The 52841-nt window shown below is 40.0% G+C and carries 32 protein-coding genes; 11 read left to right on the plus strand and 21 right to left on the minus strand.

What is annotated here, in order from left to right:
- The 9 genes from QZ738_RS05185 to QZ738_RS05225 all read right to left on the minus strand — a co-directional run.
- On the minus strand, window positions 1-8272 hold an 8272-nt coding region (locus tag QZ738_RS05185; RefSeq protein ID WP_293785334.1), incomplete at its 3' end, for a DUF6443 domain-containing protein.
- A 149-nt stretch (window positions 8273-8421) separates the two neighbouring features.
- Entirely contained in the window at window positions 8422-9213 is a 792-nt protein-coding gene (locus QZ738_RS05190) for a hypothetical protein (RefSeq protein ID WP_293785336.1), read from the minus strand.
- Window positions 9213-15809: a hypothetical protein gene (locus QZ738_RS05195; protein WP_293785338.1), complete on the minus strand. Its 6597-nt coding sequence runs from the start codon at window positions 15807-15809 to the stop codon at window positions 9213-9215. The genes QZ738_RS05190 and QZ738_RS05195 overlap by 1 nt, the downstream gene beginning before the upstream one ends.
- Window position 15810: 1 nt before the next feature.
- Entirely contained in the window at window positions 15811-16224 is a 414-nt protein-coding gene (locus QZ738_RS05200; protein ID WP_293785340.1) for a hypothetical protein, read from the minus strand.
- Entirely contained in the window at window positions 16221-17321 is a 1101-nt protein-coding gene (locus tag QZ738_RS05205) for a DUF928 domain-containing protein (RefSeq protein WP_293785342.1), read from the minus strand. Before QZ738_RS05205 ends, QZ738_RS05200 begins: the two co-directional genes overlap by 4 nt.
- Entirely contained in the window at window positions 17318-19879 is a 2562-nt protein-coding gene (locus tag QZ738_RS05210; RefSeq protein ID WP_293785344.1) for a hypothetical protein, read from the minus strand. Before QZ738_RS05210 ends, QZ738_RS05205 begins: the two co-directional genes overlap by 4 nt.
- A 360-nt stretch (window positions 19880-20239) precedes the next feature.
- A complete protein-coding gene (locus QZ738_RS05215; RefSeq protein ID WP_293785346.1) occupies window positions 20240-21637 on the minus strand; it encodes a hypothetical protein in 1398 nt (465 codons plus the stop codon).
- Window positions 21637-23238: a hypothetical protein gene (locus QZ738_RS05220; protein ID WP_293785377.1), complete on the minus strand. Its 1602-nt coding sequence runs from the start codon at window positions 23236-23238 to the stop codon at window positions 21637-21639. Before QZ738_RS05220 ends, QZ738_RS05215 begins: the two co-directional genes overlap by 1 nt.
- A 371-nt stretch (window positions 23239-23609) precedes the next feature.
- Window positions 23610-25178: a tail fiber protein gene (locus QZ738_RS05225; RefSeq protein WP_293785378.1), complete on the minus strand. Its 1569-nt coding sequence runs from the start codon at window positions 25176-25178 to the stop codon at window positions 23610-23612.
- A 307-nt stretch (window positions 25179-25485) separates the two neighbouring features.
- Between QZ738_RS05225 and QZ738_RS05230 the strand changes: the two genes are divergently transcribed.
- From QZ738_RS05230 to QZ738_RS05240, 3 genes are all read left to right on the plus strand, one after another.
- A complete protein-coding gene (locus QZ738_RS05230; protein WP_293785379.1) occupies window positions 25486-26223 on the plus strand; it encodes a LytTR family DNA-binding domain-containing protein in 738 nt (245 codons plus the stop codon).
- 218 nt (window positions 26224-26441) lie between these two features.
- Window positions 26442-26825 (plus strand): DUF202 domain-containing protein, encoded by a 384-nt coding sequence (locus QZ738_RS05235; RefSeq protein WP_293785380.1) that lies wholly within the window; start codon window positions 26442-26444, stop codon window positions 26823-26825.
- A 214-nt stretch (window positions 26826-27039) separates the two neighbouring features.
- Window positions 27040-28587, plus strand: a complete 1548-nt coding sequence (locus QZ738_RS05240) for a cryptochrome/photolyase family protein (RefSeq protein WP_293785381.1) — start codon at window positions 27040-27042, stop codon at window positions 28585-28587.
- 91 nt (window positions 28588-28678) lie between these two features.
- Here QZ738_RS05240 and QZ738_RS05245 read toward each other — a convergent pair whose 3' ends face one another.
- Window positions 28679-29578, minus strand: coding sequence for a LysR family transcriptional regulator (locus QZ738_RS05245; protein ID WP_293785382.1), 900 nt, complete (start codon window positions 29576-29578; stop codon window positions 28679-28681).
- Between the two features lie 90 nt (window positions 29579-29668).
- Between QZ738_RS05245 and QZ738_RS05250 the strand changes: the two genes are divergently transcribed.
- Both QZ738_RS05250 and QZ738_RS05255 read left to right on the plus strand, forming a co-directional pair.
- Entirely contained in the window at window positions 29669-30391 is a 723-nt protein-coding gene (locus tag QZ738_RS05250; RefSeq protein WP_293785383.1) for a class I SAM-dependent methyltransferase, read from the plus strand.
- A gap of 106 nt (window positions 30392-30497) precedes the next feature.
- Complete coding sequence (locus QZ738_RS05255) at window positions 30498-30755, plus strand: hypothetical protein (RefSeq protein ID WP_293785384.1); 258 nt, start codon at window positions 30498-30500, stop codon at window positions 30753-30755.
- Here QZ738_RS05255 and QZ738_RS05260 read toward each other — a convergent pair.
- The gene (locus QZ738_RS05260) at window positions 30727-31350 is read right to left on the minus strand and encodes a TetR family transcriptional regulator (protein ID WP_293785386.1); all 624 of its coding nucleotides are present in this window, start codon (window positions 31348-31350) and stop codon (window positions 30727-30729) included. The two genes, QZ738_RS05255 and QZ738_RS05260, sit on opposite strands and share 29 nt — an antisense overlap.
- 192 nt (window positions 31351-31542) lie before the next feature.
- On the opposite strand from QZ738_RS05260, the gene QZ738_RS05265 reads away from it, so the two are divergent.
- The 5 genes from QZ738_RS05265 to QZ738_RS05285 all read left to right on the plus strand — a co-directional run bounded on the left by QZ738_RS05265 (window position 31543) and on the right by QZ738_RS05285 (window position 39732).
- Complete coding sequence (locus tag QZ738_RS05265) at window positions 31543-34770, plus strand: TonB-dependent receptor (RefSeq protein ID WP_293785388.1); 3228 nt, start codon at window positions 31543-31545, stop codon at window positions 34768-34770.
- A 33-nt stretch (window positions 34771-34803) separates the two neighbouring features.
- Window positions 34804-36594: a RagB/SusD family nutrient uptake outer membrane protein gene (locus tag QZ738_RS05270; RefSeq protein ID WP_293785390.1), complete on the plus strand. Its 1791-nt coding sequence runs from the start codon at window positions 34804-34806 to the stop codon at window positions 36592-36594.
- Complete coding sequence (locus tag QZ738_RS05275; RefSeq protein WP_293785392.1) at window positions 36594-37520, plus strand: metallophosphoesterase; 927 nt, start codon at window positions 36594-36596, stop codon at window positions 37518-37520. The genes QZ738_RS05270 and QZ738_RS05275 overlap by 1 nt, the downstream gene beginning before the upstream one ends.
- A 10-nt stretch (window positions 37521-37530) precedes the next feature.
- Complete coding sequence (locus QZ738_RS05280; RefSeq protein WP_293785394.1) at window positions 37531-38766, plus strand: alkaline phosphatase family protein; 1236 nt, start codon at window positions 37531-37533, stop codon at window positions 38764-38766.
- A gap of 222 nt (window positions 38767-38988) precedes the next feature.
- The gene (locus QZ738_RS05285) at window positions 38989-39732 is read left to right on the plus strand and encodes a hypothetical protein (RefSeq protein ID WP_293785396.1); all 744 of its coding nucleotides are present in this window, start codon (window positions 38989-38991) and stop codon (window positions 39730-39732) included.
- 30 nt (window positions 39733-39762) lie between these two features.
- Here the strand turns inward: QZ738_RS05285 and QZ738_RS05290 are convergent, their stop codons facing one another.
- From QZ738_RS05290 to QZ738_RS05335, 10 genes are all read right to left on the minus strand, one after another.
- Window positions 39763-40704: a phosphatase PAP2 family protein gene (locus QZ738_RS05290; RefSeq protein WP_293785398.1), complete on the minus strand. Its 942-nt coding sequence runs from the start codon at window positions 40702-40704 to the stop codon at window positions 39763-39765.
- 1 nt (window position 40705) lies between these two features.
- The gene (locus tag QZ738_RS05295) at window positions 40706-41326 is read right to left on the minus strand and encodes a sterol desaturase family protein (protein WP_293785400.1); all 621 of its coding nucleotides are present in this window, start codon (window positions 41324-41326) and stop codon (window positions 40706-40708) included.
- 398 nt (window positions 41327-41724) lie between these two features.
- Window positions 41725-43014, minus strand: a complete 1290-nt coding sequence (locus QZ738_RS05300) for a DUF4833 domain-containing protein (protein ID WP_293785402.1) — start codon at window positions 43012-43014, stop codon at window positions 41725-41727.
- Between the two features lie 9 nt (window positions 43015-43023).
- Window positions 43024-45567, minus strand: a complete 2544-nt coding sequence (locus tag QZ738_RS05305; protein WP_293785404.1) for a DUF5686 and carboxypeptidase-like regulatory domain-containing protein — start codon at window positions 45565-45567, stop codon at window positions 43024-43026.
- The gene (locus QZ738_RS05310; RefSeq protein WP_293785406.1) at window positions 45568-45945 is read right to left on the minus strand and encodes a GtrA family protein; all 378 of its coding nucleotides are present in this window, start codon (window positions 45943-45945) and stop codon (window positions 45568-45570) included.
- A 2-nt stretch (window positions 45946-45947) separates the two neighbouring features.
- On the minus strand, window positions 45948-46403 hold the full coding sequence (locus tag QZ738_RS05315) for a phosphatidylglycerophosphatase A (protein ID WP_293785408.1): 456 nt from the start codon (window positions 46401-46403) through the stop codon (window positions 45948-45950).
- Window positions 46403-47728 (minus strand): inositol-3-phosphate synthase, encoded by a 1326-nt coding sequence (locus QZ738_RS05320; protein WP_293785410.1) that lies wholly within the window; start codon window positions 47726-47728, stop codon window positions 46403-46405. Before QZ738_RS05320 ends, QZ738_RS05315 begins: the two co-directional genes overlap by 1 nt.
- Window positions 47729-47746: 18 nt before the next feature.
- The gene (locus QZ738_RS05325) at window positions 47747-48736 is read right to left on the minus strand and encodes an NAD(P)-dependent oxidoreductase (protein WP_293785412.1); all 990 of its coding nucleotides are present in this window, start codon (window positions 48734-48736) and stop codon (window positions 47747-47749) included.
- Window positions 48733-49854 carry a hypothetical protein gene (locus QZ738_RS05330; RefSeq protein ID WP_293785414.1) on the minus strand — a complete coding sequence of 374 codons (1122 nt, stop codon included), beginning with the start codon at window positions 49852-49854 and terminating at the stop codon, window positions 48733-48735. The genes QZ738_RS05325 and QZ738_RS05330 overlap by 4 nt, the downstream gene beginning before the upstream one ends.
- Window positions 49851-51056, minus strand: a complete 1206-nt coding sequence (locus QZ738_RS05335; RefSeq protein WP_293785416.1) for a pyridoxal phosphate-dependent aminotransferase family protein — start codon at window positions 51054-51056, stop codon at window positions 49851-49853. Before QZ738_RS05335 ends, QZ738_RS05330 begins: the two co-directional genes overlap by 4 nt.
- A gap of 540 nt (window positions 51057-51596) precedes the next feature.
- On the opposite strand from QZ738_RS05335, the gene QZ738_RS05340 reads away from it, so the two are divergent.
- The gene (locus QZ738_RS05340; RefSeq protein WP_293785418.1) at window positions 51597-52493 is read left to right on the plus strand and encodes an AraC family transcriptional regulator; all 897 of its coding nucleotides are present in this window, start codon (window positions 51597-51599) and stop codon (window positions 52491-52493) included.
- Window positions 52494-52841: the final 348 nt, after the last annotated feature.

Below are 52841 nucleotides of genomic sequence, written 5' to 3' on the forward strand. Positions count from 1 at the left end.
TGCCATAATCCTGCTGGTTGCCCTGCCCTTTTACCTCATTATCGTTCTCCTTACCGTTAAAACCATAACGGTAGGCCTGTGCGCCAGGGTTGATAAAATCGCGGCCGTTCATCTGCCCACCAAAAGCGTAGTAGTCGTTACTGTTAATTACATCGGGTACATAAGTATTGCCGCTTTGCAAACGGTTATCGCTCACCACCGCCATAACGTTACCCAGGTGGTTACTCAACTCAAAGAACTTAAGGCCATAGTTGTTCCAAATACTGCTACCATTGGCTGTAGCTAAATTAAGGTTTGGTTTCCACATTCCCAAACGGCTACTGCCATACAGCTGTTGCTCGCGCCAGTTGCTGGTATTGCCCGCATTATCATAAACCGCCAAGCTGTTGCCCTGGACATCGCGTACATAATAAGTAGTGATATTATTGTAGAGCTTGCTTACCCGGTTGCCCGATGGATCATAAGTATAATCAATGCCCCCGCTATTTTTGCTAATGCTCCTGATTTTACCATATACACTCCAATCAATATTACTGATACCTTCGGCAGCATCAGTTTTTAAGTTGCCAATATCATCGTAGCTGTAATTGTTGTTGCTAATATCATTTCCATTGGTTACGCCAACGGCATCGTTTACAGCGGCCAGGCGGTTATTAATAAGTTTGCCCGCTGCATTACGGTTGTAGGCATAGCTCAGATTATCCATGGCATTGCCATTCTGGTTATTGCGCTGCAGGTTTAAAATGTTTCCGTTACCATCGTAATTAAAACTTTCTTTAAACTTATTGCTCGCACTGGCAAAATTCCAGTTACCGGTACCCAAATCATGCTGGTTTACATTTTTAATCCGGTTTAACTGATCGTAACCGTAACTGTAACCAACGGTTGCACCACTGTTAATACCTGCAATGGCGTAAGTGCTGTTACTGATATTACCGTTAAACAACGGCTTACCCGTAAGATCGCCATTGGTCCCCACATAGGTGTTGGCAAAAGCACCATTGCCACCAATTGGGCTGTAATCGCCATTGTAATAGCCCAGGCTATAAGCCAGTGCATCTTTGGCAATGGTTGCGTTCTGGCCGTTTCCGGCATCGACACCCATTTCTATACCTGGGTTTAATTGGGTTCCATTTACACCTTTTAACCAACCTTGCAGGGTATAAGCATAATCCATTCCCTGTACTTTCTCCAGGTTGCGGCCAAGTTCCATCCTGGCCAGCGGGCCATGCAGGTAATATTGGTAGCTGGCATCCAGACGCCGGCTTGGATCAGTCAGCGTACTACCAAAACCATAATTAACTACATTGGCCTGGGTACTGCTCCATGCAGCGGTTAAGCGATTATCGGCATCATATTTATATTGATAATAAAAGGCATCGTTCTGGCCATGCTGATAAGCCAGAAAATTAACTTTACCGCTAATTAAATCGTATTCGTAATTGATGGTTTTTAAACCCAGTCCGTTAATCTGCTGGTATAACGTTTTCACATTACCACTTACATCATAGTTATAATACGTTGCATTAATGGCTGATGTTCCCGCTGTTTCGCGGTATACACTGGCCGATACCCGTTTACGCGGATGATCCTGCCCCAGGTTGGTCAATGTACCATTACCGCTAATCAAACCATCATAGTAAGTTTGGGTAATCTGGGTATTACTTCCTGAGCTTAAAAAGTTACGGTAAAAAGTATTGTCTACGTAAGCCGGTTCGGTTAAACCGCTGCTTGTCGTATTTTTCTGGCCTACCTCTTTTATCCTGCCCAATGCATCATAATCGGTATAGCTAAAATTATTACCTGTGGCCTGTTTTGCATTTTGCGAAATCACCAAACGGCTGAGGTAATCGTACCAGAACTTGCTGGTACCGGCATCAGGGGTATATTGTTTTACCACCTGGTTGGTGGCGTTGTAAGCATAAGTGGTGGTTAACCGGTGTAAAGGATAAGTACCATTAAACTGGGTTTCCAGGGTACTGTTTTCGGCAATGGTGGTAGGTTCGCCCGCTGCCGGTATGTTGAAACGGTACCAGGCCAAAGCAGTGCCATCGGCAACGGCAAAGCAGGGGCTTGCGGCGTTGGCGGTAATTTCGCCGGCGCCCATTAAACGCCCGTTATAAATACGCAGGTGTTTTAGGTTAGTAAAATTGCGCGGCATATTGATCGGGTTACTGGTAATGGTCCAGCCACAACCTGCCGCAGGTGCACCTGCCACCGGACTATAAGATTTTCCGTTTACCCAGATCTGTGCAATACCCTGCGCAAGATCTGCTCCCTGTACCACCACGTGTGTCCATGGCGATAATGGTAAAATATCGCTCACATTGGCAGTTATGTGCCTGCTTAATACAATACTTACCTGATCTGCTGCCGTTTGGTTTAAGGTAAAAATATCAACATTAACCAGGTTGCCGTTTACGCAGGCCTGTAACATGTATTTCATATCGGGCGTGGCGGCAATAAACTGTTTGCCCCCATCGGCATCCGTATGCAACCACATTTCTACCGCGGTATTGCCGTGCGCCTGTAGAGTATTGCTTAGGGTTTGTAAAGCCGTATTCTGATCGGCCGCAGTTAGCGGGCCATTATAATTGCAATCTTCAGGCTGTGCTTTTCTGCCACGCTGTACCAGTTCAATTTCGTTATCGGTTAAAAGTGTTACCCCTTCCGGCGGCACGGTACGGATGAGGTTACCAGCCAGATCATAATAGTATAACGTATAGTGATAAATCTGTTGTGAAGCCTTAAGCATCACATTAGCCTTTGCAGCTGCACAGGTATTCACATAGGCATTAACAAATTTTCTTTTCTCTTCATTAATATAACTGCTGTATTGCTCGCTCCCCGTTCCGTAAGCCTGATCGATTAATGTTTTTACGCATGCCATCGGATCAACAGGTGCGGCAACATAAGGAGGCTCGTTACACAATAGGTCGCGGTTGCTGGAACTGTAATCCACGTAATCCTGGTACGATAGGAAAAAGCCGAATTTCTGGTTTAAATAGTTGCTAAAAATAGTTTCGTAATGGGCAGATGCCGGATTTAAACTATTGCCAAAAGCAGTATTTAAATCGGAAACAACTGTATTATAAGCATTTCTGGTTATACAACCAGTTGCCCCTGCGTCCAGAAAAACAGGGAGTTTGATATCATAATCCAATAAATGTTTGCAATTGGTGCAGCCTTTAATCAGGGTATTTAATTCTGCTTCGCTTAAAGTCATTGCACCACCGTATTGTGCCACCAGTGTATTGTAAAAACCGGAGGTACCATAACCCGGCAGGTTCATTAACTTAGTACAGATCGCATCTGTAGTAGCGGAGATGGAAACCTGGGTAGGTTGCTGGATCACCTCATACGGATAGGGCGAATCGATTAACCATGGGTTCAGCAGATCGGTAAAAGCATTAATTCCTAGCGTGTATTTAATGACGTCGCCAAAATTTCTGGCCGCATGTCCATTAATATTTATAGTAGTTGAGCCGGGTAAACTACTGGCACCAAAAGGATGATCGAGGTCTCCTCCCAGCGTACATAAAGTGATTAAGTTGTTTCTGAGTTCATCTATTTTTGAGGTGAAGTTACCCGCTTCCAATCCTTTTTGAAGACGCTGAATCCAGCCATCGGCACTACCGGTACAGGAAGTATTGATCTGGCTGGTTAATGCAGCATATTGCTCTGCCTTATACTGCGCCTCGGTTAAACCTGTTTTGGGTGCGATGATATCTGGATCGAACCTGCTCTTTTTTTCGGCATAAATGGCCGGGCAGTTGGCTGGTGGTGGCGTTGAAGTGCAAAAACTTGCACCTGATATGGTATTCTGGTTTAAATATACCTTTTGGAACGGACTACAATTCTGTACTTGTATGTAATAGGTCGAGTCGTAAAAATAAGTAGCAGAGCTTTGTCCGTTTGGAACTGATATGACTACGGATTCGTATGTACTTGAGTAGTCGTGGTCAACCCTGAAATTTACAGTTACCTGTACATCCATATGGAATGATACCGGACTACCATTCTGATCAACCAGTTCTACCGTTGTTTTTCTGGGATTGTGAAAGTAATAACCATAACAATCTATATATTTCGAAATATTACCATCGTTTAAGTTGGCCTCATCGCTTATTTTTGCACAAACAGTAACCGTATTTGAAACCCGCATTGCATTTTCCTCTTGCGGCGCACTGCTCCTCATGGTCATTGATGGTGTAGCGGCGAGCTCTGGCTGATACCTGGCTACCCAAACATCTCTATAAATCTGATAACTCCCTTTCTCATTTTGTACCGCGAAATAGGGTTTAAATTCATATTCGCCAAATTGGCCTGGCGTTTCTGATACAGGCGTATCAATATCACTTCTTCTGGCCTGTGTTGTAGCATTTCTATTGGCCTCCTGGTTGTTTACTTTATTAATGCTGTAAATATTATTGCTGTCAAAATCGGCGACAACTTTCTGTTGATTAGTATTGTTGGCCATTAACTGCATGGTAATTTCGCAAGGCGGCTGTTCTACGTAATTGCTGTTGGCTTCAACTGCTTTAAAGAGTGCTGTTGGCTGCTGATCACATGGATTACCGCCACCTCCCCCGCCTCCGCCACCGCCACCAATATAGTTATTACAGATACTTACCCATACATTATTAAATAAGTAACTTGTATTATTATAAAAAACGGTATAACAAGGATAAAAAGTAAGATCGCTATTATATAAACCTCCGTTACAGCCTACAGCGGGTGGATCAGCTTCATCATAACCTTCAAAAATGGTATATTGATATTGATAAGGATAATTAACGGTATAATAAGAACCATAACCATAACTGCCATCGGGTGTTAAACTGCCCTGAAAAGCACAACCGGCAGGAATAGTTTCTGTACAGGTCATTTCCCATACATTGGTGTACCTTATGGTTGCCCCCGATGGCATAGTAACGTCTAAGCAGCTGTAAAACTGCCTGGTTCCCAGATTGCTGCAAGTAATGGCGGGCGGTGCACTATGCATTCCCGTAATGTAAGTATATGTTACCTGCTGGTTATTGAGGTAGTCGAATGTTTTATAGCTATTTGGAGACAGTTGCTGTGTAGATGCTGCGAATATTCTTGTCGAGCAATCGCCATTGTTAGTATAATCATATTCAGCACTCACAGGTTTCCCTATGGTACAGGCAGTAGCAGGATTACAGGTTTCGTTATTTCGGATTATTTCTATATACTTTTCTTTAAGCTCCAGATAATAATCGCGGTAAAGTTGCCATTCGCGGTTTTCTACCCTACAGGCATCATTGGGGCTGCAGGTATTCCAGTTCTGTGCGGTTGTATTTACCCCTAAATTGGTAGTACCGGTTGTGTCTGCACAATAAAGCACGAAATCAATAAAACCATTGATATTTTTTACAGCAACATCATTACGCCCGGTTTTTACCACACTGAAATTATTCAGGTCGAATTCCATATTGCTCTTGTAGGTAGCATACGCGGGATTAGTAAAAAAGGGATCGGTATTGAGCAGCCAGTTTACCGGATTATTGCGGTGGTAACCAATTGCTGCTGCCGTTTCTATTTCCTTTAATCGGTTGTCCCATGCTTTTTCTCCGGAGTGGTTAATGCAAAACTGAAGTTTGCAATATTCGGGGTGGAAACGGAGAAATTGTTCTGCCCAATCGGGTTTCCAGTACTTTACCAGGTCAGCTAATGTAAATGAGGCATCATATGGATATATAATACTGCCATCCTCTTTGGTTACGGCACTATTGATATAGGCGGGATCAGCACTATCCAGGTTATCAAATGCACCATGTTTAAAATATAGCTGCAGTACGTTGGTAGCCGTCTCTAAAAAGTTACCAGAATCATCAACCATGGCATATTGTCCGCCGGGTGAAACATCCAGCAACATGGGGTTGCGGTAATCATCGCAAGGGCTGGCTGTGCTTACACAAGCTGCTTCAAGTGCCGCTACTTTATTTAAAAGATCATCATAAGTACTTGAAATCAGGTTCTGATAAGCACCCGGGGCTTCGCAAAGCTGATTAAGCCTGGCGATAAACATGGCTGTAAAATCTGCCTTGTTGCCTAGTTTTGCCCTTGCTGTTTTACAATCGGCAAAACAATCCTGAAAGCGGCTTTCGGCAAGATACCTCAATACAAAATCAGACTGTTTTTGAAGATAAAGCGCATTCTGGCCTTTTTTTACATATTCGTCTGTAAAGTAATTGATTACTTTTTCGCTCAGATTAAAATTAAAGGTAATGTAATATTCGCCAATCTGGTTAAATGCCGTTTCAATAGTACCGTTATATACCCCTCCATCATCACAATTTGAGGCATCAGCGCCAATTTTAACAGGAGTAGCCGTATTATACACCACAACATTACAATTATCCCGTATGGTAATGCCCAGTTCATAATAGCAATTACTGCAGGGTTGAAAAGTGGTACCCGGATATTGTGCAATCAATTTTTCTATATCATACTTTAGCGTAACAAGGCCAGGTACCGATGCAGTATAAGTGGTAGTTGCATTCAGGCTTAAACGGCTGGCATCAAAATTAAATTGCTCTGGTTTTAATATTTTCATGTTAAGCTCCTGTGCAGCAGGTTTGTTATCCAGGCTGGTAACATTATCAGGTGTATTACCGGTTAATGCCGTTGCAATAGTTTTACCACTGGCATTCAGGTAGCTGATACTGATCTGTCCGTTTGGATCGATCACCATATTTTTAAGGTAATGCTCAGCAAAACCTACGTCGTTACCAAATAGCCTGTCCAATTCCCATTGTTCAGGTTTACCATAATAATATCTGGTGGTATGCTTTTCGCTGGTGCCAGGCTGGAAAGTATAACCTACACCACCCTGTAATTTTATCCTACCTGTATTATCCGGCGTATACTGCGTTACTGATAAAGGATAACCGCCAGCATCAGGAATATATTGATTAAATGAGGTGAGGTTTTTAAACTGATTTTGTGTTGAATAATAGCGTGATGCGCCGGATGATATGTTTAAAGCCGATGGCAAAGGTTCGCAGTTGGCCGCATTTAAATCGGTATAACTATAGGGTAAATTGCTGGCATTCCGGTTAAAAGCAGGAAAATAATGCAGAGATTGGCTGGTTGTACTTTCTCTAACCGGAGCAGGTAAAATACTCGCTGCAGCACGCCCAAACTCATCGTAAACATTTTCTTGTACAACAGCTACATCATCACTGTTGTTGAGGGTTACGGTTTGGCGCCCCCTCAACGAGCCATCAAAATAACTGACTACTTCTTTCTTTTTTCCTTCTTCGGCGTAAGTAACAGCATATTGCCAGTTTAAATTCTGCTGATGCCAGCCCGGCTCCCATATTGCATAGTTATTATTGTTATCCTGTTTGTAAAACCATTCACCGATATTTCTGAGCCCATCGTTAGTGTATTGCACCTGCCTCATCCTCACCAATATATATTTGGCATTATACAACAAAGAAATGGTATAGTTATTTTCGTGAGTGGTGATCCGCGTGGCATTGTTTCTGAAGATGGCTCCAATATCATCATTAGAATATGCTCCGCTATTTGATTTTAATGCGTCTGCAATTGTTTCCCATTCCGATCCATTATCAATACTTACCCACTCGATATCATATTCTTCTGCCCCGGGTATTAAAGACCAGCTCAACTTTAACTGATTATCCTGAACGGTTCCGACGCTTAACCGCTGCATACCTTTAGTTTTGGACTGTACTGCCTGTTCGCCATTAATACCTAAAAACAAATAAGGTTTAAATGCATATTTACGGTCGATATTGATCATGCTGCTCAATTGCAGCACAGGAGGTAGCTGAGTTCCAAATTCCGGACTGTTAATGGATACCACATATACCTTTACGTAATAACCATTTTGAAAACTATAGGTGTCTATCCCTTTATAAACTGCTCCTGCATTTTTATCATAATTTACCTTAAGCTCAATATCATCAATTTTGGTTGCATCGATCTGCGCCGGAGAACTAAAATACTCAATCCTGATTTTTAAGGTACAGCTAAAAGACTGGCTAATGGCCTGTTCATCCAAAACCTGCAAGTTAATGCTGTTTTTAACTGAAATATTGGTGATATCGGCCCAGTTGAACGATGTATTTTTAAACTTTTCGTCTTTTACCAATAAGGAGTCGCCAGCTTTAATGTTCCCTTTCAAAAAATTTTGATAGGGTTCTACCGCTGCAAATGCATATTGTTGCAGCAATACCAATAAAGAAACCACAAAAATAAAACGGAGCGTTTTTAACATAACTAAATATTCTTAATAATATCTTATTTCAATCAGGCATCCATTACCTGATTATTCTTATCTCAATAAGTTAAAACACCATAGGTGTTTAGTCGCGCACCTTGCTGCTTGGCTTTTCCTTTAATTGAACGGCAGGTGGCAAGCTACAATTAACGGCCTATCTCAATTACTTCGTAACCTGTATAGGCATGGACAGCTTTAAACCCGTGATCTGATTTCGCCAGTATCCGTTCTATGGACAATAACGCAGTTTCGTTCAGGTTGCTCCTTTCTGAATATTTCATCAAAATGGTTTTATCCATTTTTGAATTTAAGGGATCTTCGAGGTTACTTAACCGGATAAAAACTTCGGTTGGCTTGAATGTATCACGATTAAAGGTTAGGCTATATTCCTTGCAGGTTACATGATGTGGATTGATAATGGATATTTTACGAAATCCTTCCGGAGCAGGCATTTCCACCACACGATATCTTTCCCCGCGTAAGCCTGAAACGAGTTTTTCTATCTGGGGGAACATCAGTTGCGGGTTTATGCTTTTGTGCGGCGAAAGCATGATTTTTTTTTGCTGTCCATCTATCTGCACACAATACGCGCTCGTATTGATCATTTCTACCAAATTCATCTTATAGTAGAAACTACTGTCTTTTTTAATAAAACAATAAGCGGCATTATCAACATTTACCGAGCTGTCACTCCCATCGTGAACACTTAAGGTACCTGACAGGGTAAGATCATGGGCATTAAAATCGATGGCCTTCGCGGCCAAAGTAAATAATTTCAGTTTTGCGGTATCGATATGAATGGTTTCAACGGTATCTTGTGCAACTACTACAGTTGCTTCGCTTTTATTCGCCGCTATTTTTGCACTCGCAATGGCAACAAAAAGGATAGCCGCAAGGCCAACTGACGAAAAGAATAGTTTTTTATGTAAGGTTTTCATTAGTTCTTTTTTCTGTAAGATGAGCGGCTTTCTTTAATGGTAGCAATGCCCCTTTCGGTTTCTTTCTTCACCCTGATCAATGATCCCTCATCATCATATTCATAGAAGGTTGCAAAAGCGTTTTCATCCAACTCTGCCATGAGTTTAAAATTACGGCTATCGTAAGTGTATGATTTTAAAAGGGCATCTTTTGGATGTATCCTGATATCATCAATGTAAATTCCGCCATAATTGGCTTTCAGCAGGAGATCCATTTTATGATATCCGCTCACCTGGGTATTGATTCTGCCTTCCAATAATTTCCATCCTTCTACAACCGCTTTATAGTTTAATGTTATCGGGTAGTTGTAGCCATAACTAGGTACCTGATAATAAGCACTGACGTTAACACTTTTATTTGTTGGCTGGTTATCTTTTACCCAAACGTTAAAAATATATTCGTTTCCCTGTACCGGTTCAAAACCGCGAGGCAGTAAACCATAATTATTGAGCAGGTTAAATTCGCCATTGTTGTTCCTCGTGAGGTAAGGTGAGATTTTTTGCTCTTTATTATGTTTTACAGTAGAAAGTACAATCCCATCAGTTGACAGCGCCAGGCTATATTTACCAGTGTGTGATACTAAATCAGAAATAGACCAATATAATGGTTGGTTATATGGCTTTGATACAAACTCTTTCACGATATTGGAATCTGGCACAACCACGTGGCGGTTGCGGTCTTCAAAACTGTTGACATAGATTTCCCTGTTTCTGGCATTTGATGCCACTGCCGATGGTAACTCACCCTTAAAATCAAAACTTGCAGCACTATATCGGTTTAAGGCATCTTTGTTTTCCAACTCCTGACCATATTTATCGTACTGGGTAATGATATTGGAAGTAATCCATTTAGGTTCCCAGAAATTTTCGACCAGATTTACCCAAGGAAAGCCCGTATTCCAGTAAGATTTAAAGTTCTTGAAGTACCCGGCGTTAGCAACGTTCATACCTTTCTTTCCTAAAGAGAATATATTATCATAAGCCCTAGTCTCCTGATATACTTTCTGTTGATACGGACGCCAGTTACCTTTTAGTCCTTGAATAAACGGGTTGTAGAAAGTACTATAGGTAAAGTGCCATGTTTTAGGTGCATTGAGCGATCTAAAACTTTGAATCTCATTTGTGTTTGCAAGATTTAATGTTGTAAAAATCGTTTTTGGCGGGTTACCGGCAGAAGATGCAAAAATCTGACCAATAGTGTTATCGTAAATTTCGACCCCTAAAGAACCTGGGTTTTGACTCCAGTTATGGCAACAGTTAGGCACATTGTAACCTTCAACTTCGATATTATGCGTTCCGGCTTCCAGATACAATGGAAAAATATTCCAATAATCACTTTGCCCTATATTGGTTAAGCCAGGTTGGAACACATTACCATCTATAGTAATGGTTATTCTATCATCACCGGCAAAGCCGATATAATATTGTTTACTTACCTCGGCATTAAATGTTGATGAAAACCCAACTGCCTCAGATAAAGCCGGTAAATCTTCACCTTGATATCTGTTTGGAAATATACCAATAGAAGCCATTCTGGTATTGAGGTAATTATTGCCAGAATTATAATAATAGTCTGGATTTCCCTGATATTCATTCGTACAATTTTCACAATAGGGGTCATAAGGATTATAAAAGCGAACTCCTAGCCTTCCGTGTTCAACATGATTTCCAACTAATCTGAAAATAAAATTAAAGGAGGTGTTTTCAATACGCTCTGTAACCTGCCCTTGTGCATCAACCGGCCATTCATCATCGTAAGTGGTTAGCGATGCGGATATTACCTTTAACTGACTTAAATCGCCGTTAATATTCAGTTTATTGTTTTTTATCGGATTATTAACTGATACAATACTTTCGGTTGAGGCCAATAAAGTATTTCTAAATCCTGAACGCACTACTTTAAAAGTTTTGGCTACTCCTTCACCTGTAATCGATTTTAACACTTTACCGTTGCGATCGATCAGTATTTTCGATGGTTCCAGGAGATTGACGGCAATTGTATTAGGATTAGTAGGGTTACCATGATAAATTGTACTTCGGTTATCTATAACCCAATAATGTGTTCCTGTTCCCAAATTAATTAATTCATCTCCCTGTGTTAATAAAGCCCAATAACTGTCATTAATTTCATATAGATTATTCAGGTACACATTTTTGAGAACCATCCCCAGGTTCTGGTAGGCTCCGCCCATTTTCCTGTAGGCCCAATAAGCCGGTAAATTAAGTGAATAATAATCTTTATTAAACTCATTCTGTGTTTTGGTTATCAGGGCTTCGCCGGTTACACCATCATAAGCAATATTTTCAACTGCAATAGAAGAACCGTTCTCCTTTTTAATCACGGTTTTAATCAAACCATTGGTTTGTATAACCTTTACCGCACAGGCTGATCTGAATAACTTGTATTCATTATTGCCATTAACAGGAAAATGAGGAATAACTAAAGGCGCGAAAATAAAAGGAATAACATCAACCCCTAAATTTACGGCAAGCCCGGTATTATTTGTTTCCTGCTCCCTAAAGTCAGTATAAAACTCTATATCTCTTCCAATTACGCCAGGACGAACATTTCCACTTGGTGCAACAATACTCACAGTATTATTTAACCTTTTTTCTACCGCATTTTGGTCGTCAACCTTATATTTATATTCCGTTGAGGATATATCTACTCCGGAACTATTAAATATACGGTTTGCCTTTGGTTTTCCATGCATATCGTTTAATTCTATGCAATAGCCCTGAGCGAGTACCAATTCTTCTATACTATTGGTCCGGATAAGAGAATAAGTACTTTGGGGTTTTGGGTTGTATTTTTTTAATGGCAAAACATTAACCCTGACCGGAAAATCTTTGGCGGTATAAAATTCGTTTACAACATAACCGGTTTTAGGAATCTGATCGGATGGTAAACTACCACCGGCTTCCAGATCCTTAATGGTTACTTTACTGTACCCAACACCGGGCGATGGATAGAGGGATTCGCCAAAAGGTGCCTCCAGTTCAAAATAATTGTTAATTGTTCCCTTTATTTTCTGAATATAGGGAACAGGCTGTTTTAAAGCATTTTCGTCATTACCGATAGATGGCTCATAAGTAGCTACCCCACTACTGATAGTGTTTCCATTAGCTGATGTAGTTTTGTATTCATAACTTTGGCCATAAACCCCTTTTGGGGTGTTGGTTCCCGTCAGCAAATCCCATTCATCTTTTATGGTAATTTGTTTAACCCTGGCACCACCTCCTAATTTAGCCTTTGCAGCCAAACTGATACGCGCAAAACTTTTACCTGATTCAACCGTGCTACAATAACCTTTTCGCTTGGCTTTTTGATAAAAATTTTCACGGAGTTCTTTCAGGTTTCCTGCAGCGTTCATAACAGCACTCACCGCTGCAGCAACGCCCGTATTCTGATTATCACCTACCCTGTTCTGATAGCCCGGATAGGCAAACTTTGGATATTCATTTTTCATCTTTTGCCATGCAGCAAAACGAATGGGGTTAGTTATTGTACCACCTTCAGTTATTTGCTCTAAACTTAGTTTTGCTATGCCCGAATTCACATCAACCGAGGTTACTTTACAATATGCGGATACAAAATCAATTCCATTATTACTGGAAGGTGCATTTGTAGTACTTACATTAATCTGCGATTTTGTATAGATATAATCAGAACCATTCAGATAGGTATTTTTGAACCACTGGGTTTGGTCCTGACCAGGCGGTGGATCAGAATCTACATTAAGCTGTATAATAGCATTAGGATTGGCTAGGGTCGTACCATCAGAAAAACTGTATGGAACCATCACTGCTGCGTGCTTATTTTGCACATAGGCATAATCGTCTGCTTCGTACATTACCCCGATATTTCCACCAGAAGGCAATTCAATATTACTAAGGTGCCATAAACCCACAGCCTGGTCTGCATAAGCTTTATCCTGTGTGGCATAAGGATATTCTTCATTTGTCAGATTTCCCGGATTGGTCTGATTTTTATAAGTACCCCAACGGTCGGTCATCATGATTCCATAAGGAATATCAACGCCATTTATTTTAGAATTGTAGGTGAAAATATAGGGGTGATATTGCCCCTTGTGGGTATTTCCGTATTCGAACCAAACCTTTTTTAACGTTAGTTTACCCCCGCCACTTGCAGTAGAATTTGGCGTACCTGGGCATAAATCATATCCATATTCAAATTTCACCACTTTAATTGGTTTGCTTAAATTCTCTTTTGAATACAGGCGGATTTCTTTTAAACATTTCTGTTTTGTGCCAATATCCAAAGCACCTTTCCAATCTGTTACCCCCAGGCCATCAAGCCTGTCTTCGGTAAGAAAGTAGGCGATTTTTGTTTTCGATTCGATCGAGTGAACATAATAGATTTCCTTTTCTCCGTAAACGATAGATCCCTTGTCATCATCCGGATCGGCTAATAAGCCCCTGTTTAAACTTCCTTCGGGTACATGTGCACCTCCGTTTTTCTTATTGCCAAAAGGAGTACGCCACCTATAGGAATTAATTTTGCTATAGTTAAATTTAATACCGGTCCCATTATCGTCCAAACTGATCCCATCTCCGGTTTTATCTACATAATCGGGAGATAAAATACCACTGATCAGATAACTGTAAGCATATGCTGGTTGCGAATCCTTATGATAATAATTATCAAGTCCCTGATTATGATTAATTTCATTGCCATTTAAAGGCACATCAACTTTTCCGCCACCATTATTTCCGGCATTGTTTACTGCAAATGAAATTTCTTCCTGACGTTTATTATAAACGGGAACACCATAAACCATTCGTTGTCCGGAGGTGTTTGTTATTGTTATTTCGGAAATATGATGTTTTTTCCTTAAGGTATCAACCCTTGAAACGCGTGTAGGCAATGCTGCACCTACTCCCATATTATTTGGATCAAAAGTCTGTGCATCTATAAAACTGTAGGTATCTATCGTTTTATTCAGGCCGGCCATGGATGCCTCTCCTGCAGTTAAATATGATATCGAGGTTCGCTGTATCTGGCGTTTATCTTTTTCTATTTTTTCGTTAGCCGGTAATGATACGTTGCCGCCAAAATTATTTACTGTACTAAAACTCTGTGAGGCAGTTTTATCGGAAGTTGAAATTGACAATGGAGTTGCTCCATGTATTTTAGAGACCATGGCACTGTCTTCGATATTTTTATCTTCTGCATCCCGAAAGAAAACGTGCTGCCTGGCCGGATTAGCAGTGGGTTCATCCTGAAAATCACCATTTTTTAGATAATTATTGTCGCTTGTCCATTTTCTGGTTACAAGTGAGGTAGATTGATTAAAAACAGTTACTCCACCATGTGCATAGGCACCAAATCCAATATCGCCACCAAGACTGGTCACTCTACTATTGTCCGCAACTTCATTATCAAAGTATACCCCTGTTCCACCCCTGTAGAGCCTGAATTGACCCGAACCTGTTTGACTATTATAGGTAAATACATCAGGTGTAGCAATGGGCAAAGCGAGGTTAGGCAATTCGGGTATTACCGGATTATCTTTTTCCCTGATAAAATCATGTATAGCTTTTTTTTGATTTTTTCCCTGCTCTGAATACAAATAACCATATTCCGGATTTCTGAATTTGCCCCCATTAGAGATATACCTCACACTCTTGTAACCTGTTCCGCCTGCACTCCCGTAAATGCCAAAAACGACTCCACCAACGTCTACACTAAAAGAACCATATTCTGAAGTATAAGGCACCTGAATTTTCGGCGTTACAGGTTCAGTGTTATAAGAGATGGATGAAGAGGTATTATAACTCATAAAACTCTTATTAAAACTTAATGCCTTTAAACCTGAGCGGCTATTGTACCCTAAAGAGGAACTGAAACCTGCGTTTACCAGGGTCTTTTCTTCTTTAAATGCGGATATAGCTAACGATGCATTTGGTGTAACATCTACTCCAGAAGCGGTATTGGATAAAATACCGATCCCCAAACCTGCTGTAAGCTGACCATCATTAGCCAATGAAAAAGACATACCGGCATTTGCACCGATTTCGGCACCTATACCCGTATAATTATCACTAAAAATACCAAAAGTGAGAGAGCCGTTTATTCCCGCCCCACCTTTAAAAGCCGTATTCTTTCCAAAGAGCTCTACTTTAGCGGTTAATTTACCGCCCACCGTTATTTTTGGCTTAGTATATTGTTCTGTTACCAGCTCATCTCCGCTTAAATCATCTGGTACGCCTCTTAACTGCCTGTTAATGGCGCCCACGTTCAGGTTCCAGCCCAAACCAACCCAGCTGGCTTCATCATCAATGCCCACCCCCGATTGATAGTTTAAATTGATGGGATAACCGTCAACATCCAATAATGGAATGTTGTATTTAAAATCTCCGCTAAATAAATCAACCATATCTGAAACACCAACAGGTTGAAAAGACTGCGCTTCTGGCTGAGCCGGACCTGACGTTAGTGCGTAAACACTTAAGGGCTGAAAAATTTGTATCAGCCACAGTGCCAGCAAAAATTTAGCAATAAATTTGGTCTTATTGATTAAAGTATATCCCATATTATTTGATCGTGAGCACGTATTTTTTTTTATTAATCATCTGATCCTGATAAATCAGTATATATTCTTTTGACGAAAGGTTTTGGTTATTGAATCCTACAAGAAATTCATAACTCCCTTTTATTCCATTGACTATGGGTTCCACATATTCGGGATATAACTTTGCATTGTTTTTAAGTAGATAAAAGCAACTGTCAGCGTGATACAGAAAAGATTCGGCAATTTTTTCTTTCCCTTGCTCCATAATTTTTTGATCAGGAAATACCCTAACCATAAAAGTCTGCATCCTATTATTTGATGTGTTTTTTTTTAATTGGGCCATTACCTTTATGTCCTTATCGAAATACTGGCCTGAAGGACTCTTAGCAGTACAGGAAATGATACCAAGTAACATTATTATAGCGTACTTTCTCATTCTGCGGGTTGTTTATAAAGAAATCTTAAACTTTTCTGACTGCCATCTGGCATTTGAATTTTCATGATATAGGAATAGTTATCATCAAATGAAAAATTATGGCTCAAATCAATATTAACTTTATTTTGACCACGTTTAAGCCTTAACTTCGGTAGTTTTTTTATCTTTTTTGAGGGGTTATTAATGCAGAGTACAGTGTATTTAAGCGGCTGGTCATGATAGGAATTAATCAGTGCAAACCTGATTTGCCCGTTTGCCACATAAAAATTGCCCTTAACCAAATCCTCTATATCCCGATATCCATAATCTTCAGGTACAGCCGTAGTCAAGCTATCCTGGCAGTTTACTTCGAACGACCAGATATCGGATCTGTTGATTATCGTTTGATCGCGGTAGGCGCTCACCTGCCAGGCATATTTTTTACCTGCAACCAATTCTTTCGAATTTGGTGGATAAACCAACAAATTGGCCACTACCCCTTTCTGGTTTACAATCGGCAAATTATAGTTTAGCGCTTCAACAGCATTTTGTTTATCCTTAATCTCTACCAGCATGACCTGGTAAAGTAAACCATCAACCTTGGGTACAGAGGGCTGCCAGGTAAGTAACGGGCGTTTTTCACAGATTTCATCCTGATCGTAAGGCTCAATCAGATCCAGTGGTGCCGGAGGGGTAATTTCATTATTAAAAGTCTGATCGATAATAATCTCCTGACTTGAAGAGGCTGAATAGATATTAAATTCATACTCGTAATCGCCCTGTGGAAAGTATTGGTTACGCCTGATAAAATTTGCTGTTGCATTCTGTGCCATGGCTACACTGGCTCTACGGGCCACTCCCGGCGGAATGATGTTATTCCCCGGTACAATGGTGAATGCTTCAGTTTGTATGGCAGCTATTTTTCCGGCGCGGGCTTCCCTAACAATAATGTTCATCCTCACCGATTTAACTCCAGACGAATTGTAGATAGATGCCCGGAAAAGTCCGTTAAGGGTATTACCATAAACCTCAGGAACAAATACGATACTGCTTTGCGCCCAAAGGTGGGAGGCCTGAAAAATAAAAAAAACGACTACTATTAATTTAAGCTTGCTCATTGTTTGTCGAGATAATAACGTATAGATAACTCTCCCCTGTTGGTCGAAAAAAGATCGGGATAGGTTGGGGTAATCAGGTTTTTGCGAATGTCTACGTAAGCGGAGATATCGAAATGTTTCTTCAGCAAAAACTGAATACTTTGTTTAATACCGGCCTGGCGGGCAAGATTTTGATTATCAAGATAACTTAGTCCGCTAGACATGGAAACGTTCCTAAATAAAAGATACTGCAAAGAAGCATCTGAGTTCAGCATATTGCCTAATATGGTGTTTGCATTAAGCTCGCGGTTGTAAAATACATTCCCTGAAAGTGAAAATTTCTTAAATACTATAGTCTGCACATAGTTTAATTGCATCAAACTCGAATTGCCCAACGATAGTGGATTGGCAATTGCCTGCTGTGCTACACTTACATGGCTAAAACCGCGCTGACCAAAAAGTTTATAATTTGAATGGAGATCAAGCTGGAATTTTTTAGCCGCATAAACCGGTATATTGCCCTGAGATACTTTATCCACTCCATTATCAATATATTTTAAACCTAAGTTGGTTGACCTGGAAACCCGGAATCTTGAATCGAGTTGTATATTGTGGTTGCTCCAATGCGAATTATCAGTTGCACTGACCGGCATTTTCTTAAAATCAGAACGTACCGAAAGCGTCATTTTATTGTGGAAGAAATTTTTGCGGATATTACCCCCAAACCTTAAATTGAGATTACCGATGCCCTGTTGGCCTGGGTTTTGAAAGCCCGCCCCAGCATAATTAACAAATACTGTACTTCTAAGTCCCGATTTTTTAGCATCAATGGAGTGGTTTAGCCCAACAGACATGGTTTGTAAAAAGTCATCCCTGAAATAATTGCCATTGGTATTTCTGTCAATCATAAGCTGATCCGGACCAAATGCAGCAAGCTCTTTATATTGGGTAGAAGATTTGGAAACATCAAAAGTAACTGTACCTGCTTTATTAAAATTAAAAGCCTGGCTAAGGGTAAACACCATGTTGTTGCGCGGCAAAGTATTTTGTGCAAAGCCGATGTTACCGTTAAACTGCCGATCATAAGTACCCACCCATGAAAGCTTGCCCGAGCCGAATGAAAAATTGGTAGTAGGTACACTTAAATAACTATACAATTTCGGAATTGTATAGGTAGAAGAGTTAAAACCAACATCTTTTGATGAGTTAAGATCACGGTTTGTACTCACGCCTACACTAACAGGTCCCCTTGCCGTACGTAAGGAGAAATGGAATCCATTTAAGAAAAGATCCCGATTAAGGAAACTACCGGGCAATTGATGACCAAAATTACCAGCCTGAAATTCCCGCAGCCGGGCATAACCTTTTTGTAAGAAGCCCATATCCTTTCCTTTAGAAAGTTCTGATACAAAGAAATCCTCCAGTTCTCTTTGTGAGATTTTACCCTGGGCAACTTTTTCGAGCAGTTCGAGTTTTTCGGGATCTAGACCGCTCTCGTAAACCGATTGCTGCACTTTTTGGATTTCGGTAAACAGCTCCTGCTTTTTAGCATTTAAAAGGTTGGTAAGCGAATCCTGCCCATTTTGGCTAAGCTGTCTGCCCCCATTCTGTGTCTGATTTTTAATTTCATCCGTAAACTCGTTCAATTTTCCTTTCAGTTCCAACTCATCCATTTTAAGCATGCTCCTTAAATTTTGTGGATTGTTTAAATAGGCCTGCAGTTTTGGGGAAGCAGAAAGATCGATGTTTTTAGCAATCTTATCCTGTATCTTTTTACGGAGGAAAGATTCGGCAGTTTGTCCGCTTAATATGTTTTTACGCAGATTACGGTACCTATCCAAGTCGGCCTTAAAAAACTCGTTAAAGCTGGGTTTAGGTAAATTGAATTTAAAAAGATTGCCCTGATCGAACCTGAAATCGCGCATGACCGTATAATTATTGGCCAGCGAAAGATCGATTGGGATATTGTATATTTTTAGCTGCCCCGCAAAGGTTACGTTGTTCAACAGGTTTTTACCGTTGGCAGGATTTTGCGTTTTAATGTACTGGGTTTCATTTCCTACAGAAACATCGCTAAGTTGTATTTTATTGCCCTTATTAAGCGTATCTTTCTTAAATAGCTTAGCAATATCAGATTGTTTTACCCGCTGATCTGCCTGAGCTAATACCGATTTTTTAGCAGTCTGAATTTTGTCTTTCGCCAAAGAATCGGCTTTAGATAGCTTTTGCTTCCCAAATTTAAGTGAATCAATAAGGCTTTGCTTCGTTTTAACATATTTCGCTGTTGTTTCTGCTGAAATATTTACAGGTTTTCCATTAGGTGCTTTTTTTAGGGAATCTTTTTTTACCAATCCGGTTAAATCTGGTTGATTAAAACTTTGCTTCACCTGTGAGACAATCGCTCTTTTCGTTGTTTTGATTTTCTGTAAAGCCAGAGAATCTAATTTCTGAATTTTCTGCTTGCCCAATTTCAGGCTGTCTGCAGCAGCCTGCCCTATTGAAGGAAGCTGCGCAAAAAGCTGCACCGATTGCAGGCAGAAGAATACCAGCACAGTAGCTGTTATTAGGGCTTTGTTCATACGTTATTTAGCGTTGCTTTATCAAGGCTTTCCACACCATTAGGCAATAGCAGGAACAGACATCAATAAAGCGTTAATTTGTTTGATTGCTGAGCCGGAGAACTCATTTTCGAATATCATCATAAAATAAGGGGCAAAAAAGCTCAACAAAGCCCTTTTCCACAGACAGTAACTTTCTGCTGACGAAAGCGACCTAATGTTTGATGAAACCCATAATATGTAAATCTGATTTTTTAAAAAAATAATAAATGCCTGGTCATCGCAATTGCGTAATACGCCTATAAACATGGGAACCATCACTTTTTATTATTTCTAAATTGTTTTTTATATTAAAGTCTCGTTAAAATCATTGCTACTTTTTCATTTTCTTTTTGGTTGTTTGGTTATTAGTCGTATCACCTCTGCCCGTAATGTTAAAAGTATTTGCTTTTGATCTTCTGCCTGCTTTTTCAGTATATTGATATCGTTTTGCTGGACAATCAGGGCTTTATCTTTTTGAATCAGATGCAAGGTCAACTCTTCTATCTTTTTCAATAGCAATAGATTCATTTCACCAATCTCCATCCCATCACGTTCGAATTCCGCAGCTGATGGTACCTCAGGCAGGTGTTTGTTCTTTTTAATATAATTTTCCAATTCATTCAGCGTTCCGAGTTTATATTCCTTTTCAAAAACATAATCTGGTGCACCCTGGCCATCCACGCGGATCTCATTAGCTTTAATTTTACCATTAACGGTTAATTTTTCACTTGGTGTAGAAGTACCAATTCCAATATTGCCGTTTGGCCATATGGTCATTCTGGTCTTTAACCCATCGCCATCACGGGTGTAAAATTTCAAACCTCCTCTGTCCACATACTGGCCAGTTCCGTAATAAGCTTCTACCCTTGCATTTTCCAGGGCAAAATTAGAATTAAAGAAACCCAAGCTACCATAATCACGGTCAACCCCTGTATTATTGGGATTAGGGGTATCTGCCTTACTCAATGCTAAATTGCTATAGGTATGGTTATCTCTTGCAGTAACGCTGGCAAATGTTTCTCCTTGTGATGGAATTCCAAGAAAGTTACGAACGCTGGTTACATCAAATTTTCGAACGAATTCATCTCCTGAAGAGGCAAAAATGCCTGTAAGTCCCGTCGCACCAACCTCAAGCATTGCCTGAGTTCTAAAATAGTTTGCCTTTAAATGCCCTCCTTCGTCTCTTCTGGCCATCGTGTAAGGATTAGCATCATAAGCAAACCCTATAAAAGCTGAATTCCCAAGTTCCGAAACCAAGGCTAAACGATCCCAAGGTGTATGTTGTATACCGGCACCCCAATCCCAGTTATTTCTTACCCATACAGCATTACTTGCAGTTTCAAACATTAGCTGGGCATTTCTGGAAGGCTGCCCTAAGCTGATTACCTTAAAATTAGAACTGGTTACTGTGCCATGTGGTGTGTTGGTTAAGAACCCTCCTGCTGTTTCAAATTCATATAAACCAGGTTCCTGATAAGTATTAAAATCTGTGTTCCCGGTAACATAAGTACTCAATGCATAAGGGCCAACAAATGTCCTCATAGAAACAACGGGTGGCGAATGATCTGTAGATACGCCGATATCCCGTAAAGAATAGATATCTATCTTATTTCGACCTGTCGTGTTATTTTTATTAATGGCTCCAGCATCGGCTAAGAAATGAACATTCTGTTGCGAAAATACAACAGTCGCATTGCAAATCAATATCATATAAAGCCATATTCCTTTGCTTTTCATTAGTTTTTATTTTTTATACTTTTTACCCTGCTATTTTTTTTCAATTCATCAATATCAGTTTGCTGTTTTCGGATTATTTTTTCCTGCGCGATCAAATGCAAGGTCAGCTCTTCTATCTTTTTCAATAGCAGCTTATTCATCTCGCCAACGGCCATTCCATCCCTTTCCAATTCCGCAGCTGATGGTACTTCAGGCAAGTGTTTGTTCTTTTTAATATAATTTTCCAATTCATTCAGCGTCCCAAGTTTGTATTTCTTTTCAAAAACATAATCTGGTGCACCCTGGCCATCTACACGGATCTCATTAGCTTTAATTTTTCCATTAACGGTTAATTTTTCTATTGGATTTAAGGTATTAATACCTACATTACCGTTACCAGCTATTATGATATCATCGCCGTAAAACCATTCGGTAGGTTTACCATTTTTATTAAAGGATCGGCGTGTACCCAAAATCATTTTCCCTGTAGCATCACCATTATTACTATTTCCAGCTACGGTAATAATCCTTCCCTGGCCCCATGGGTTACTTCCATCAACCGATGCTGGTACAACAAATTCTATTTGTGCACCCCGATCGGCTGTTCTTCCTCCTGTATTGGCCTGTACAACCAAGCCAGTACCAGCAAATTGATAGCTATTTCCACCATCAGTTGTAGCATATGCCCCACTAAGATGTAACAGACCTGCTGGTGTATTGGTACCAATTCCAACATTACCTACAGTAAAATAAGTTGGCGTAACATTATTATTCGCGAGTTGGATTACAGGATTACCTCCCCCATTTGCGCTGGTTATCCTAATTCCATTGCTAAAACGATGGGTGGCCCATCCGTCGTTTAAATCAACGATGTCTCCATCATCAGCAAGTTTTATTCCCCCTCCGGTAGTATTACCTTTTGATACCAACAGATTACCAGAAACAGCAATATCGCCATCGGCAACCTCTAATTTTGAGGTTGGATTAGGAGTGCCAATCCCGATAAAGCGGTTATTTGCCCGTATATGGAAAATATCATTATACTGTATACCATTATAGTGATTACTTATCGTAAAGTCTTCTCCAGAATAGTCAGAATAACCTAAAGCCCAGTTTCCATTATAATTCCCTCCAGATGGATCATTCTTCGCAAGACGTAATCCCGCCCAGCCATTCGGCTTAACAATCAATATCCCTTCACTCCACGCATCATATTTAGCCCTTATTTTCAAATTATCTTCAAAAATGCCATTACCGTTTACATGTAATCTGGCGTTGGCATTCATGGTGCCTAGTCCAAGGTTACCCGCCAAATCCAGATGAAGGCGGGGAATGCCCTGTGTGAATAATTTTATTCCTTGAAATCCTGATAAATAAACATACGGTGGAACATTGTCTACTTCGTTATACCAGCCTAAACTGTAATAAGATACATCTTTACCCAGGTAATTAAAACGATCCCAAAAGTTGTAAGCGACAGCTGGTTTATTTTCACCTGCTTCAAAAGTTTGGGCAAAACAACAGCTGTGAATATTGATCAAAAAAAAGATCGACAGAAAATACAGGAAAACACTCTTAAGTTGTTTGCCATAAAAAAAACAAAAACGGATTACGATCATCATTTTTTTATCACTTTGATTAATTAACGTTAGCTCAAAATTGCACTACTCAGCACGCTAACTGCAAACACTACCAATTACACAACTGGTGTTTTACCTATCTATTTATATTGGGTTAACAATCAAGATGTATACATTTTGTCTGTTTGTATAGTGGTGAAATTCTGTACTAATATGGGTGGAAAAAAACAAAATGCATATCTCTAAGCTAAGGCATTACACATAATGGATGTATTTATACTTTGAACAAGTTAAAATGTATGACGAAACTACATTTTTTACTAAGTCTGTTTTCTAACTCAACGTATACTTAAAATGAAATAATTTTGAAAGGCAACAATAGTCGGATATAATAACTATTTGAAAAAGAAGTTTCATTTCTTAATAGATTTTATTTTTCTCTCCAATTGAGTAATTTTTGAACGCTGAACATCTAAGATTCTGGCTCGTTCAGTATTTAGCTTATGTTCGTCTATAAGATAGAGAGTAAGTTCTTCTATTTTTTTGAGCAGCAACTTATTCATTTCACCAACGGCTATTCCGTCCCTTTCAAATTCCGCAGCTGATGGTACTTCAGGCAAGTGTTTGTTCTTTTTAATAAAATTTTCCAATTCATTCAGCGTTCCGAGTTTATATTTCTTTTCAAAAACATAATCTGGTGCACCCTGGCCATCCACACGGATTTCATTGGCCTTAATTTTACCATTAACGGTTAGTTTTTCGCTAGGTGTGGTTGTACCGATACCTACATTGCCTTTATGATATACATTGCCCATTGCATCGAAGGAATGATACAAATTTCCACTGTAGTTTCCACAGCTATAGCCTACGCACGAGTTTCCATAGATCCTGAAAGATTCCGTTTCGTCATCATTAAGCTGGAGTTCTAACCAATTTGTATTCGCTCCCCCCTGAACTTTCCTTAAACGGTAAGGATCGGAATCATCTCCTCCATCCGCATTTCGAAAAGCAATCTCCGGGGTACTAATAATCCCTCTCACATCGAAAGCTGTTGATGGCGATGAGGTACCAATTCCAATATTTCCATTTCCATTCATGGTCATCAGCTCTTTTTCAACGCCCTGATTATTATGGTTATAAAATGTAAATCCACCATTAGAACCAGCACCCTGGTTAGCAATAAAGCTCGCTTCACCCCTACCACCAGACCGGTTAGAACCGATTAACATTTTCCCTGTTCCGTTCAAATAGCCAAGATTTCCACTGGTTGAATTTGGATCAATGTTGCTCCCAAATACAGCAGTTCCCAAAACCTCAAATGCGCCAAGGGGGTTCTGCGTACCAATACCAAACCCGTTTGAGCCAAATAAGGTTGGGTGATGATTCCCATTAGACAATTGGATTACTGGCATCCCACCTGAATTTGCATCATTGATCCTAATTCCATAGCTAAAACGATGGGTGGCCCATCCGTCATTCAAGTCAACGATATCTCCATCATCGGCTAGCTTAATACCACCCCCGGTTGCATTGTCAGAAGAAACGTAAAGAGTGCCGGAAGATCTGATATGTCCTGCCACATCAAGTTTAAAAGCTGGATTTTGATTGCCTATGCCTATATTACCTGAAGGGGGCATAAAAAGCCCTTCAGTTGTCAGGTTGCTACCTCCCGGCTGCAAACCAAATGTGCTTGAGTTGTTTAAAAGACCTAAGCCATAAACCATATTGCCGTCTCTGATCAGCGAAATATGGAACAAGTTTCCCTGGTTAGCCGGGCGTGCAACTTGTAAAAAACCGTATCTGGATGGATCGTAAGCATCTCCGACATCAAGCGAAGAATTAATTCTGAGTCCATTATTGGTTATATTGCCACGATTAGTTACGCTTTGTAAAGTTTCCTGCGCATTTGATTGCAACAACCCACTAAAAATTGCTAAAACCGTACCAATAAATCTTAATTTTTGATTGCAGTTAGGTTTCATTTTTTCTTTATTTTATTTGCTCTGTATGATGGATTACTGTTTTTTTTATTGATAACCTAATGAAAACTGACTAAATGCATTACATTGAAAGTCAGTCAATGTATATGCATCATTTTTGTTTGAGAAGGATGGATAAATTATCATCGAAGATGAGCGAAATAAAATAAAAATCATATGCCCAGGTGCTACATTTACACATAAAGGCAGTTTTTGTATTATGAACAGTATAAAATGTATGATGAAACTGCTTTTTTTTTGTTATTTATCGATACAGATTATATATTTGGGTGAAATAGCTCTCTCCTATATGAAATTAAAGTGTATTGCAGTAGATGATGATCCTGCAAACTTAGATTTACTCTGTGATTATCTCAACTCGCTCGACGACTATGAACTTTTAGAAAGTTTTACAGACCCCATTAAAGCGATGAAACACATTACTGCAGGCGATAGTCTTGATATTGTTTTCATGGACATTGAGATGCCAGGTCTTTCAGGAATAGATTTAGCCAAGATTATCCGCGATAAAACAAGAAACCTGATTTTTACAACAGCACATTCCAGATACGCACTAGATGCATTTGAAATCGAAGCTGATGCTTTTCTCCTCAAACCCTTCTCTCTGGGCCATTTTGCTTCAGTGCTACATAAATTACACAGCAGGCGTTTGCTCTCCATCCCGGAGAAAAAAAATGATGAGCAGTATTTCTTTATTAAAAGTAAAAATGATAAATCAAAATTGGTAAAAATCAGGTTTGATGAAATTGTGGCAATAGAAAGCATTCAGAATTACATTTCGATATATACTACCCAAAAAACTGTTATTGCGCATATCACCCTTACAAAAATCAAAGAAATACTCAAGCATAATAGTTCATTTATTCAAATTCACAGGTCTTTTATCATTTCAAGAAACTATCTGGAGGAAATAGAAAATAATCTGGTGAGAATGAAAAACGATCTTTTACTAACCATTGGTGAAAATTACCGTGATGAACTTATCGGTTTCGTAAAAACAAAAACAATTAAAACCGGACGAAATTAATTAACATTAAGGTTATTTAAATTATAAAAGATAACCTGATGTAATGTATAAAAATTGTTAATATCTTAAAAAAGCACAACACTTCTCAATTTTGCCGTGTTACGAATGCAAATGTTCAATGACACATATTATGCTACCACTTCAAATCAAACTCAACTGAATATCATGCCGTGAAACTATTGACAGAGAACAAATGTTAGTGATAGTAAATATGAACAATGAGCGAAAAACAATCAACAGGCGCGCCGGGCGACCATTTGGCCAATGAACGTACTTTTTTAGCCTGGATCAGGACTAGTATAGCTGTTATGGGTTTTGGATTTGTAGTGGTAAAATTCTCCTTATTCATCAAGCAGATCTCGTTGGCCCTTGGAACTAAAGTTTCTGTGCACCAGACCGGCGATTCGAGAAAAATCGGGATATTGTTGGTTGCGCTTGGCACCATCACCATTATACTATCGTTTTTAAGGTATCAGAAAACGAAGTTTCAACTGGAAAAAGGGCTTTATTACCATTCTACAATATTTATTAAGGCAATTACCGTGATGATCTTTGCTGCCAGTATCGCGTTGCTTATTTATCTGATGAAAGCTGTTTCTTGACGTTCAATAAAATAAGACAATTAAAATATATAGAGCTGTAGGCCCTGCATTTTTATTGTATTGCTAGCAGCTAAACTAATAAATATCATTACTCTTCAATTCAACTTTAAATACAATCCTGTAAAAATATCATCGGTTCTGTCATTTTTCTTCCAAACAATATCATAGAAATCCAGTTTCCACTAGTGAGCAATCTGAGTGGACATCCTTAGCTATGGGAAAAAAGTATAAAATATTACGGCTCGTGTTGGGCGACCAGCTCAACACACAGCACTCCTGGTTTGAGAAGGCAGCGCCTGATACGTTGCACGTATTGATGGAAGTAAAAACAGAAACCAATTATGTTTGGCACCACATCCAGAAAGCATGTGCGTTTTTCGCAGCAATGGAAAACTTTGCCGAATGGTTAAACGCTAATGGATTTGAAACTATTTACCTGCAACTCGACGACCCGAAGAACAAACAAAATTTTTCAGATAACCTGAACTACTTAATAAAGAAATTCGGAATAACAGAATTCCACTATCAGTTGCCTGATGAATATCGGCTCGACCAGGAACTGAGTAAGTTCTGCAATAACTTAAATATCGCCAGCCGAGTTTTTGATACCGAGCACTTTTACACTGGCAGAACTGAGTTAGCAGATTTCTTTTCGGGTAAAAAAGAATTGTTGATGGAAAGTTTCTACCGGGCTATGCGTTTGAAACATCACATCTTGTTAGATGATGGCAACGATCCGCTGGGAGGCAAATGGAATTTCGACCAGGAAAACCGCAGGAAACTCCCTAAAAACCACCAACCAAACCCTCCCCTTTTATTTGATAACGATGTAAGCAAAACATATGAAAGAATAAGAACTGCAAAGATTAAGACCATTGGCAATGTAGATCCCAAAAATTTGCTCTGGCCTGTAAACAGGCATCAGTCTTTAAAACTTCTACGCTATTTCTGCGAAAATTGCCTTCCGCTATTTGGCACTTTCCAGGACGCGATGCATACCCAAGAATGGTCTCTTTATCATTCTCGCCTGTCTTTCAGTATGAACACCAAACTTATTTCACCGGTTGAGGTAGTCAACTTTGCGATTAACTACTGGAGGGAAAATAAGAAATCGATCACTATAAATCAGATAGAAGGGTTTGTTCGGCAGATTTTGGGCTGGCGTGAATACATGCGGGGGATTTACTGGATGAAAATGCCTGCATTTGAAAAAATGAACTTCTTTGACCATAACAGAAAACTTCCAAAATGGTACTGGACAGGAAAAACGGATATGAACTGTTTAAAACATTCCATTAACCAGTCTTTGGAATATGCCTATGCGCATCACATCCAGCGATTAATGATCACAGGAAATTTTGCGCTGCTTGCCGGCATCCATCCAGATGAAGTTGATTTTTGGTACCTGGGTATCTACATTGATGCGATACAGTGGGTAGAAATTACCAATACCAGAGGAATGAGCCAATATGCAGATGGCGGAATTACAGGTTCCAAACCCTATACCGCCACCGCAAACTACATCCATAAGATGAGCAATTACTGCGATAACTGCAAGTACGACCGAACAGAAAAAACCGGCGAAAATTCCTGCCCGTTTAACAGCCTGTATTGGGACTTCCATGATAGAAACCGAAACAAGCTTGGCAAAAACCGCCGGCTTTCTATGGTTTACCGGATCTGGGATAAAATGGATGCCAATTTGAGATCCGAGGTGCTGAAAAGAGCAGACTTTGTCTTAAAAAATCTGGACAATCTTTGATGTAACCACAAGTATAAATTGGAATGTGTAACAAGATTTAACATCACCGCATTTTCTTGTGGCTATAAAAAAGAAATGTCTGCTCAATAAATTACGATACAGCGTCATTAATTTTTAGCTGCTTATAATGCTCAATAAACCAGTTTAACACCTCGTTTCTATTCGATTCTTTATAAGCCAATACTACCTCTGTATTAATAGGAATGTCTTCAATTTCAATAAAAGATAAGTTTAGCTGTGCGTATTGCTTTTTTAACGACAACGGTAAAATAGAAACACCCAAACCCGCCTCCACCAACTGTAATATCGAGTGTACATTGTTAGCCTCATGCGTAATATCAGGCGTGAAGCCCAATCTCTGGCAAATTTCTATGAGTTTCTGGTTGTACTGTGGTGCAAATTCTTTATTGAAGAAAATAAACGGACGCTTACTTAAGTAGTCAGCAAGAGCATATCCATCAGCTATTTGATGTTCTCTTAAAGGCGTAACCACCACGAAAGGGTCAAAAAACAGAGAATCTACCCTCAGTTCTTCGGATAAGACCGGTGCTCTCAAAATCCCAACATCTAAATCGCCATGTTCCAGCGCCTTAATCTGGGCGAGTGTAGGCACTTCAAATAAACTCGTTTTTAAGTAGGGAAATTCCTGATGCATCAACTTTAAAATTTCGGCAAGCTGCGATTGGTAAACCGAGCTGATATAACCGATCTTAAATTCGCCGCTAACACCTTTATGGATTTTACGCACCACTTCTTTACTTTCTGCAAGCTTGGCGAATAAAGCGTCTACTTCACTTTTAAAATATTTACCGGCATTTGTTAAGGCCACTCTTTTATTATTCCTCACCAATAACATTACGTCGAGTTCCTCTTCCAATTCCTTAATCTGCCTGCTTAAGGGCGGTTGCGAAATAAAGAGCTTCGTTGCCGCTTTGGTAAAATGCAGTTCTTCTGCAACAGTTTTAAAATACAAAAGGTGTCGTAGCTCCATATTCACAATACTTATTAGGTATCAATAATTGCAAAATTTGATATTTTACAAATATGATAAACCGTAATAACTTTACAAAAAATCAAAAACATGAATCAAGATTATTCGCATAAAGCAACAAACGATGAGATAAAAACAAGGTTCCACAGCGATGTTGAACGTTTCTCCAATCTGGAAAGCGGTCAGCAAACCACCATTGATGCACCGTTAACAATGGAACTTTGCACCGAAGCTGCTCAATACACTAATCCAAATGCTACTGAACTTTTAGATATCGGCTGTGGTGCGGGCAACTATACGTTGAAAATGCTGAGCAAAATCCAACACCTAAACTGTACCCTGAATGATTTAAGTTTACCGATGTTAACACGCGCAAAAGATAGGGTATCGGCGCAAACCACAGGAAAAATAACGCTGATACAGGACGATATGAGAAACCTGGATTTGCCCGACAACCATTTCGATATTGTACTGGCCGCAGCTACATTTCATCATTTACGTACCGATGCCGATTGGGAAATTGTTTTTACCAAGATTTACAAGGCTTTGAAGCCAGGTGGCAGTATCTGGATTTCAGACCTTATTGCGCACGACTCAGTGGTGATAGATAAACTTTTTCAGGATCAGTATAGGGCTTACCTGGAAAAACTTGGTGGTAAAGATTACAGACAAAAAGTACTAGATTATATTGAATATGAAGATACCCCACGGTCACTAAACTATCAACTGGGCTTATTGCAGAAAGTGGGTTTCAGCGTTACCGAAATTCTGCACAAAAACTCCTATTTTGCAGCATTTGGTGCAATAAAATAAAAAGTTTATACCAGGTGGAGGATCACCGATATCTGGTATATCCTTATCAGAAAGAATACTTTATGTTTTCATTACAACAGAAATCGAAAAATAAATCGGGTAAAATATGAAAGTAGCAATGTCAATTATCGGATGGTCTGGGGTGGTATTTTGCACGCTGGCATACCTTTTTTTAAGTATGAAATTAATCCGTTCCGATTCATTTTCTTTTCAGGCCCTCAACATTCTGGGCGGATTGTGTTTAGCAATAACTGCGTTAAACACAAACGATCTACCCAATGCTGTCGCAAATGTACTCTGGATGTCTATTGGTTTGTATGCTTTAAGCAAGCAGTTTAGCAAGCAGGATCAGAAAGTGCCTTAGTCGGAGGTATGCAAAGCAGATCATAAGCTTTCTGCTTATAATAGGCTAATCGCTCCGAATAAGCTTTTTTATCATTTTCCAACGAAAGATAAAAATAAGCGCCGTCAACCATTACAAAAATGAAATCGGCTGCAACCTTTGGGTCGTTTACATTTGTAATGCACTGCGCATTGCACTGTTCAATCAACAACGCAAGTCCTTTGCGCAACGAATCCAGAATTAGCTTATACTTTTGCTTGATTTTTTTCTCCCTAAACGCCAAAGCATAAAAAGTATAAAACAAACCGTCATCAAAAAGCAGGTTCCATTTTTTAGAAAAAAGCATTTCAATCGTACTTTGCAAATCGCTTAAGGATGCTTTCTCTTTATTCTTTACAGTATAGATCAGTAAATACCGGTCAAGTATGTGGTCGATCAATTCGTAAGTGAGTCCTTCCTTGGTTTCAAAATAATGAATAATGAGGCTCGGGTTAATATCCATCACCTTTGCAATCTTGGCTATAGAGGTATTTTCGTAGCCCTCTTTTTTGGCCACCTGGTAAAATACCTTTATAATTTCCTGTCTCCTTGTCTCTTTTAGACTTTTACGTCCCATCGTGCAGCTAATTTAATGGGGCAAACTAATCAAAAGCGTTTGGATTCTGCAAATTTATTTTATTAAATATATTGAATGAACGTTCAATTAATATATTAATTGAACCTTAACCTATCCTTAATATGATATGTTCAACTTAGCACCGCTGAAAAGAGCTTATCATTCCAAATCAAACAACTAAATATTAAGAAAATGAAAAAAAGGCTAATCTGGATATTCATGCTATTGATTCTGTCTACAAGCGGCTTTGCACAAGGGATCGCAATAAAAGGCGTGGTTACTGATGCAAAGACAGGGGAAACGCTCCCTGCCGTAAACATTACTGTAAAAGGGACAAACCTGCATATCGCTACCAACAGTAATGGTATTTACACCTTAAGTAATGTAAAACCTGATGCCACACTTATATTTTCCTACATTGGCTACAAGCAACAGGAAATTTTGGTTAGTGGCCGGGCAAAAATCGATATTTCTTTATCTCCTGACTTTGCCAACCTCGATGAGGTAATGGTTATTGGTTTTGGAACCAAGAAAAAAATCAATGTTGCCGGCGCAATTGATCAGATTTCTGGCAAACAGCTCGAATCGAGACCTGTAAGCAATGTATTGCAGGGCTTACAGGGCATTAGTCCCGGACTCAATATCACTTACTCAGGCGGCGCGCCAGGCAGTGTACCCAACATCAATATCAGAGGCTATACTTCCATTAATGGTGGCTCGCCATTAATTGTTATCGATGGTATTCCTGCTACCAGCACTGATGATATGTTGCGCTTAACCCCTAGCGATATTACTTCGTTTACCGTATTGCGCGATGCGGCATCGGCAGCCATTTATGGCGCACGTGCTGCATTCGGTGTAATTCTGATTACCACTAAACAAGGTGTTGCTGGTAATAATACCATTAGTTACAATACTTTCCAATCATGGGCAAAGCCAACCTTACTACCCAGGCCGGTGACCGATCCCTATATTTTTTCGAGGGTATTAGAAACTGCTACAGATAACACTCCATGGGATTATGTAAATTATTCTGACGAATATTACCGCTGGGCGAAAGAAAGATCGGATAACCCTGCTATAGCCGATACCCGGTTAAATCCAACCGACCCTACCAAATGGGCCTATATGGGCAGTAACGACTGGTATGAATATTTTTTTAATCACTCTAGTTTATCTAAAAGCCATACCCTTACTTTTTCTGGTGGAGCTGCGGTAAACGAAAAGCCTTTAACCTACTACCTCTCTGCAGATTATACCAGAGATAATGGGTTAAATAAACTGACTGCAGATTACTGGGACCGTTATGGACTGAGGTCAAAAATTGGTTTTTCTCCACTTTCGTGGCTTAAAATAGATAATAACCTGAATATTTATCAAACTAAACGGGCACTTCCAAACGGAAACATTACGGACCTGTATTACCTGATGCCTACCGACGTAGCTACGAATCCTGATGGCACATGGGCGAATACCGCTGCCGGAAAACTAGCTGCAAAACTTGTAGATGGAGGAAATAACCTTCAAAATATGTTTGGTTTTCAGAATATTACGAGTGCAACAGCTTTATTTTTAAAAGGTGATCTTCAGGTAAACGCTGACGCTTCTTTTAAACGTGAACTCTGGAAAACGCATAATGACAGTAAAAAATACAAAATCGGCTATGGTCCGAATGATATCCGCGAAGAAGGTGGGACCGGTTCAGTAACCGAAAACAATGGTTACCTGTTTAATAACGCATTTAATATCTATAGCACTTATAAAAAGACGCTTGGCGACCATTTTTTCAGTGCAATGGTAGGTTTTAATAGCGAAGACTACAGCTATTCTACTGTAAACGCGAGTAAAGACATTCTGATTTCTTCTTCTCTACCGTACCTATCGCTCACCAGTGGAACGGCTACTGCTAGTGCAGGTTATTCCGCTTATGCTACCAATAGTGCATTTTCGAGATTAAATTACACGTACAAAAACAGGTACATCCTGGAAGCTACAGGAAGGTACGATGGTTCATCGCGGTTTCCTGTAAATAGGCGCTGGGGATTCTTTCCTTCAGCTTCTTTGGCCTGGATAGCAAGTGGAGAAGATTTCTTTAAGATACTATCGCCTGTAGTATCTACCTTTAAACTTCGAACCTCATATGGAGAACTTGGCAATCAGGGTGCTCTTCCAAACGATAACGTAGCAAACTTTGGTTATATCCAATCACTGGTAACTGGTACTTCTGGTTATTTAATTGGAGGAAGTGGCCAGAACCAGGTGATCAATGGTGCCCCTGGATTAAACGTAGACCCACGAACCTATACATGGGAAAGAATATCTACCTTAAATATGGGTACCGATATTGGTCTGTTGAACGATAAACTTTCTTTCACTTTCGATTATTATATCCGTGATACCAAAGGAATGCTTACTGCAGGACAGGAACTTCCAGGGGTGTTAGGCACAGGTGTACCACGTCAGAATTCTGCCGATCTTCGTACCAAAGGATGGGAACTTTCAGTAACTTACCGAGACAGGTTTGAACTGGGTTCAAAACCTTTCAGCTTTGATACTAAAATATTCCTGGCCGATTCTAAAGCTAAAATTACCAGATTTAAAAATGATCAGAACCTGTTTTCAAATTACCGCGAGGGGCAAACACTCGGAGAAATCTGGGGATTACAGAATGATGGGGTTTTCCGTAGTAAAGCAGAAATTGCTGCTTTAGATGAATCTGCCATTATTCCATGGGGCGCCCTCTCCATTGTTGAAGGATGGCCAAAATATGTAGACCTAGATGGAAATAAGAAAATTGAAAGGGGTTTAAGTTCAAACGATCCGAAAGATTTAAAAATTATCGGTAACAGTGCTGACCGTTATACGATCGGTGCCAATCTGAATATGGATTGGGGTGGTTTTGATGTTTCTGTATTTTTGCAGGGCGTATTAAAAAGAGATTTTTATCCTCATCACTATCTTTTCTGGGGGCCTTACCAGCAGCCGTATGCCAACGTTTATCCATGGAACCTAGATTTTTACCGTGGAGCAGCTGATTCGCCGGAACAAAGAGCCAAACACTCCGCTTCATATATTGCCGCGGGCCTTGCTGATGCCAATACCGATTCTCAATATCCGGTATTACAATCTTGGCTTGCCGATGCCAATTATGGATCGGGTTTAGATATTCCCCAGACTAAATATTTATTAAACGGTGCTTACCTGAGGATCAAAAACGTATCGTTTGGTTATACCTTACCGGTTCAGTGGACCAAAAAGTTTCATGTAAACCGTCTTCGCGTATTTGTGACCGGAGAAAACCTGTATGAGTTCTCTTCTATCAAGAAATTTATTGATCCGGAAGCGGTTAACCAGGGACCAAGTGCCTGGGCATATCCTTATCAACGGAGATATGCCTTCGGTTTAAACCTCGATTTTTAATTTTTGGATCTATCATAATTAAATCATTAGAAAATGAAAAAGTATATATATATCGTGTTTATTGCAGTTGCAGGTATGCTCGCAGCCTGTAAAAAAGCAGGGCTTGATCGTTTCCCTCAAACCTCCGTCTCCCCTGGCCTCTTTTTTAACACAGAAAGTGATCTTTCGCTCTATATCAATGGCCTACTCTCTCAGCCAGACCGCAGTACTTACCTTAATGATCAGAGTACGGATAACGTATCCACTACAGCAGCAGTTGAGATAAAAAATATTATGGGAGGAAATGCGACCGCCCAAAACATTACCACTGGCTGGAGCTGGAGCAGGTTAAGAAACATTAACTATTTTCTAGAGAATTGCGGAAAAGCACAGGTTTCTGCTGCCGTTAAAAACCACTACGCGGGTTTAGCCAGGTATTACCGCGCTGAATTCTATTTAGATAAAGTTAAGCGTTTCTCTGACGTACCCTGGTATTCAGGTACATTGGAACCTAGTGATGATGCACTCTACAAAGCCCGGGATCCAAGGACGTTGATTGCCGACAGTATCATGGCAGATTTAGATTTTGCCTATAAAAATGTAAGGGAGAGTGTTCCGGTAGGTACTCCGGGAAAATGGGCAGTGGCCACTTTATATGCGCGGGCAGCACTTTATGAGGGCACTTATCGTAAATACCATAACGAACTCAATTTAAGCGGCTCAGCAAATGCATTTTTAGAAACTGCAGCAAGAATTTCAGGAGAAATCATCGCCAGCAAAAAGTTTAACATTTACAACACCGGAAAACCGGAACAAGATTATGCAACGCTTTTCTCCAGTCAGGATTTAACAGCCAATAGCGAAGTGATTTTAGTTAACATCTTTGACCTGAGTAAAAACAAAAGCCAGAATGTAAATTCTACCGTCTTTGGCGATTATGAGCAGGCACCAGCCAAGAACCTGTTAGAAACTTACTTAATGAAAGATGGAACGAGGTTTACAGATGTAGCAAACTACACGCAGCTGGGTTTTGTGACAGAATTTAAAAACAGAGATCCGCGGATGTCGCAAACAATGGTTTACCCGGGCTGGATCAGGGTACCCGATCCTACCCCCTATATCCAGCGTTTAAACAAAAATTTTACAGGTTATCATCAGTTGAAAGGTTATGTAAACAGCACTGATAACGCGATCTTAAACGGTGTAGATTTTCCGGTATACCGCTATGCAGAAATCCTGTTAACTTATGCTGAAGCGCTTGCTGAATTGGGCACCTTAACGCAGGCCCAGCTCGACCAATCGATAAATCTTCTTCGTAAAAGAGCGGGTCTGCCTGATCTTAATCTGGCAGCGGCTAATGCCAATCCAGATCCGGTATTGCAGTTACAGTATCCAAATGTTGCGGCCAATGCAGGTGTTATACTTGAAATCAGAAGGGAACGAAGGGTAGAATATGCTTTCGAAAACATGCGCTTTGATGATTTAATGCGTTGGAAGGTGGGCAAACTGCTAACCAAAAGTCCGGAAGGCATGTATTTTGCCGGATTGGGCAAATACGACCTTACCGGTGATGGTGTTGATGACATCATGCTGATTGACAGAACGGCCACTATCCCTGGTGAAGACCAGAAAGAAAAAAATTCGCTTGGGGTAAAACTTATTTATTACCGTGCAGGACTTATCGGTACTGATGCAACGGTTTATTTGAAGAATGGCAACAACGGCGGTAATATTGTAACAGAAAATGTGACCAGAAACTTCGAAGAACCCAAATTCTATTACCGCCCTATTCCGCAGCAACAAGTCATCCTGAATCCTAAACTGAAACAAATTTTTGGCTGGTAATGATGGCAGAAATAACGAGAAGGTCTTTAATAAAGGCAATAGGAATATCGGCAGGAACGGCATTTTTGGGCGCATTGCCCAGTCTGGCTTCAGAAACGCTTACAGATAAACCGAAAGGTAAGAAGCTGGTGCTTACTGTGCCACACATTACTGATGTTCATATCCGTGCAGGAGAAAATGCCCCATTGCGATTCAAAGCATGTTTAAATCAGATAATCAGCAAACATAAAGTTGATTTCTTCTTAAACGGAGGAGATTCCATTAATGATGCTTCTTATGATAATGTGGTACGCGATCAGGTAACTGAACAATGGGATATTTGGGATGAATGCACTAAGGTGATCGATAAATACAAAATATACAGTTGTATTGGCAATCACGATATCTGGTGGAAAGCGCCTGCAACAGACGATGAAATGTATGGAAAGAACTATGTGGTAAAACGGCTGAAAATTCCTAATCGCTACTACAGTTTCTCTAAAAAAAACTGGCACTTTATTATCGTTGACGGCAACAACAGCAAAATTTCTCTTGATGATGAACAGTATAACTGGCTTGAGCAGGAATTAAAAAACCTGCCTGCCGGCACACCTACGCTGATCATGTCACACTATCCGATCCTGGGCACCACCCAGGTATTGGTTGGCGGCGGACATTCGGATTGTAAAAAACTGAAGAATCTCTTCTACAAACATCGCGATAAGGTAAAAATCTGCCTGAGCGGACACAACCATCTCTCTGATCAAACGGTATACAATGGTATTCAATACTGCTGCAATGGAGCCATGAGTGGTTTTTGGTGGGGCAAAGGCGATGCAGAATCAGAAGGCCCCGGTTATTACCAGGAAACGCCACCCGGATATGCATTGCTTAAAATGTACGATGACGGAACAGTTGAAAACGAATATTTCCCACACACTTTCTAATCACAAAACGATGTTACTAAGGACCATTATTTTTACCTGCTTTTTTCCTTTATCGCTATCGGCACTTGCTCAAAACGGGCCACGAAAGGTGGTTTATGTTATCGCCGATGGTATCCCTGCCGATGTAATAGAACGATTGGAATTACCTAATTTCAAGAAAATCATCTCTACAGGTTCCTATTCGCGCATGCATGTGGGCGGAGATAAAGCAAGTTATAACGAAACACCAACTATATCTGCTGTGGGTTATAATAGCTTGCTTACCGGCACCTGGGTAAACAAGCATAACGTACCTGATAATGATATCAAAGCTCCAAATTATAATTATCAGCATATTTTCAGGCTTTTCAAAAATCAATACCCTGATAAAAAAACAGCTATTTTCTCCAGCTGGACTGACAACCGAACCAAACTACTTGGCGATGGTCTTCCCGAAACCGGAAACTTTAAGCCCGATTTTGTAGCTGATGGTTTTGAGTTAGATACTGTCCGCTTTAAACATGATAAAAAAGCTGACTATATGCATTTTATTGATGAGGAAGTGGTTAAACGAGCTGCTAATACCATTCATGATCAAGCACCTGATCTATCATGGGTATACCTGGAATATACGGATGATATGGGCCATCGCTATGGTGATAGTCCGGAGTTTTATAAGGCTGTTGAGATGCTGGACAAACAAATGGGCCATATTTGGGATGCCATTAATTACCGTCAACAGCGATTTAAAGAAGATTGGCTGATTGTAATCACAACCGATCATGGACGTGATGAAAAAACAGGTCGCGGACATGGCGGACAATCTGATCGTCAGCGTTCTACCTGGATGGTAAGTAATTATAAAAACCTGAATACTTATGCGCAATACTTCGATCTTAGTATAGTAGATATTATGCCTTCCATTGCTGGTTATCTGAATATAAAACTTCCAAAAAGTGTAGAACAGGAAATTGATGGTACTTCATTTATTGGCCCGGTATCCATATCCGCACTCAAGGCAAATTATGTACAAAACCACTTAGACATCACCTGGAAGGCATTGGAAAAAAAGGGAAAAGTAAAAATCTGGCTGGCAACCACTAATGCGTTTAAAACCGGTGGAAAAGATGATTATCATTTACTGGGAGAGGTTGACATTAATCAGCAACATTATCTGGCCGACCTTAATAACGATCCATCCCCATATTATAAACTAGTGGTTGAAGCACCAGACAATACGCTTAACAAATGGATAAGTGTTAAATAATTAATTTCATTCCGAAAAATTCATATTCCTAAGCCCTATATCTGATCTTAAGCGATCAGCTATAAGGCTTTTTTAATTACTTATGGCGCTTATTCTAATTGATAAAATAATAAGATATGTCCTTAAATTTTAAATATTCGTACCTTTAAACCAATTTTTAAGAGCTTTAGACCTTTTTTGAAAGCTGTTCCTGATCGAAATTTGTAGTCAAAAATTTCATTAATGCGATTTATCAACAATTTGATTTTCGCTGATCATCAATCCAAATTCATCAAGGTGGCTAATCATCAAATCACATCAAACCCAAAAGGTTTTAGAACTGCCCTTCTCCGGCTTATTATTTATAGTGCATTCATTTACCTGCTTGCCGAATTTCTTAAATGGAATGTACAACATGAAGCAACAAGCAATAAGTTTAGCGAAGATTCTGCAGTAGAATATATTCAGAGCCTATTGCTACTAATAAGTTCAATCATTTTTCTCTATATATCATTTAAATATAAATCCATATTTCCACTTTCGTTCGCCTTATTTGCTTTTATGATGGCCTCTTTTATCAGAGAACAGGATGCTTTTTTAGACGAGCATATTTATGACGGTGCCTGGCAAACCGGAGCTTTTGGTCTCCTCATACTGGCCACCTTGCTTATTTACCGGAAGAAAGCGCTGTTTTTCTGCAACTTAAATGATTTTGTACACCAGTTCTCTTTCGGGATCCTACTCTCGGGTATTGTTACCACCTACATTTTTGCACGCCTATACGGAAGAAAAGTTTTTTGGATGGCCGTTATGGAAACGCAATACATTCGCGATGTGAAAAATGTATCAGAAGAGTCTCTTGAACTTTTTGGCTATACCCTGATTCTGGTTGCAAGCATAGAGTTCTATCTGTTGGTTAGGGCAAAAAGCAACCATATGGAATCAGAAGTACAAAAAAGTCCATCATCCTTCCCTATTTCTGCCTGATTATTACTTAAAACTTATCCAATACGCAGTCTATCTACTGATCGCTGTTATCATAACTGCTACAAATTCTTTCAACCTGGTAATACGCATTAGATAATGAAATGAAATTATTCCCAAAAATGCACAGATTACTCCAGCTAATACATCAAACGTATAATGATGACTGGTATAAACAGCTGAAAACCAGATCCCAAACATGACGGTTAAAAAGAAAATATTAATTATTCCTAAACGATTTTTTAAGCCGTAATAAACCACAATAACCGGATAGGATGAATGCAGCGATGGCATGGCGGCAAACACATTGGAACCTTTACTGTATATCCCCTGAAAAAGTGTAATGTTGAAATAATGATCAAAACGGGCCAGGCCTGCAGTATTCCCTACTGTTTTGGCTATAAATTCGAAGCCATGTTCCTGCACATACCATGGTGGAGCCGCAGGAAAGGCATAGTAAACCACAAAACCCAATAAATTTACCCATACAAAGGTAAGTGAGAAATATATAAACTGGTCCTTATTCTTAAAGAAAAGATAAGTGGCAAATGCCAGCGGAACAGGTACCCACATCAGGTAGAATAGCCCTGTTAACACATCCAAAAAAGTAGTGCTATTTATTTTCCAATATTCGTTAGGCGTAAGTATTAATCCGTGATAGTTAATGCCAAAAGTATTTTTTTCCAGATTGTATAAATCTTCAATATGCACGGTATTAAAAAGATAGTTTGGAAAAGCTTTCATGTAATCAAACAGGATCCAGTACACAATAAAGATGGAAAAACCGAGAATAAACTGCCTTGTTCGTGCAGAAATATAAAACAGGGCATTAAAGATAAAAATCAGTACCAACTGATCAGTTTTAAAGCCGACCAGTAATACTGATAACAACAGATATCCAACAGATATAGCAGCTGTGAGATAAATATTGCGGATATTATTAAAGCTTTTTTTAAGCGATGGTTGTTGCTGCATACTACTTTTTATCAAAGTTAGACCTGAAAACGTGGTCCCAGAAAGTCCAGCTTACGCCATAACCTTTGGTCGAATCAGAGTAGTGATGAAGCATGTGATGCTGCTTTAGCTTTTTCCAGAAACCACTTTTAAAATTAGCATGGTGAAGTGCATAATGCACCATATCGTAAAACAGGTAACCAATCATAAAACCTGAAAAAAACGGATAAACGATGGTATCAGGCAACAACCAATCGAAAAGGAAGTAAAAACCCAGTGCCATTGGAATACTGGCGGAGGGTGGCATGACCAAACGCTTGGCATCATTAGGGTAATCGTGATGCACCCCATGAAAAATAAAGTGGATCTTTTTACCCCATTCGGCTTCGGGTTCAAAATGAAAAACATAGCGGTGCAGGACGTATTCGGTGATGGTCCAGATACCCAGGCCAAGCAAAAACCATCCTGTAAAACTTAAAGCCGTCATGTTTATTTCCCAGAGTGCTTTCCAAAACAGAAAGGCAATAACCGGAACATATACGATTAATGGTACGTAAAACTGGACTTTTGATAGACTCTCCAAAAAGTCGTTTTTGAACATCCTGATGGATGCGGTTGAATTGGAAACAAAATTCTTTTTCATTGTAATTATTTAATTGGCTTTCAGCTCCACTCATTTAATCGTCATCCTGAACTTCCGCCCGGCCAGTCGGACGGGTATTTCAGGATCTTCTTCCCAAACAATCTGTCAATATAAAATACGCTATCCTTAAAGATTCTTCGTTACACTCAGAATGACAACTCACTCTTATTCAATCGCCATCACGACTGAAGCGCAGCGAAATGCCCGCCTGTGCGGACAGGCCTGCCCGTACAGGCGGGGAGAGATCTATATCGTTAGATTTTGCTTCGCAGAGCCTTCGGGTTCTCGATTCCGTTATAGTTCACTCGAGACGATTCGAGAGAGATTGCTTCGTCGGCTGAAAAAGCCTTCCCGCAATGACGGAATGGATAAGAACACCACCCGCAAAACGCCTAACGCTAAACCTTAATCCTTTCTACTAACACTTTCGACGGCTCCGAAGCATCAAAACCTTTTATTTCAACATATTTTACATTAGGAAACCAGAATGTGCCCCCTTCAATCCGAAGGAATATCCGTTCCAGCTGCATTTTTTTATTGTTTATGGTGGCAAAAACATGGTATTTCTTATCTACAGCAGATTTATTCAGGTACATCGGCAGCTTTTTATGTGAAGTAAACCGCAATTCAAACTGGCCATTCCCTAAGTTTTTACTAATAATGCCATAAGCAAATTTCCGCTGAATATAACTGAGTTCTTTCTTTTCACCCTGGTCTCCGTAACGCATCCAAAATACATTTACGGGTTGCTCTTTATTCACTTCTCCATGTTTGTCTACATTTAACTGGCAAATGATGGTATTGGTATTTGGATCGCGCTGTAAATAAAACAATTGATTAGGAATATCTTTTGGGGTTGGGAAAGTAAGCGGCGAAGGATCTGATCCCTGCGCATTTGCGGTAAAAGAAAGCACACCACTTAAACCGCTGATCAGAAACAGTCCTGCAATTAATGCCGCTTTGTTGTTTCCCTTTCTCTCGCTAAACTCCTGAGCTTCCAGGCCTTTTTTAGCCTCTTGCAGGCGTTTAACAGCTGTGATATTGGTCAATACCGCCATTATGGCGATTGGCATGGTAAAAACCGACATGGTTTCGAATACATGGAAAGAAAGCCCTGGCACGTAAACCTTGTAATCGCCACCAATAAAATGACCGGTGATACCGCAGGTTATGGCGAAAACACCAATCGTTACCACGCGTTCGGGGCGCTGCATTAAACCTCCCTTACATTCTACCCCCAGTCCTTCGGCCCTTGCCCGGGTATAACTCACCATCATCGAACCAATAAGGGCAATAAACGCAAACAGCGAACTTAAAAAGTAATGATGTGCCACTAAGTAATAACAGATGCCCAAAAACATAATCATTTCGCTGTAACGGTCGAGTACCGAATCGTACAAGGCTCCAAATTTCGAACTCATATTGCCTAAACGGGCCACCTGGCCATCGAGCATATCAAACAGACCAGCAAAAAGCACCAAAGCCCCTCCCCAACCGATGTACGACATATCGCCACGATTTGATTTTTCGGCACCGAGTACAAAAATGACAGCTACACCGATATTCAGGATCAACCCGATTGTGGTAACAGCATTAGGCGTTAAACCGATCTTGATCAATCCCTTTACAAAAGGGTTGATCACCTTATATATTCCTTGTTGCAGGCTGTCTCTTAATTTTTTTTCCATAACCTATTTTTAAAAATCAAATTTTACCCTTGCCCTTATTCCCCATTCTGAAACTTCCGGATGATTGAGATAGTTAAAGCGTTTCACCAGATCGACCCTTAAGAGTTTAAAGATATTGCCCACACCAACGCTACCTTCCATATAAGGATCGTTGCCCAATGCATAAGTACGCTGCGCCCCGTTTTCGTAAATTGGCAACTGATATAAACCCGTTTGTAAGTTTGGATTATTTTCATTCCTCAAACCACCATACAAGGCTTTAAACGACACCACCTCCCTTAATTTTAAACGTTTTAGCAGTGGCACTTTGTTAAAAAAGAAGCCGTTGAAATTATGGTCGATATTGATGCTCACATAATGATCACTCACAAACTCCAGGAAGTTCATCAGATTGTATGAGTTAAGCTGATAAGCATAAGTTTGGTTGGCACGGTGGATATCCAATAAAGGAAAGGGCACCTTCCCGGAGATGTAGCTGCCTTCTACTGTTACATCGCTGTAGCCCAACTGCGATAGATAAAAGCGTTTATCAATACTACCCAATAGGTTGTGGTAATTATATTCACCGCCCAGCAAACCTTTTAAACCAGCCGTATAACGTAAATTAAATACCGGGTAACGATCGGCAATGGGTACACGATAAATTTTGCCCTGGTAAAACTTTTCGTTCGGGGCGTACCTCAACTGTACAGAAACCTCGCTGGTGGTTAAGCGGTTGATCATCTGATTATTTTCATTCAGGTAATTTAACCCGCCAGCCGGTGTCTGGCTCCACTTCTTAAAACCCAGGTTGACTGAAAAGTGGTTTTCGAACTCCTTCACATAATCCAGGCGATAAAAATCGTTGTACAACAGCATATCGTTTACCCCACGTTTAAACGAGAGCAGGAAGTTATCTTCCTGAACAAACTGCAACTCTTGTCCGGGTATTTTGGTATCGCGCTGAAAGCTGGCCCTAACGTAATGTTGAGGGAATGCGTAGATCGATTTATTGTTCAGTGAATAGGTACCGGAAAGGAAAAACTTCCATTTCTCATCTTTAATGCCATAAGCCAGATAGTTTTCGAAATAATAACGTTTGCTCAATTCTGGAGTGGTTCGGCCACCAAACCGCAGCCTTAAACCTTCTACATTGTTAAAACTGTAAAAGGTATTTACCGGACCAATTTCGTAAGGGCCAAGGTTCTGATAACCTGCAAACAAAAGGGTCACAATTTTCATGGTCCGTTTAAAAGATGGCAGATTTTGCAGGGTATCGATATTACCGTAAATTTTCAACTGGTTGCTGGAAATGGTATCTAACCTGTTTTTCTCCCAAAATGTGTTATCTTTTTTTGCTGCATCGGCCAGTACAACGGTACTTTTCCCTTGAAAAATAGTATCGGGCAGCGCCGTATCAAACTGGTAATCTTTAAAAGTAACGCTACGCTCACCCGTGAAGCCAATGCCTTTGGTTTTACCGATTCCAAAATCGGCCAGTAAATTACTTTTGCTCAAACTGTATTTGCCTTTATCATTCGGCTCAAAATTCAGATCGATTTTTAGTGCGCGCACAAAGTTGAGGTTGATATTTTTGTTTACCCCAAAAGAAGCTCCGGTAACCGCGTAATGATTGTCATTGGTGACGTAAATTTTTCCCTCGAACAACATATCTCCGGTATTGCGCGGGGTAAAAGACAGTTCTATAATTTCAGGTTTCTGTGTTTTGAGGGTATCAGTAATGAAAAACTTATAAAAGGAAGGTGCACCATCAGCAATCGGACTTAAAAATTCATTACTGATTACGGAAATGTTGTTTTTGTAGATATCAATATCCTGATACATTCTGTCGAAATAGGTTTTTAATCCCTTATTATCAATGTAACGGTTATCAAACTGAACCTGTTTCTCTCCGATTATGATGGTTTTGTTCTTTTCCGGATTTTTGCTCAGGTAATGATCAGACAGTTGCTCCTGAATATAAATCGGAAGAAGATTTTTCCCACCAATCAATGTCGAATCCTGCTCCTGAAACAAAAACTGGTAGTTCCTGAACATCTTTTTGTTTTTAAACTTATCCGAAACATTGCTCAGGGAGAACAGCATTTTTTCATATTGCCTGAAAGCAACCGTGTGATAACTTTTAATTCTGTTTTCCTCTTTATGGGCAATTACCTGGCGGATCAATTCCACCGCGGGATTATCTTTATTACGGTATTTTATTTTTTTCCCGCCCACAACGATCACTTCATCCAATACTCTCGAATCGGGTACCAAAACAACATCAAGTTCCTGCGTTGCAGCGGGTACCGTATTTTTAAATACGGTGCGATAACCTACATAATTAAAACTCAGCTCACTTTGTGGGTTTGGAGAAACAAGTGTGTATTTTCCGTTGGCGTCTGTCTGCGTACCAATTTGCGTATCTTTAAAAAAAACCGAAACATTGGGCAACGTTTCTTTGGTTACGGCATCGCGTACCGTACCAGATACCACTGTCCTCTGGCCAAAAGCATTTACCAGCAACATAAACATGAGCGCTACGGATAATAAAAATGAATAAATCGCTTTCATTTAATTGGAAAAAATAAACTGCTTTTGCATGATATAATTGTAGCTGATACCCGTTAAAACGGAACTCAAAACTTTGGCTAATACGTAATTGAGGTTAAAAAAACGGGTGAGTACAAATACAGCCGCGGTTACGATAATCAGGTTGCCTGCCCATACCAAAATATATTTCAATATCTGCCATTTAATGGCTGAAGATTCACTTTCAAATACCCATTTGCGGTTTACGTAGAAATTGACTACCCCACCCGCAACCGTACCCGTAATGCTTGCGGCCAGATACCACCAGCCGAAAAGATTTTCGGTCATAATGGTCACCCCGAAGTCTGTTGCCGAGGCCACCAAGGATGATGCCTGTGCTTTTAGAAAAGTGAACAGCATGGTTAAAACAGTTCTAAAACAACAACCAGTTGCAGTATAACATTCGCATAAATCCCGGCCAATACATCATCAGCCATTACGCCCCAGCCACCCGGTAAAACCTCTAATTTGCGGATACCAAATGGTTTAAGGATATCAAAAAACCTAAAAAGTAATAGACCGATTAAGGTATATTGCCATTTTAAAGGTATAAACAGTAGTGTAATGCACATTCCGGCCACTTCATCAATTACTACCCGGTTATGGTCTTTACCCCAAATCTCCTCTACCCGGTCGGCACTCATGATTCCGATCATCACAATCAACATGGTGAAAAGTACCGGCCATAAATAGGGGTTACTGTAAGGCCTCTGGGAAAGTTGCCAGCAGATACAGGTTGCTATTGCAGCATAAGTGCCTGCACCTTTGCCGATATAGCCTATTCCCAGAGCCGTTGATATAAATTTGTGGATAAACACTATACGGTTTCTATTAATTCTTCTTCGTAATCCTGGCCTAAATGAGTGATCAATTCTTCGCCCATGATGTAACGTAAGGTATTCTGAAGTTTCATTAACTGTTTAAAAATGTCGTTTTCTGCAGGTACACCCGGAATCGTTTGTGGTGATTTCAGGTAGAATGATAACCATTCCTGAATGCCCGACATATTAGCGCGTTTCGCCAGATCGATAAACAATGCAAGGTCCAGTACAATCGGTGCGGCTAAAATCGAATCACGGCAAAGGAAATTGATTTTGATCTGCATTTTATAACCCAGCCAGCCGAAAATATCAATGTTATCCCAGCTTTCTTTGTTATCACCGTGAGGCGGATAATAGTTGATCCTGATTTTGTGGTACATCTCGCCATATAAATCGGGATTTACTTCTGGTTTAAAAATATCTTCCAACACGCCTAGTTTTGATACTTCCTTGGTTTTAAAATTATCCGGATCGTCTAACACTAAACCGTCGCGGTTACCCAGAATATTATCAGAGAACCAACCGTTTACACCCAACGAGCGTGCCGCCAAACCCGGTGCTAAAATGGTTTTCATCAAGGTTTGACCGGTTTTGAAATCTTTACCGGCAATTGGGGTATCGGTTTCTTTAGCCAGTTCAATTAAAGCAGGAATATCCACCGTTAAGTTTGGCGCGCCGTTGGCAAATGGTATTCCCAATTTTAAAGCAGCATAAGCATAAATCATACTTGGTGCAATGCGCGGATCGTTATCTCTTAAACCCTGCTCAAAGGCCGCCAATGATTCATGTACTTCAGAGGGTTCGAAATAAATTTCGGTAGAACCACACCAAACCAATACGATCCTATCGCAGTGGTTTACAGCCTTGAAGTTTTTGATATCATCCATTACGGCCAAAGCCAGTTCGTAACGGTTATCGATGTCTTTAACATATTTACCATCCAGGTTTTTTACATAATTCCTGTCAAACGCGGCGCGCATCGGTTTAATAGCCTGTAATTCCTCGCGTACATCGCGCAACAGGTTGGCATCCAGCACACGGGCATTCAATGCTGCCTCGTAAACATTGTCTTCATATACGTCCCATCCACCAAAAACCAGGTCATCAAGATTGGCTAAGGGAACAAAATCTTTAATTTTTGGCTCCTTTTTTTCGGTTCTTTTACCTAAACGGATAGTCCCCATCTGTGTTAACGAACCGATAGGTTTTGAAATGCCTTTTTTTATCGCGGCCACTCCGGCAATCATTGTTGTTGCTACAGCGCCGAGTCCTGGCATTAATATGCCCAGTTTACCTTCGGCTGCTTTTACTTGTTGTTTCATTCTATTTTTATTTAAAATCTATAACCAATTATGTTTACGGTACCAGCTAATGGTTTCATTTAATCCCTCTTCCAATCCGAACCGGGGCGTAAAACCAAAGTCTTTCTGAATGTTTTTTATGTCACAGCCCCAGTTAAGGGCGGTAAGTTCTTTTATCTTATCTACATTTAAGGCCGGGGTCTTATTGAATACGCGATACAATCGCTCCATCCCCCAGGCAAAGCCCTTTATTATCTGCAGGGGTACATTTACAATCAATGTGTTTTTGTTTAATGCTTTACGTACGTGGTCAGCCAGCGCAGACCGGTTATACACCGCCCCGTCAGATACATTGTAACTTTTGCCAACCACATCAGAGGAAAGTGCCCTTATAATGATATCGGCCAGATCTGTAGCATACACAAAGCTCAATTCCTGTTCTTGTTTGCCTATATACAGTTCCAGACCAGCTTTAATCGTTTTAATTAAGATAAAAATGTCTTTCTCACGTGGACCGTAAACTGCTGTTGGCCTGAAGCTAATTAATGGCAGATTCTGAATCCTGGCCAGGTACGTTTCAGCTAATGCTTTGCTGATCCCATAATGGGTTACCGGATTTGAGGGGCCATCATCTGTGAGTTTTTCATTTTTTTGATTTAAGGGGCCCAGCGCAGCTAAACTACTGATGAAGACAAACTTTTTGATGCGATGTGTAGATTTTGAGGCTGCTACTGCCAGATTCCTGGTGTAGGTTGCGTTAATTTTATTGTAATCACTTAATTGTTTTGCCTTGGTTACTGCAGCAGCATGTACAATATAATCGTACTTTTTCTCTTCGATATTCTCTTTCAGCAAATAGATCGATTCAAAATCAAGATTTACATAATTGATCTCAAAATCTTTAAGATGACCCGCAGTTGCAAGGTTACGTACATTGGCAAATACCTCCAGATTGTCGGCCAAAGCAGATTTAATCAGGTGATAGCCCACAAACCCAGTTGCTCCCGTAATCAACACCCGCTTTTTCATATCGTTTTTTCTAAAATCCTGTATTTACGATATAACTTTCCACCAATATCTTCAATGGGTTTATTGATCAGCTCGTTATGATCTAAAGTCCAGCTGGCCTCCGCATATTTCATTTTTTTAGCTTCGAAATGTTTGATGATCCGTCCATATAAACAGGCTTCGATTCCCATTTTGCGGTAACCATCCACCACACCAAGCAACAAAATACGGATCCCATCGATTTTCTTTTTATTCGCTAAAAGCTTCAATAGCCCCGTTGGGAATAGCCTTCCACGCTTAATTTTGATCAAAATCTGGTTGATATCAGGTATTGCTAACGCAAAACCTATAATCTTGCCATGTTGCTCGGCCAGAATGCAAAACTCAGGATCGAGGATCAGTTTTAAATCGTTCGCGGTATAGTCAAACTCTTTATCCGTCATCGGCACAAAACCCAGGTTTTTGTCCCACGCTCTATTATAAACCTCCCTTACCGCATTACATTCCTCCTTAAATTTCTTCATGTTGATTTTGCGCAGGATGATGTTGTTCCGTTTCAAACGTTCCTCGATCCTGTCCATTAGTTTCACCGACCGGTCGTTATAATTGCCTGCAGTGTAACGGTAGGCCCTTAAATCAACATTTTTTTGAAAACCGGTCTGCTCTAAAAGCGACAGATAGTAAGGCGCATTGTAAGGCATCATGGCTACCGGCGGTCCGTCGAAACCTTCGATCAGCAGTCCGCATACCTCATTCGTTGAAAAATTTACCGGCCCTAAAATTTTTGTCAATCCCTTTTGGCTTAACCAATCCTGCGCCGCTTCAAAAAGCTGTTTAGCCACGGAAGCATCATCAATACAATCAAAAAAGCCAAAAAAACCGTCTTTCGATTCGTAGACCTTATTATGATTGGTGTTGTTGATGGCGGCGATCCGTCCAACTATTTTACCTTCCTCATAAAGCAAAAAAAGCTGTATTTCTGAATGTTCGTAAAATGGATGTTTGCCGGGCGTAAGCAGATCGCGCTGTGCAATAAAAAGCTCAGGCACATAGTTTACATCACCTGCATATAGTTGGTGCGGAAAATCTACAAACGCTGCCAACGCTTTTTTACCGAAAACCTTTACCAGCTCTCTCATGATTGGCTTCCTACTAATTCTACATGAACCGCCTTAAAAGCCGCACTTAGTTTGCTTACTGCCAATTCAATCTGATCAAAAGTATGGGTCGCCATTAGCGAAAATCTGATCAAAGACGAATCTGAAGACACTGCTGGTGATACCACCGGATTAACAAACACACCATTTTGCTGAAGGATATTGGTAATCATAAAGGTTTTGGTATTATCGCGGATGTAAATGGGTATAATCGGACTGTTACTGTGCCCGATATCGAAGCCGGCATTTAGCAAAAGTCGCTTCGCATATTCTGTATTGGCCCATAGCTGGTCAATCCGTTCAGGCTCTGATTCGATCATATCCAATGCGGCAATTACACTGGCTACCGCTGATGGCGGCATACTGGCACTGAACATGAGTGAACGGGCACGATGTTTAATATATTCGATGGTTTCGGCGCTACCGGCAATAAAACCTCCCAATGAGGCCAGAGACTTGCTAAAAGTACCCATGATGAGGTCCACATCTTCGGTAAGATTGAAATGTGATGCCGTACCTGATCCATTAAAGCCAATAACTCCAAGACTATGCGCATCATCCATCATAATATTGGCGCCAAATTCATTGGCAATTTCTACCATTTCTGGAAGATTTACCAAATCGCCTTCCATGCTAAAAATGCCATCGGAAACTATCAATTTAGCGGCATCTTCAGGTAGCCTGCTCAGTTTCCGGCGCAGATCCTGCATATCGTTATGCGCATATTTAATCGTACGCGAAAAGGCCAACCGGCTTCCGTCAATGATAGACGCATGATCGTACTCATCCAGCAACAGATAATCGTTACGATCCAGCAAACAGGAGATTACTCCTAAGTTGACCTGAAAACCGGTACTAAAAAGCACCGCAGCTTCTTTGCCCACATATTCGGCCAAACGCCTTTCCAGTTCGAGGTGAATATCAAGCGAGCCGTTTAAAAACCGAGATCCTGCACAGCCGGTCCCATATTTATCAATTGCTGCTTTGGCGGCTTCTTTTATTTTGGGATGATTGGTTAATCCTAAATAAGAATTTGAACCAAACATGAGTACCTTTTTCCCATTGATCACCACTTCGGTATCCTGGCCGGATTCTATCGACCTGAAATAAGGATATAATCCCTTTTCTTTTATCACCGCCGCATCCTTAAAAGAGGCAATCCTGTCTTGTAATTTTTTACGCATGCTGAACACTTATATTCTTCAGTTTGTTAAACCCTGTTCTGAAAAGTTTGGTCTGCACCTAAACGCCACTTGTAGAGACTAAGTAACGATATAGATTAAGGCTACATTAACCAAACGATTTGATCACACAATTTTAACGCGGAATTGAAAGTAAAAAAAGGTTCAAATGTGGGATATATTGGTCAAAAAGTTGGATCAATAAAATGTGACATTCAGATGAATTGACCAATTGACAATCTGACCTTTATTATAAAATGGTAAAAAGGTTAAAAACAGCCAAAAGCGTACAAAAAACAACATAAAAAACTGAATTTAAGTTAATTAAAATATAAAAAATTATTAATCAAAAACATCAAAATCGATCAGAAATTAGTCATTTTAAAAAAATACACTTGTAAAAATAATCTTGAATACTAGATTTGCCACTACAAAATCCGACAGATAAAAGGGCAGGAACTATCCACAAAAGGGTGGCTGAAATTGTAGTGCAAAAGATGATCGAATCTGTTAAGAAATTATTAAAAAATACGGAACGATTTTATGCAACAACAGTTACTCAATAAAACTTTTTCAGAAAAAAACCACGAGGAGGCGCTTTCTTTAAATGGGGGTTTAATGGCAAAAATCCATCATAGCAATGATCCGCATTATTGCAGCTCGGAGCCTTTCCGCATATCAAGTTATGCTTTAATTCTGATCACAAAAGGGAAAATGAACGTGAGGATAAATTTCACAGAGCAGGTATTAAATCAAAGAGATATTTTACTCGTTTTTCCTCAAGCCATTTATGAGATCAGGGAGCAGAATGATGTTTCTTTTATCAGTATCCATTTTAACAAAAGTTATTTAAAAACCAAGGGGGTATTCTTTAATACCGGGGAAGTTTACAGAATGTTCCAGGACGGTCCCAAACATAAATTTTCACTATCAAAAGAGGACTATACCTTCATTTACTATGATATGCTGGCGCTGCATAAAAAGCTAAATACAGCTAAGGATACCCCGCAGATTAAAAACATTGTGCATAACAGCTTTCTGGAACTGCTTTACGATCTCTTTCTTTTAAGGAACAAACAGAAAGACGCAATGCCTCTTGTACATGATAGCAAAACAGAGCTCACCAATCGTTTTCTATCGCTGGTAGCGGAGCATTTTAAAAAGGAAAAACGTGTAATTTATTATGCCAACTGCTTACGCATTACGCCAAGGCATTTATCGCAGGTGGTTAAAAAGGTAACTGATAGAACAGCCGGGGAAGTTATTGATGAAATGGTGATCAGGGAAGCGAAATTGTTACTGACCAGCCATAGAATGAATATTTCGGAAGTGGCCATGGAACTGCGTTTCAGCAACTCATCTTTTTTTGGCAAGTATTTTAAAAAGCAGACGGGGATTACCCCGTCTGAATATAAGTTATCGAATAATATTGCGGTGTAGGCTAATCTTTTTAATTAAGTCTGGAGAGTTGTCAGTCTGAAGGATAATTTATTTTATAAAAATCAATATAAATGACGTAACTAATTACTTATGCTATACAGCCCAGTCTTGCCTCGGCTCGCCGCCGCCGAAGGGCTCTTACTTTTTGGCATCAAAAAGTAACAAAACCGAGGCTTTGCCGAGCTCATCAATACAAATGAAAACAACAGAAAACTATTAATAAAATGCCGGCTGAAAATTTTTCTTTTAAAGCCAGTAATAGGGCTTGGGCAGTAGAATCCGAAAAATTTGTTAGGCCGGACTTAAGTAGAACGGAGACACAGTGCGAAGGCCTTTTTGGATGGAAAT

Source organism: uncultured Pedobacter sp. (genome assembly GCF_913776295.1).
Taxonomy (GTDB): Bacteria; Bacteroidota; Bacteroidia; order Sphingobacteriales; family Sphingobacteriaceae; genus Pedobacter.

What these genes read in the sequence shown, in the direction of transcription:
- QZ738_RS05290 (WP_293785398.1), bottom strand. Translation starts at nt 40,704, where the DNA reads ATGCAGCAACAACCATCGCTTAAAAAAAGCTTTAATAATATCCGCAAT.
- QZ738_RS05270 (WP_293785390.1), top strand. Translation starts at nt 34,804, where the DNA reads ATGAAAAAGTATATATATATCGTGTTTATTGCAGTTGCAGGTATGCTC.
- QZ738_RS05250 (WP_293785383.1), top strand. Translation starts at nt 29,669, where the DNA reads ATGAATCAAGATTATTCGCATAAAGCAACAAACGATGAGATAAAAACA.
- QZ738_RS05285 (WP_293785396.1), top strand. Translation starts at nt 38,989, where the DNA reads ATGCGATTTATCAACAATTTGATTTTCGCTGATCATCAATCCAAATTC.
- QZ738_RS05230 (WP_293785379.1), top strand. Translation starts at nt 25,486, where the DNA reads ATGAAATTAAAGTGTATTGCAGTAGATGATGATCCTGCAAACTTAGAT.
- QZ738_RS05325 (WP_293785412.1), bottom strand. Translation starts at nt 48,736, where the DNA reads ATGAAAAAGCGGGTGTTGATTACGGGAGCAACTGGGTTTGTGGGCTAT.
- QZ738_RS05280 (WP_293785394.1), top strand. Translation starts at nt 37,531, where the DNA reads ATGTTACTAAGGACCATTATTTTTACCTGCTTTTTTCCTTTATCGCTA.
- QZ738_RS05245 (WP_293785382.1), bottom strand. Translation starts at nt 29,578, where the DNA reads ATGGAGCTACGACACCTTTTGTATTTTAAAACTGTTGCAGAAGAACTG.
- QZ738_RS05340 (WP_293785418.1), top strand. Translation starts at nt 51,597, where the DNA reads ATGCAACAACAGTTACTCAATAAAACTTTTTCAGAAAAAAACCACGAG.
- QZ738_RS05215 (WP_293785346.1), bottom strand. Translation starts at nt 21,637, where the DNA reads ATGAAAAGCAAAGGAATATGGCTTTATATGATATTGATTTGCAATGCG.
- QZ738_RS05265 (WP_293785388.1), top strand. Translation starts at nt 31,543, where the DNA reads ATGAAAAAAAGGCTAATCTGGATATTCATGCTATTGATTCTGTCTACA.
- QZ738_RS05205 (WP_293785342.1), bottom strand. Translation starts at nt 17,321, where the DNA reads ATGAGCAAGCTTAAATTAATAGTAGTCGTTTTTTTTATTTTTCAGGCC.
- QZ738_RS05220 (WP_293785377.1), bottom strand. Translation starts at nt 23,238, where the DNA reads ATGATGATCGTAATCCGTTTTTGTTTTTTTTATGGCAAACAACTTAAG.
- QZ738_RS05260 (WP_293785386.1), bottom strand. Translation starts at nt 31,350, where the DNA reads ATGGGACGTAAAAGTCTAAAAGAGACAAGGAGACAGGAAATTATAAAG.
- QZ738_RS05225 (WP_293785378.1), bottom strand. Translation starts at nt 25,178, where the DNA reads ATGAAACCTAACTGCAATCAAAAATTAAGATTTATTGGTACGGTTTTA.
- QZ738_RS05255 (WP_293785384.1), top strand. Translation starts at nt 30,498, where the DNA reads ATGAAAGTAGCAATGTCAATTATCGGATGGTCTGGGGTGGTATTTTGC.
- QZ738_RS05240 (WP_293785381.1), top strand. Translation starts at nt 27,040, where the DNA reads ATGGGAAAAAAGTATAAAATATTACGGCTCGTGTTGGGCGACCAGCTC.
- QZ738_RS05275 (WP_293785392.1), top strand. Translation starts at nt 36,594, where the DNA reads ATGATGGCAGAAATAACGAGAAGGTCTTTAATAAAGGCAATAGGAATA.
- QZ738_RS05310 (WP_293785406.1), bottom strand. Translation starts at nt 45,945, where the DNA reads ATGCTGTTCACTTTTCTAAAAGCACAGGCATCATCCTTGGTGGCCTCG.
- QZ738_RS05195 (WP_293785338.1), bottom strand. Translation starts at nt 15,809, where the DNA reads ATGGGATATACTTTAATCAATAAGACCAAATTTATTGCTAAATTTTTG.
- QZ738_RS05210 (WP_293785344.1), bottom strand. Translation starts at nt 19,879, where the DNA reads ATGAACAAAGCCCTAATAACAGCTACTGTGCTGGTATTCTTCTGCCTG.
- QZ738_RS05305 (WP_293785404.1), bottom strand. Translation starts at nt 45,567, where the DNA reads ATGAAAGCGATTTATTCATTTTTATTATCCGTAGCGCTCATGTTTATG.
- QZ738_RS05330 (WP_293785414.1), bottom strand. Translation starts at nt 49,854, where the DNA reads ATGAGAGAGCTGGTAAAGGTTTTCGGTAAAAAAGCGTTGGCAGCGTTT.
- QZ738_RS05200 (WP_293785340.1), bottom strand. Translation starts at nt 16,224, where the DNA reads ATGAGAAAGTACGCTATAATAATGTTACTTGGTATCATTTCCTGTACT.
- QZ738_RS05320 (WP_293785410.1), bottom strand. Translation starts at nt 47,728, where the DNA reads ATGAAACAACAAGTAAAAGCAGCCGAAGGTAAACTGGGCATATTAATG.
- QZ738_RS05300 (WP_293785402.1), bottom strand. Translation starts at nt 43,014, where the DNA reads ATGGAAAAAAAATTAAGAGACAGCCTGCAACAAGGAATATATAAGGTG.
- QZ738_RS05335 (WP_293785416.1), bottom strand. Translation starts at nt 51,056, where the DNA reads ATGCGTAAAAAATTACAAGACAGGATTGCCTCTTTTAAGGATGCGGCG.
- QZ738_RS05190 (WP_293785336.1), bottom strand. Translation starts at nt 9,213, where the DNA reads ATGAAAACCTTACATAAAAAACTATTCTTTTCGTCAGTTGGCCTTGCG.
- QZ738_RS05235 (WP_293785380.1), top strand. Translation starts at nt 26,442, where the DNA reads ATGAGCGAAAAACAATCAACAGGCGCGCCGGGCGACCATTTGGCCAAT.
- QZ738_RS05295 (WP_293785400.1), bottom strand. Translation starts at nt 41,326, where the DNA reads ATGAAAAAGAATTTTGTTTCCAATTCAACCGCATCCATCAGGATGTTC.